Origin of the sequence: Pinibacter soli (assembly GCF_029961145.1) — a bacterium.
Lineage (GTDB): Bacteria > Bacteroidota > Bacteroidia > Chitinophagales > Chitinophagaceae > Pinibacter > Pinibacter soli.
The window spans coordinates 2549560-2607230 of record NZ_JASBRG010000007.1 but is presented as its reverse complement, the minus strand read 5'-3'; the positions used below and the strand labels follow the sequence as shown (position 1 = coordinate 2607230).

The following is a 57671-nucleotide window of genomic DNA, read 5'->3' as shown; positions in this document are numbered from 1 at the left end:
CGAATGCATTCACACCACTAGGGCCAACTTCTGCCAGCACAATATATGTTCATGGATTTGGCATCAATACCATGAAATGGGTAATTTATAACCGTTGGGGACAAAAAGTTTTTGAAACCAATGACAGGAGAAGAGGCTGGGACGGCAGGTTTAACGGTGTAGTACAACCGATGGATGTGTACGGCTATACACTGGAAGTTGAATTTGTAGACGGGGAAAAGCTAAGCAGGAAGGGAGATATTACGTTGATAAGATAAAATCGAATTAATAATTAATAATTAAAAATTAATAGTGTAAATCGCTGACGAAATGCATCGTCAAAACTGCGGAGAGATGAAATACTTAGAGACGTTCCTATTAATTGTTAATTATTAATTATTAATTCGACAATCATAAATGTCGAAAAGATTTGAAGAATGATTGATCAAAAAAAAAGACCCATGAAAATAGACGCACTAAACAATTCACGCATTAGAGGGAAACAGATAATGGTGAAGATATTGTTGCTTCTATGCCCTGTAGTGTTTTTTGCTACAAAAAATATTCAGGCACAGGACCTTCATTATTCTCAATGGTACGCTTCGCCTTTATTGGTAAATCCTGCGAACACAGGATTTATTCCAGATGCAGACTATCGCCTGGGTGCCAATTACCGCAGTCAATATATGAACGTTCTATCGTCTCCATATAAAACAATGAGTATTTGGGGAGATGCGCAGATAATGCGCGACAGATTTGACAACGCCTGGCTGGGCGTAGGTGGTGTGATCCTTCGCGATCAGGCGGGTAGTGGAAATCTTACTTCTACAAAAGTGTACGGATCGCTGGCCTATCATCAAATGCTGGGGTTATCAAGTTTGCTGACAGCAGGATTCAACCTTGGTTGGGCACAGAAAAGAATAGATCCTACGAAGCTTACGTTCCCCGATCAGTTTAATGATGCTACCGGCTTTTTTGAATCAGGAATGCCGACAAGCGTAGTGTTTAATACAACGTCGATTAATTACATGGATGTTCAGGTGGGTGTCAACTATGCTTATTTTCCAACGCAGAATATTTACTTAAACGGAGGCTTTTCTGTTCAGCACATTAACAGACCAAAAGAAGGATTTTTTGTAGAGAGCTCAGTATATGACAACAGGTTGTCTGCACGATATATTGGATTCGTAAACGCCAGCCTAAAATTGAGCAATCAGGTAATTATTAATCCGATGGCCTATTATACCAACCAGGCAAGCGCATCAGAGTTTACCGGAGGTTTAAGTATGGATTATAACTTGTCCGGCGACGGCAATACCATTGTAAGCGGCGGCATATTCTATCGTCCCGGCGATGCATTCATACCGCAACTTGGTTTTGAGATCAATGATTTTCGTCTCAACTTTACATATGATGCCACTACCTCAGGTTTAAAAGCCTATAACGGTGGCCGGGGTGCTGTAGAATTTTCGCTTATAAAGAAAGGATTATATCCTGACAAGGAATCGAGACAGTCGTGGTGCCCAAGTTTCAAAATGTAATAGATATATTCTGTATAAAAAGCGCTTCCTGGAGAAGCGCTTTTTTGTTTGTACCCATTTTTAAGAAAATTACTATTATTGCTCACCGTTAGATCGGTATTCCTCATTATGCCTGCCAGATACTTGTTTTCATTATTCAAACGAAGCAAGTATGCGTTATCTGATTTTCTTACTGGCCACAGTTTTTTCATTGCAGTTACAAGCGCAGCAAACGATCGAAAACAATATTTCGGCTGTTGTTGACTGTGGAGACAGAACAGCATTTGTTTTTTCAGATACCGATCCCCAAGATGAATGGCAGGTAGTAGAATGGAGCTTTGGAGACGGTACTATGGTAAATGAAATGCCGGTTCCTGCTTCTATTGCCCATAAGTATGGCGTTTCCAACTCAGCGACATATGTTGTTTCTTTAAAAAAGAAAAATGTCATCACTCAGCAGTTCTCCATTGCCAGCAGAACCGTTTTTGTGGTTAATGAACAGCCTTCATTTACTGTCGACGTATTGGAAACCTGCCTTCAAAACAAAGTAACCTTTGTTCCCCTTGGCATCAAATCGCAATACATCAACAAATACCAATGGGACTTTGGAGACGGGAAATTAACTGTTAAAACAAACACGAAACTTTCGCCCAAATTTGACGCCAGCGTTTCCTACGCATTCGATGATCCCGGCATATACAACGTACAGCTTGCCATCGTTGATACAAACAGCTGCTCGCGGACATTTGAGTATCCTAATGTGATCCATATTAGGGGGCCGGTCGCGAAATTTAAAGCCACCAGCGTCACGAGTTGCAAAGAAGAAAATTTTACAAGAACGATCAAGGATGCGTCAGTGCCAGATAAGACAGCCGCGATTAATAAATGGGAATGGTACGTTTGGGAAACGGGAACCTCGGGCCCTGCTGATCCTACAGCGATATTTGACGGTACCCATCCGATGAATGCCGACGGGGTTGTATTTCCTTTTTCAAATACGAATCATGCGTACAAAGGATATTCCATAAAGCTGATTGTGACAGATAATGAGGGTTGTATTTCTGCAGCAAAAACATCTTCCTCATACATTAAAAGTTATTGGCCAAAAGCATCCTTTGAAGCTGAGAAAACCTTGCTCTGCAACGAAAACGACGTGAAGCTAAAAGATGCGTCAACAGGAAACAAACTTAATTATACATGGGTTTATGGAGACGGAGAAACCGGTTCAACAAGTGTCTCTCATTCGCACACATATTTAAATACCGGCCTGTATAGCGTAAAACTAGCAGTTGCCGAAAAACAAATGAATACCTGTAAAGATGAAGTTGTAAAAGACAATTACATCAAGATAGTAAATGTAAAAGCTGCGTTTGAAATGATCGACAGCAAGCAATGCGGGCCGGTTCCGGTAAGTTTTATTGATCATTCTATCGGCGCAGCATCCTACAATTGGGATTTCGGTGATGGCCCAATATCAGCGGAGAGCCAGCCTGTTCACTCGTTTGAAGCAGGTGACCACCCAATAACACTTACTGTAAAAAGCCCTCAAAATGAATGCTCATCTTCTGCAACAATGCCGCTGCATATATATCAAAAGCCGGATGTTTCGATTGAAGGTGAAGAGGTGATTTGTCTCGAAAAAAATGTGACTGCACTGGACTATAAGTCAGCAATAAACGGAAGCGATTCGCCGATTTCATTTAACTGGGAAATAGATGGTGTGACTTTGGGCAACGAAGCAAATTTCACGAATGATTACCGATTGCCCGGCGCTCATAATTTGAAACTGACTGTTGACGCTGCAGACTATTGTTCCGGTACCGCAGAAAAGAATATAAAGATCGATTCAATAGCGCCTTCATTCATGGCCGCAGCAAGTGTCTATTCTGTTAAGACTGGCGAAAATATTATTCTTCACGCTGGTGCAACTGGGGATAATTTACAATTCAATTGGTATCCGCAAACGGGCCTCTCATGTTATGATTGTGCAAACCCTGTTTTCAATTCAACTGCAAGCACGCAATATCGTCTCACTGCATCAACACCTGAAGGTTGTGCTGTAGAAAAGGATATCGTAATTACTGTTATCAAAAATATTGATGTGCCGGTTAATAGCCCCTGCACCGGTATAGCAATGCCAAACGCATTTACGCCAAATGGCGACGGTCAGAACGAAGTGTTTTATGTCAAAGGATGCTCGATAGTCTTCGTAAAAAAGTTTAGCATCTACGATAGGTTGGGAAGACGTGTTTTTATGAGAGAAAACTTTCTACCGAATGACAAACATTTTGGATGGGATGGTAAAGTAAATGGCGTTCATATTACTCAAGCCGAGACTTTCGTCTACCTCGCTGAGGTTGTTGACAAGCAAGGAAAACCCCAATCTTTAAAAGGGACGGTGATCCTAGTGAAGTAACAACAGGTTGTCTGACAAAACATAGAGACTCTGCACGTCATTGCGAGGCCCCTGCATAACAACAAGCAAGCGTAAACTGAAGAGAAGTAATCAATAAAGCATCCGGCCGAAGCAATCTCATCAGCAAGTAGCGCCAACATTTTGAACATCAAATTATCAGATCATGATTCGAAAAGATTGCAGCTCGCTGCGGAGATTGCTTCGGCCACTTGTTGATTGCTTGAGTTTCGTTCTTCGTTCGGATATTCATTCTCCGCTGGCCTCGCAATGACGGGACAGGCCTGCGTTTTATTTTTGAACATGCTATTATTATAATAGTAGAGCGACACGTCCAGCAAACAAAAAAGCCCAACGAAAGTTGGGCTCAATATAGAAACCGTCCACTAAAAAGGTTAATCAACTATTGCTTGTAATTTCTAACATCCAGCAATTTAACTTGAAAGTACAATGGGCTATTTGGTGGAATGGCGGCGTTGCCGGTACAGCCATAAGCAAGGTAAGAAGGCATCACAATTTGTAATCCGCCACCTTTTTTCACTTTCAACAATGCGTATTGGAAGCCCGGAATAAAAGTGCCTGCATACGCCATTACAGAATCGGCATGGTCAAAAACCTTATTGTCTAAGGTTTTTCCTACATAACTAATAACCACAGTGTCTGACGCACTTAATACGGCAGGTCCCGTACCTACTGAATCTATCTGGTAATAGTTACCTGCATTGTCAACCTGGTAATCCAATCCCTGACTCACACAAAACGCTTGCATTGCAGGGGCCTCAACAGACTTGTCCTGATCTGAACACGTATCTGATTTCTTGGAACATCCTAAAAACAAAACGGGTGCGGCAAGCATCAGCAAAAAAGACTTTTTCATCTCGGTCACTTGTTTTTTAAATGGTACTACTAATATTAACTTACTGCAAAAATCAGAAAGCTTTTTGTCATAACACTTATCTTGACCTAATTTATTCTTAAATCGTTGCGTATAGTTTTGACATTCAAAGTATATATTCTAAAATTATATTTATCCGGCAGACCGTGAGCTTCCTCTGCCCACGGTTTCTTATATTTGCGCCACAAAAATTCTATTTTCGATGCAAGCGACTTTGACGAGAAAATCTGCTATAACTGCTGATCACATCAAATTGTTTACCAATCTGTTAGGAGAAAATTATGTGCTTTATGACCAGGAATCACTCCATGATTACGGTCACGATCAAACCGAGCACCTTTTGTTTTTACCCGACGTTGTATTAAAACCTCGCACAACAGAGGAAATCAGCGAAATAATGAAGATTTGTAATGCTAGCGGCATTCCTGTAACGCCACGCGGCGGAGGTACCGGCCTTAGCGGCGGCGCTTTGCCTCATTTAGGTGGTGTAGTTTTGTCAACAGAGCGTCTCAATAGCATTTTGAGTATAGACGAAAAAAATCTCCAGGTTACAACTGAACCAGGTGTAATCACAGAGGTTTTACAAGAAACAGTGAAGGAGAAAGGTCTTTTTTACCCTCCGGACCCAAGCAGCAAAGGTTCCTGTTTTATAGGCGGAAACATTGCTGAAAACAGTGGAGGTCCTAAAGCTGTCAAATATGGTGTAGTAAAAGATTACGTGTTGAACCTGGAAGTTGTGTTGCCAACCGGCGAGGTGATTTGGACCGGAGCGAACGTTTTAAAAAATTCTACAGGATATAACCTTACGCAGCTGGTTGTAGGCAGCGAAGGAACGCTCGGAATTGTCACTAAGATAGTATTGAAGCTGATTCCGCTTCCGAAATATGACTTGCTGATGTTGGTGCCATTTACATCATTGGAAAAAGCTGGCGAGGCTGTAAGTGCTATTTTCCGCGCAGGATTTACGCCAAGTGCTTTGGAACTGGTAGAATATGATGCGTTGAAAATTACTGCGGCAATGGTTGACAGTACTGCGGTTCAGGTTACTGACGATACGGCCGCACACCTCATCATTGAAGTAGACGGCAATCACATGGACGCACTGATGAGTGAGATGGAATCAATTAGTGAGTTATTAACACAGTTTGATTGCGGAGAAGTGTACTTTGCAGATGACGCACAGCAGAAAGCAGAATTGTGGAAGCTTCGCAGACGTGCTGCAGAAGCAGTGAAATTGCAAGGTTACACCATTGAAGAAGATACAGTTGTACCAAGAGCGGAATTGCCGAAATTGATCAGAGGAGTAAAAGAACTTGGCCGCAAGTATGATTTTCATGCAGTGTGCTATGGTCACGCCGGCGATGGTAATTTGCATATCCGTATTAAAAAAGAGGGGCTTCAAAATAGCCAGGATGATCCTCAAATGGTTGAATGTCTCAGAGCTTTATTTGAATTGGTTAAAAGCCTTGGTGGAACGATCAGTGGCGAACATGGAATTGGGCTGGTGCAAAAGGGATACATGGATATTGTATTCAATAACACACAGCTTCAAATAATGAGGGACATTAAGAAGGTGTTTGATCCGAACAATATATTGAACGCCGGAAAGATTTTTTAAATGAGCTTTGACCAAGTACCCCTGAAAATCAACAGCACCATTTAAAATTTTAAGTATGAAATTATTGAAACTGGCTACTTTGTGCTTACTCTGCATCTGTGTGTCATCAACCGCTTTGCATGCTCAGTACGAGCCCGATAATTCATCCGGAGAAAAGGGGTTTGATAAAAGCAAACTTTTCTTTGGTGGCAACTTCGGCTTAAGTTTTAGCAGCTACAACACATTTGTAAATGTATCTCCGCAGTTGGGTTATCGCTTTAACAGATACATAGCTGCAGGCATCGGAATTAACGGCCAGTATTATTCATATGATGATGGATACGGTAAAAATCAGTATGGTATTGCCGGTTTGAATGTCTTCGGAAGGGTTTATCCGATCCCGCAATTGTTTGCGCAGCTTCAACCTGAAGCAAACTATACCTGGGGTAAGTACATACCTCATAATGCTGCTGATGGGCCTACGCAAACAAAGGATAGTGAAGTTCGTCCGGCGTTATTGATTGGCGCCGGTGGCGTTATTCCAATGGGCTCCGGAGGCAGTGGAATTATCTTAATGGTGCAATACGATTTGTTGGGAGAAAGAGATATGCCGCCGTATGGCGACAAGCCGTTCTTTAGTTTCGGCGTGAACTTTGGATTGTAGAGAAAGTAAAAATTTAAAAGTCAAAATAGAAGCTTGGGTTTAACCCGGGCTTTTTTTATGTGCATGCCCAAGTTTTACCACAGAGTGCATCGAGGTTTTTTTCACAGAGGAAAGGAGAGAGGCTATATTGATAGTGAAAAATAAAAGGGAAGGAGAAATTTTACAAATCTCTTCTTCCCTTTATTTTTTGAAACTGCTATTATTTACGAAGTAAATTCTCCTTTCCTCTGTGAAAAAAACTCCTTTCTCCGTGGTTTAAAAAACAAGTCACGGTGAAACTCTGTGTTCTCGGTGCCTCAGTGGCAAAGAGTTCGATCACTCAATCTTATTAAAAATATCCACCGGTGATTCGCAAAAAATAATGCGTTCATCTACTGGCTCATAAAGAAAGCCTTCTTTCTCTGCTTGTTTCAGATAGAGGATAAGATTATTATAGTAACCGGCGCTATTTAATATGTAGATCTTTTTATCGTGAATTTTTAATTGGTTCCAGGTAAGCATTTCGAAAAATTCGTCCATTGTGCCAAAGCCGCCCGGCATTACGATAGCAGCGTCACTCATATCGTAAATGGTTCTTTTACGCGTGTGCATATCAGGTACTATAGCAAGCTCTGTAAGGCCTTCGTGCTGTTGCTCCCATTCAATAAGAATTTTTGGGATGACGCCCATCACTTGTCCATTGTGCGCAAGTACTGCATTGGCAATGGCACCCATAAGCCCTTTTTTACCACCGCCGTAAACCAATTTCAATTTAAGAATGGCAATCAACTTGCCCAGCTCTGCCGCATGCTGAGCGAAAACGGGATTCTTCCCACTATTGGAACCGCAAAAAACAGCAACCGAAGAAATATTCATAGAAAAAAAAGGATTTAGTTTTAAAACTTCAACGTCAATTAATACAAGTCAAATGTAAGCATACTCATTTTTTTTGATAAAGATTTTTATATCTTCATTTAAGAAGGCACGCCAATGGCACGCAGATGACGCAGATTTAACTGATTTACGCTGATGATTACTTACCGGTAATCTCATATTTCAGATAGAGGTTCTGATAAAAGATCTGCGTTAATCTGCTAAATCCGTGTCATATGTGTGCCGTCTTTCTTAAAAAAAACATGATGTCATCTATACTACTGTTTGCTGTTGTTATTGCATATTTTTTAATCCTTTTGTCCGTGGCCTACGTCACTTCACGTAATTCTACCAACGATACTTTTTTTATAGGTAATAAAAGCTCTAACTGGATGCTGGTGGCATTTGGCATGGTGGGAACTTCGTTATCCGGTGTAACATTTGTTTCCGTTCCGGGAACAACGGGAGACTTTGCAGGAAATGCATTCAAGGGGTTTGGATATTTCCAGGTGGTTATCGGATATTTCATCGGTTATTTTATTGTGGCGTATGTGCTGTTGCCGTTGTACTACAAGCACAATCTCACTTCCATTTATAATTATCTGCAAAAAAGATTTGGCATTTTTTCCTATAAAACCGGCGCCTTGTTTTTCATTATCTCCAGAACAATTGGTGCTACAGCACGCTTGTATCTGGTGATCAATGTTTTGCAAATATTTATTCTCGACGAAATGGGCGTGCCTTTCATTGTAACAGCATTTGTGATCTTGTTAATGATATTGCTGTACACATTCGAAGGTGGAGTAAAAACAATTGTGTACACTGATACATTGCAAACAACATTCATGCTGCTGGGATTAATAGTTTGTATTATTTACATCATGAGTCAGTTGCATTTAGGCGCAGGATCAACCATGCAAACGCTTTCTGCAAAAGGTTATACCAACATTTTCAATTTCGATGTGAAGAGCAAAGGGTTTTTTCTTAAGCAAATTTTGGGCGGTGCATTCATTACCATTGCAATGACAGGACTTGATCAGGAGATGATGCAGAAAAATATCAGCGTGGAAAAATTGAAAGATTCTCAAAAAAACATGCTGACTTTTAGTACAGTGATACTGTTGGTCAATCTATTGTTCCTCTCATTGGGTGGCTTGTTGTATGTTTTCATGATCGACAAAGGTGCTTCTTATGATTTTGGAAAACACACGTTGATGTTGGGTGACAAAAACATTATCGGTGATGATTTGTTTCCCTACACTGCATTGAAATTATTGCCTCAAACAGTAGGTTTGATCTTCATCATTGGATTGATATCCGCACTGTTCCCAAGCGCAGACGGTGCCTTGACAGCCTTGACCTCTTCTTTCTGCATAGATATATTGGGTATTAAAAGAAGAACCGACATTCCGGAAGAGAAAAAGAAAAAAACACGCATGATCGTGCACATTACATTCGCCTTGATTTTCATGCTGTGCATTCTCATATTCAAATGGATCAACAATAAATCCATTATCAACATTATACTTGATCTTGCTGGCTACACATATGGTCCGCTATTGGGATTGTTCTCATTTGGCATTTTGAGCAAGCGCAGATTAAATGATGGCATTCTCGTGACAATCATATGTCTGCTTTCGCCGGTTATTTGTTTTTTCTTAAGTAAATACTCTGCAAACTTATTAGGGGGCTATCAAATAGGCATTGAGTTACTTATTATCAATGGGTTGTTAACGTATCTTGGCTTGTTAACAATTTCTAAAAAATAGTTTTCCGATTAGATATAGCTCAATAATTATATCTTAAATCAATGCAAATAAGACTGATTTGTATAACTACTCGAATCTGGTTGAGTTATATTTGCAAAAAAAGTTTTAAGTAGTAAGTTTTAAGTAATAGGTATGAGATCTTTTATAATTCTCACGACTTAGTACTCATAACTTAAAACTTATAACTCAAAACTTACAACTCAAAATGGAATTGATTTCTTCATTAGTAGAAGCCTATGCCGATAAATTTACCTCGCCGGAAGACGAAGTCATGCAGGGCATATCTGCTGCTACTCAAATGCACGATCATGCCCATATGCTCAGCGGGCATGTGCAAGGAAAATTCCTCGAATTGATAAGCCGCCTGGTTGCCCCAAAATACATTCTCGAGATAGGAACATTTACCGGTTATAGCGCCGTTTGCCTTGCAAAAGGATTACAACAAAATGGCGTCTTACACACCATAGAATTAAGAGAAGAAGATGCTGCCACTGCGCAAAAATATTTTACAGAGGCAGGAGCTTCAAACATTCAATTGCACATCGGAAATGCCGTGGAAATTATTCCAACATTTACCGAAACATTTGATATTGTATTTATTGATGCCGATAAAACCGGCTACCTCGATTATTACAAAATGGTGTTGCCCAAAGTGAGAAAGGGCGGATTGATTATTGCAGACAATGTATTGTTCCACGGGCAGGTGTTGGAAGAGCCTGTAAAAGGAAAAAATGCAAAAGCCATTCAGGCTTTCAATGAATATATACAGCAGGACGCCTCTGTACAGCAGGTATTGCTTACAATTAGGGATGGCCTGTTATTTATTGTAAAAAAATAATACGAGTTGAAAATTTCCGTAGGGGCGAATCGCATTCGCCTTGAAACATCGGCATAAAAAATAATAAAGAATGCAGTTGAAGAGGTTAACAGTTTTATTTGCAGCACTTTTTTGTATGCATTACGTGCATGCACAAAAGCCAGACGTAATTATTCAATACATCAATGCTTATAAAGACATCGCGATCAGTGAAGAGCAGCGCACTGGTGTGCCCGCGGCTATCAAGTTGGCGCAGGGTATTCATGAAACACAGGCCGGCACGAGTGACCTGGTGATAAAATCAAACAATCACTTTGGTATTAAATGTAAAAACACCTGGCAGGGTGACAAAGTGTATCATGATGATGACGCAAGAGGCGAATGTTTCAGAAGTTACAGTTCACCGGCAGATTCATATAAAGATCATTCGGATTTTTTGAAAGCAAGTCCGCGTTATGCGTTTCTGTTTCAGCTTGATCCTACAGATTATAAAGCATGGGCCTATGGACTAAAGAAAGCAGGCTATGCCACCAATATCCGTTATTCTCAAATATTGATCAACCTGATAGAAACCTACAACCTGGAAGAATATACATTGATCGCATTGGGCAAGGCAAAACCAACAGACGATGCAATTGCTTCCAATACCATTGAAAACAAACCGACCAATGTGCCGGTCTTAACAATGGATCAGCCGGTAAACAACGCCCAACCTGTAACTGCTGTGGCATTACCCGCTCCGAATTATCCCGATGGTGAGTTCAAGATAAACAATACACGGGTTACCTACGTTAAGCAGGGAACATCTTTGCTTGCGCTCGCAGAATATTATCATTTGTCACTAAGCCGATTGCTTGAGTTTAATGATATGGAGCAGGGCGATGGTGATATATTGTCTGAGGATCAACTTATTTTCCTTCAACGTAAAAGAAAAGTAAGCGACAACGAATTTCACGTAGTGCAAATGGGCGAAGACTTGTACGACATTGCGCAGAAAGAGGGCGTTCGCTATGAAAGCTTACTGGAACTGAATTTAATGAGTGAAGAAATGGACCCGGCAGTGGGGGAAAAAATCAGTTTGCAAAAGAAGCTAAGTACACGTCCTGCGCTGATAACAGAAAAGTCCAATGTTGTTATAAATGCTGCGAGTAATAATGCATCTTTGCAGCAACCACAATCAGGAACTAAACATATTGTTCAAACAAAGGAAACACTGTACAGCATTTCAAAAAAGTACGGTGTAAATGTAGAACAGATTAAAACATGGAACAATTTGCAGGACATGAGTTTGAAAGTGGGGCAGGAGTTGATTATTTACAGGAATTAGGAGTTAGAAATTAGGAATTAGGAATTTTTTTGGCCTCAATATTTACGATTCATCATTGACCATTCACGATTAACATAAAACACATGGCTAACACGAACGTAAACGGTAAGTTTTTTAAACCTTATTTATCGGACAATGACATTCAAAACGCAATCGCAAGAATTGCGGATGAAATTAAAGCAGAGTATAAGGATAAACGTCCTTTGTTTATAGCTATATTGAATGGCTCGTTCATGTTTGCTTCTGATCTTTTTAAAAAGCTGGAAATAGACGCTGAAATTTGTTTTATTAAACTCGCTTCATACAAAGGCACCAAATCAACCGGTCATGTAATTACCGCTATTGGCCTGGACATGGATCTTTATGATCGCCACGTAGTGATCGTCGAAGACATCGTTGATACCGGAAAAACGCTGAATGAATTTTTACCTCAATTGACCCACCAGCAGCCTGCGTCACTTAAAATCGCTGCATTGCTGCACAAACCTGAAGCAACTTTGTTTCCAATTCCAATAGATTATCTTGGTTTTGCTATTCCAAACAAATTCGTCGTAGGTTATGGCCTTGATTATGACGGACTTGGGAGGAACTTGCCAGAGATTTTGCAACTGGCAGAAGAAGAATAGTTGCGAATTGAAAGTTGAAGTTGAAAATGGGAGATAATAAATCGGTTACATTTCCTATCATTTTCAATTTTCCACTTCAAACCTGATTTCTATCATCTGCGCCTATTGAATATTTCTTCCTATTTTTCGATAAATCGGTTGTTTATGGAGAGAACCTGAGTAAATTGCATGGAAGGCTAACTGTTTTGCGTTCGGGCAATTGCGAGGAATGAGAATTCTAACAAATCATTTTTAACCCGTTGAAATCAACTGTTTGCATATTATTATTGCTGATCAGTTTTCACACCAAACTTTTCTCTCAATATTATTTACGTGGCGAAATAATAGATGAGTCGGGAAAACCGCTTTCCAATGTAAAAATGCTGTTGCAATCAACGGGGTATGTTTACTACTCCGGGAGTTCCGGCTCATTTGGGATCATGTCGAACGTTGCCAATGACTCCATTACTCTTTCTCTTGACGGCTTTCGACTTACCGGTGCAAGACTGGACTCCAGGAAATATCTTTCCATTACAATGAAAATGTTACGGGCAGTAGGAAATACTGCTAAGCCGCGACTGGCATCTGTAACTAAAGATCTGAAAATGGATGAAAAACTCCGCTGGACTTTTGCCGGAGAAACCTACAGCACACTTCTCGAAAATAATTTTATTCCCGCTTCCCGGTTTCCGGAAACAGGATTTGCCATGAATATTGATAAAGCTGCCTACAGCAACGTGCGCCGTTTTCTCAACATGCAAAGCACCGTGCCACCCGATGCTGTACGCATGGAAGAAATGCTCAATTACTTCAACTTTAGCTACAAAGAGCCTGATAAGGGGAAAGATTTTGATTTTGAATCGCGGCTCAGCAGTTGTCCGTGGAACAAGGAAAACGAGTTGCTGTTCCTAAAAGTTTGCGCTCGCAAGACAGATCCTGATAAAGTGCCTCCAAGTAATCTTGTTTTTCTTATTGATGTTTCTGGTTCTATGGACATGCCTAACCGCTTGCCTTTGCTGCAATCGGCATTTAAGTTAATGGTCGATAACCTGCGTGAAAAAGATACTATTTCCATTGTTGTGTATGGTGGAACAGTTGGCGTGTGGCTTCCTCCAACATCGGGAGCGGAGAAAGCCAAAATAAGACAATCAATAGAAGAACTGACCGCTGGTGGTGAAACACCTGGCGAATCTGGTATACAGCAAGCGTATAAACTAGCTCAAAATAAGTTTATTAAAAATGGTAATAATCGCGTTATTCTTGCGACTGACGGCGATTTCAACGTAGGGCAGAAGAACGATGAAGAGCTGGAAAAATTGATCTCGAGTTACCGTAACTCCGGCATTTATCTCACGTGTTTGGGAGTGGGAATGGGCAACTATAAAGATTCAAAACTGGAGATATTGGCAAAAAAAGGAAATGGCAATTTTGCCTATCTTGATAATGAACGCGAAGCTGAAAAGGTGTTGGTAAAGGAACTGATGCAAACCTTGTATGCGATTGCAGATGACGCCAATTTGAAAATTATTTTCAATCCTGAAATGGTAAGCGAATACCGGTTGATAGGATTTGATAATAAAGTAAATGCTGTAATTGATTCCAGCAGTGAACTGGAAGGCGGTGAAGTGGGCAGCGGTCACACGCTGATGGCAATGTTTGAAATAAAACCCACCGTCATCAACAAAGGCCACATAACAGACTCTATTTCTTCAGAGCGATTATCGACCGTTGTGCTTGATTATAAGAAACCACGTGACAGTACATTGTTAAAGCTATCATACGACTGCCCGTTGTCATACAAAAGTTTTGACAAATTGGATTCCTGCTATCGCTTTGCCTCTGCGGTTGTTATGTTTGGTTCTATATTGCGTGAATCAAAATTTGTGAAAGCTGTTGGCTGGAACGATGTAAGCATACTCGCTGCTTCATCGTACGATCCAAAAGATGTGGTGCAGCGGGAGTTTCTTACCCTCGTTGATAAAGCCAAGAAAATATATGGTAAGAGAAAAAAAGACAGGCAGAACCAGGATTGAGAAAAGTAAAAAGTAAAAAATTGGTAGCACCTAAGCTTTTACTTATTCTAATTTCGCAGAAACGCCACTTCAATGAATCCTCCCCCTGACATACAACTTATTCACGGAGAAATTGCAGATTATTATCTGGACAACGATGGTATATTGTATTCGTATTCAAAAAGTATTTTAAGAACCGTTGATAACATTGCTGCAAATGTTGAGCTGGTAAAGCAAATAACGGGAAATAAAAAAGTGCCGCTATTGATCTATTTGAAAAATTCACCGGTTCCAGATAAGGCCACGAGAAAGTTTTCCACCGAACAACTTCCAAACATTTACACCGCCATGGCGATGGTTTCGAAACCAGGACTGGCACAGTTTATCATGAAAATATTGTTCAGGCTGAAGCCGCCGCCCATTCCCATGAAATCATTTACAGATGATAAGGAAGCGAGGGAGTGGTTGTTGCATTTTGTAACACCGTAGAGACGCATTGAATGCGTCTATGGCTCGTCGATGTTTGCATGCCCGCAAATACCGCAGCATGTTTGACAAAAGACGTTATTTAATGGCACTATTGTTCGGGTGCAGCACCCAGAGACACATGCAATGCGTCTCTACGAAAGACGCCGATTGCTATAAACAATCGGCGTCTTTGATGATATTATGGAAGACACATCGAATCCGTCTCTACCTAGCTGAACATTTCTCTTACTTTATCGAAAAAGCTCTTTTCGTCTTTACCTGGTTTAGGTTCGAAGTTGGAAGACTTGTGCAGTTTTTCCATCATTGCTTTTTCCTCTGCGTTCACATGTTGCGGTGTCCAAACATTCACGTGGATCAGCTGATCACCTTTTTCATACGAATTAACAGCAGGGAAACCTTTTCCTTTCAAGCGGAAAATTTTACCGCTTTGTGTACCGGCAGGAATTTTAATTTTTGCACGGCCATCGATCGTCGGTACTTCCACATTTGTTCCGAAAACAGCGTCAGGGAAAGAAATGTACAGATCGTACGCAACATTCAAACCATCACGTTGCAATTCAGGGTGTTTTTCTTCTTCGATCAAAACGATCAAATCACCAGGTGCTCCTCCGCGTTCACCGGCATTACCTTTGCCGCCAACGCTCAATTGCATCCCTTCCTGTACTCCCGCAGGAATATCGATGGTTACTGTTTCTTCGCCATATACACGACCTTCACCTTTACAGCTACCACATTTCGCAGTGATCGTAGTGCCTTCTCCATTACAAGTAGGGCATGTAGTTACCGTTTGCATCTGACCAAGGAAAGTGCTGGTTACTTTACGAACCTGGCCGCTTCCGCCGCAGGTCGAACAGGTTTGTACACTGCCTTTATCTTTTGCCCCGCTACCAGCACAAGTGGTGCAGGAAACGTATTTTTTTACTTTAATGCTTTTGGTAACACCTTTAGCAATCTCTTCGTAGTTTAATTTCAGTTTTACGCGAAGGTTACTTCCGCGAATACCGCGTGATCTTCCGCCACCGCCTCTGCGGCCGCCACCACCACCAAAGAAATTGCCGAAAATATCATCGCCAAACACATCACCGAATTGACTGAAAATATCGTCCATGTTCATGCCATGGCCGCCATTAAAGCCACCTCTTCCATTACCGCTTACTCCTGCATGGCCGTAACGGTCGTATTGGGCTTTTTTATCAGCGTCGCTTAATATTTCGTAAGCTTCTGCTGCTTCTTTAAATTTTTCTTCTGCGGCTTTATCTCCAGGGTTACGGTCGGGGTGAAATTGCATAGCCACCTTGCGGTAGGCCTTTTTAATTTCGTCTGCCGAGGCTCCTTTTTGCACACCGAGTATTTCGTAAAAATCTCTTTTCATGCCTCAAGTAAATAATTGAGTGAATATTACTGAATGATTGAATTAATTTATTTTCCTACTACTACCTGCGCGTGACGAATGATTTTATCACCGAGGTAATATCCTTTCGTTACTTCGTCCAGTATTTTTCCGGCAAGATCAGGAGTTGGCGCTGGAATTTCGGTAATAGCTTCGTGAAGGTCCGGATTGAATTCTTCACCTTTCGATACCATCGGTTTCAAGCCTTTCGCTTGCAACGCACTTCTTAATTTGTTGAAAACCAGTGTTACGCCTTCTTTTACATTTGTATCTTCAGATGCATCTACCTGCTTCTGTGCACGATCGCAGTCGTCGAGAACAGTCAGCAAAGATGTCATGATATCTTTGCCCGCCGTTTGGATCAATTCCATGCGTTCTTTTGCTGTTCTTCTTTTATAGTTGTCAAACTCAGCCGCCTGGCGAATGTATTTGTCTTTCATTTCTGCCAGATCCTGCTCCAGTTTTTCCGTAAAGGTCATATCTGCCATCGCATCATTTAGGTGTGTGTTGCCTGGAACATCAGAATCGGAGTTAATATCCATTCCAGAATTATTTTCCTGCTCATTTTTGACATTCTTAATGTCTTCTGCTGAAGTTTTTACATCTTTTTCTTCCATATTCTTACAAGTTGACAGTGAACATAGGGTTGACAAGAATTTTGCCAACCTGTTTTTTGGGACAAATTGTCCTGAAAACGGCTGCAAAATTAAGTCAAATGACTGGCTTTATTAAGCAATTGGAAATGTAATTCATGCATTTGCCTGTTTAAATGGATTTTTTAACAAAAATTGATTGTAAAAACAGTATAAAACGAACAAATGACACTCTATTTTATGTACTGTCATTTGTTAATCAACGGGTTGGTGACGGGTAAAAGCCGAGCGTGGATGAATCGCCAACCTCCAAAAAAATCTCTTCAAAAAATCCCATGCAACCAATGAATTTGCTTGTCTTACTGCTCTCGTTATCCCTGTTTTCCTGCAAGAAAAGCGATAATAGCGAAAAGCAGCCCATCGAAAATTTGCCTACCGTGCAGCTCAGCGACGTGACGCAACAAAGACGAACCACGGATGTGTCCGTTCGCTTTAATGTGAGTGTGTGGTCAAGTTTTACTAAACCAATTACCATCACCTATGCCACGCAAGAGGGCACTGCAAAACAGGGGACAGACTTTGTGGCGGCAAATGGTACACTCACGATTCAGCCCGGCACAACCCAGGCGTATGTAGATGTAACGGTGAAGGGAGATAGCCTGCGGCAAAATGACTTGCAGTTTTATCTGCAATTCAGCAATCCACAAAACGCTCTGCTGGGTGGAACAAAATCAACCGCAACGATCCTGAATACTGATGGAACTTATTTGCCAACGAGCAACGACGGTTACTCCGCGACTGATAATTATCCCGGTTATTCCCTTGTCTGGAGCGACGAATTCAACGGCTCCGCACTTGACACAAAAGTTTGGAATACAGAGCAAGGCAACAACAATGGTTGGGGAAATCATGAGTTGGAATATTATACCGGAAGACCACAAAACGTTTTTCTTTCCAACGGAAACCTGATCATTGAGGCAAGAAAAGAAACCTACCAGGGCTTTAATTATACGTCTGCTCGTTTGACCACGCAGAACAAAAAAACGTATCAATTCGGACGCGTTGATATCCGTGCAAAATTGCCTGTGTTGAAAGGTATGTGGCCAGCGATCTGGGCGCTTGGCAGCAACATAACTACTGTTAACTGGCCGCAATGTGGCGAAATAGATATTATGGAACTCGTGGGCCAAACGCCCGGCACTGTGTATGGAACGGGGCATTGGAAAAATGCAACCAACGGACATGGTTATAAAGGGGGACAAACGTCATTAAGCAGCGGTGACTTTTCACAAAAATTCCATGTATTCAGCATTCTGTGGGAAAAAGACAGCATTCAATGGTTGATGGACGACAAGCCCTACTATAAATCAACAAAAGATATAGTAGATGGCATATATCCTTTCAACAATCCTTTCTTTTTTCTCCTGAACGTAGCCGTGGGTGGCGATTGGCCGGGGAACCCTGACGGTACAACCCAGTTTCCACAGCGAATGTTCGTGGATTATTTAAGGGTTTATCAAAAGAATTGAGGAGAGAAGATGAAAATATGAAAATTTGAGAATTTGAAAATGAGAGGTGCGATTTTGGTGAGGGATACGAGCCCCATTGACTTTCAATTAACACAGAATAGATTTCATGCTATACAGATGTGCTGCACGGAAAGAATTTTCACATTTGCATATTTTCAAATTTTCACATTCTGTATTCCTACCTTTGCCCGCTATGACAAAGTTGTTTTTAAACAAAAAGATCAGCCGCAGGATTGAAAGTGGTCACCCATGGATATTTGCTAATGAGGTAAATAAAATTGAAGGTGAAGTAAACGGCGGCGATATTGTGGAAGTGCTCACGCATGAGGGAAAATTTGTTGGTCGTGGATACATCAATCCGAAATCACAGATCATTGCGCGACTCCTGACTCGCGACAAGAAAGAAGTGATTAACGAAGATTTTTTTTACAACCGTTTGTTGCAGGCATGGCAATACAAAAAACAAATGGGCTATGAAGAAAACTGCCGTTTGATTTTTGGCGAAGCCGATTTTATTCCTGCACTCATCATCGATAAATTCAACGATTACTTTGTACTGCAAACTTTGGCGCTTGGTATTGATGTTTGGAAACCTGCGATAGTAAAAGCGCTGGAGAAAATTTTCAAACCGAAAGGTATTTACGAACGCAACGATGTTCCCGTTCGTGAACTGGAAGGATTGCCACAGCATAAAGGATTTTTGTCTGCACCATTTGATACAAAAATCGTCATCAACGAAAATGGATTAAAGTTTCATGTAGATATTGAAAATGGGCAAAAGACAGGCTACTTCTTAGATCAGCAGGATAATCGCCGAGCGATCCAGCATATTGTAAAAGACGCTGATGTTTTAGGTGCATTTACTTATACCGGAACATTTGAAATACATGCAGCACAGTATGGTGCTAAATCTGTTTTAGGACTTGATATTTCTGCGAATGCAGTTGATCAGGCAAATGAAAATGCAAGATTGAATGGACTTGAAAATATTGTACACTTCGAAGCAATGAACGCGTTTGATGTATTGAAACAATGGGGGAAAGACGGCAGACAATATGATGTTGTAATGCTTGACCCGCCTGCCTTTACAAAGAGCCGCGAAAATATTCAGAAAGCGATCACCGGTTATAAAGAGATCAATTTGCGAGGAATGAAGTTGGTGAAACCGGGGGGCTTCCTTGTAACTTCTTCCTGTACAAACCTGGTGCAGCCTGATCTGTTTTTAGAGATCATTGGCATGGCAGCAAAAGATGCAAGACGCACATTAAGACAAGTTACTTACAATGCACAAAGTGCCGACCACCCGATCATCTGGGGGTTGGAGAATACACATTATTTGAAGTTTTTGATTGTGCAAGTGCTTTAATCAATTAAAAATTAAGAATTAGGAATTAAGAATTGCATCACAGTGCAGTTTTACAATTAATAATGAATCTCTGTAGAGACGCGTTGAACGCGTCTCTTTTACAATCAGCTTGTCACAACAAATTCAACGCGTCTCTTTTAATATCAGTCTGTCACAACAAATTGAACGCGTCTCTTTTTGTTTTTACTGTTTACAACAAGTTAAACACAACCGCAGCCAGCACCGCGCCAATTACTGGGCCTAAAATCGGCACCCACGCATAGCTCCAATCTGATGTGCCCTTCCCTTTGATGGGAACAATTGCGTGAATGATACGAGGGCCCAGATCACGTGCAGGGTTAATGGCATACCCCGTAGTGCCACCCAATGAGAGCCCAATGGCAAACACAAGTATCGCTACAGGCAAAGGCCCGAGTGCTGCGAGGCCCGCGACATTTTTATCTGTTCCAAAAAATAATATCACAAAGATTAATACAAACGTGCCGATGATCTCGCTAAGCAAATTTGCCGGATAGTTTAATATCGCCGGCCCCGTCGCGAATACGGCCAATTGTCCGCCGGGGTTATCTGCCGATGCGTCGAAATGCGGTTTGTACATTATCCAGACAGTCAAAGCACCACACATGGCACCTAATATTTGCGCAGCGATATAGCTGAATACATTTGCCCATGCAAATTTTCCGGCCACTGCCAGTGAAAGCGTCACCGCCGGATTTAAATGCGCACCACTTGGTTGTGCTACTATCACACCACAAAAAACAGCAAATGCCCAGGCAGCTGTAATAACGATCCATCCTGAGTTCTGGCCCTTGGTTTTATTTAATACTACGTTTGCTACCACGCCATCGCCGAGTAAGACGAGTGTCGTGGTGCCGAGGAATTCTGAGGTGAATGGAGACATGGGATTAATTGAAAATTGAAAGTTGAAAATTGAGAATGATGGATGCATTTTGTAGAGACAAGGCACTGCCTTGTCTCTACGGGTTACACATCATAACTTGGATCGATCCAATTGCGTGAACGCTCAACGGCTTTCTTCCAGTACTTCAGCAATTCAGCAGTTTTGTTGTTATCCAATTGTGGATCAAATTTTACATCGACCGCCCATTGTTTTTTTATTTCTTCAATATCTTTCCAATAACCGACTGCAAGCCCTGCCAGATAGGCGGCGCCTAGTGCTGTGGTCTCTAAAATTTTTGGACGGATTACTGCGCTGCCAAACAAGTTTGCCTGGAACTGCATCAACATATTATTTGTAACAGCGCCGCCATCTACTCTTAGTTCAATAGATTTTCCGCCACTGTCAGACTCCATCGCTGCCAGCAGATCATGCACCTGGAACGCAATGCCTTCAAGCGCCGCACGTGCTATATGCGCAGCGGTTGTTCCCCGGGTAATGCCGAATATGGCACCTCTCGCATATTGATCCCAGTAAGGAGCTCCCATTCCTGCAAGCGCCGGAACGAAGTACACGCCACCATTATCTTCCACAGACGCAGCGAGCTTCTCACTTTCCGATGCAGCATGAAGAATGCCAAGTCCATCGCGCAACCACTGAATAGCAGCACCGCCTATGAATACGCTGCCCTCCAATGCATAAGTTGTTTTCCCGTTGATCTTCCAAGCAACTGTTGTAAGTAAATTATTTTTAGACTTCACAGGTTTATCACCCGTGTTCATCAACATAAAACAACCGGTGCCATAAGTATTTTTCGCCATGCCAGGTGCGTCACACATTTGTCCAAACAGCGCTGCCTGCTGATCTCCCGCGATACCCGCAATTGGAATTTTTGTAGCGAATAGAGTGGTGGCCGTTTCTCCATACACTTCGCTGCTTTCTTTTACATCAGGCAAAATGTTTTTCGGAATATTGAGTAGTTGCAATAATTCATCATCCCATTGCAGTGTGTGAATGTTAAACAACATCGTTCTACTTGCATTGGTAACATCCGTAATATGCATTTTACCACGAGTAAATTTCCATACAAGCCATGTATCAATTGTGCCGAAACAAAGTTTTCCCTGCTCTGCTTTTTTTCTTGCACCTGCAACATTGTCAAGGATCCACTTTAGCTTGGTAGCAGAAAAATAAGCGTCGATTACCAATCCTGTTTTCTCTTGTATTGCATCAGCATGGCCCTCTTCTCTTAATTGATCACAGTATTTTGATGTGCGTCTATCCTGCCACACTATTGCATTGTAAACAGGTGTTCCCGTTTCTCTATCCCATACAACAGTTGTTTCGCGTTGGTTAGTAATGCCAATTGCTGCGATCTCTTTTCCTGTAAGATCCGCTTTCGCAACAGCTTCCGCGGCTACGGAAGATTGTGTGGACCATATTTCCAACGGATCGTGTTCCACCCATCCGGGCTTTGGAAAAATTTGCTCAAAGGGTTTTTGGGCAATTGATACCACTTCACCATTGTGGTTGAAAATTATCGCTCTTGAACTTGTTGTACCCTGATCGAGGGCCAGAATAAATTTTTCAGATGACATAGAATCTGTTTATATGAGCAATCATTTTATTTGTGGGTCATCAACGTTACTACTATGTGGCTTTGCTTGCGTCGCACTCTTCGGCAGTAGTAATTTTATTCAGCAATATGCACCTCCATTTTGACATTCTTAATTTTCAAGGGCGAATGCAATTCGCCCCTACCATTTGCAACTTTCAACTTTCAATTCAAAATGTATCCCTTCGCCATCGTTGTAAACTCGCTCATTTGCTGTTGTATCCACGCTTCATCACGGCCTAATTCTCTTGCAAGGACCTGGGCGACAACAGGCGCTGCTTTGATCGCTTCATGTGCATCAAGAAATAACAATCTGCAACGCCGTGCAAGCACATCATCAATGTTTCTTGCAAATTCTTTTCGCACTGCCCACACAACTTCTGCTTTTGTGAAATCGTATTTTGTAGAAATCTTTTCTTTGAACTCAGGAGATTCATTCATGAGCTCCTGTACACTTTCTATATCGGAGCCATAAACGTATAAATGATCATGCATGTTTACGCCGTCCCTGTAGCCGTGAATCTTTAATGTTTTTGTAACACAAGGTTTATAGTGAAGATGAACTTGCGCAATTGCTCTATCCACGACGTCCTGCGCCATTCTGCGATAAGTGGTCCATTTGCCGCCCGTAATGGTAACAAGATTACTTTTCGAAACGATGATCTTGTGGTTGCGTGAAATTTCTTTTGTGCTTTTGCCTTCTGTTTGCGGTGCCGCCAATGGTCGCAAGCCTGCAAACACCGACAATACATCTGCTCGCGTAGGTTTGCGTGTGAGATAGTTCGCGGCTGTGTTTAAAATGAAATTTATTTCCTGCTCCAACGCATGCGGTTCCAGTTCGATGTGATCGCGAACTGTGTCGGTTGTTCCTGTTACAAGTTTGTCGTGCCACGGCACGGCGAATAATACACGGCCATCGCTTGTTTTAGGAATCATCAACGCATGTTCACTGTCGAGGAATGAACGATCCATTACAAGGTGAATGCCCTGGCTTGGCTTTACCAGTTTTCTTGCTTCGGGTTTATCCATCAGCAACAAATCATCAACAAACACACCGGTAGCATTGATCACTGCTTTGCCTTTTACGGAGTACTCAATATTCGTTTCCTGATCTTTTACTTTTACACCGCAGACCTTTTTGTTTTGTTTTTGCAGATTAACAACACGGCAATAGTTTAGAACGCAGGCGCCCTGTTCGATTGCTGTTTGCGCAAGATTGACAGCCAAGCGTGCATCGTCAAATTGTCCGTCCTGGTAAACAACACCGCCTCTTAATCCTTGCTGGCGAATGGTTGGTAAATATTCTATTGTTTTTTTCTTTCCTATAAATTTTGATCTGCCGAGACTTAACTTGCCCGCGAGCATATCGTAGAACTTCAAACCAATTGTATAAAGAATATTATCGAAGAATGAATAATTGGGTATAACGAAAGTTTGATTTTTGGAGAGATGGGGAGCGTTCTTTAATAACAAACCTCTTTCATAGCAGGCTTCTCTTACCAAAGCTAAATCCCCTTGTGCCATATAACGAACGCCGCCGTGTACAAGTTTTGTGCTGCGGCTGGATGTACCTTTTGCGAGATCTGATTGTTCAAATAAGATAGCGGAGTACCCCCTGGAAGCTGCGTCTACCGCTGCTCCGAGGCCTGTTGCGCCGCCACCGACTATTATAAAATCCCATGTTTTTTCTTCTTTCAATTGATCTAATAACAAACTCCTATTCATGAAATTGGTTGTGCTTGTAAGATAGGGGTTTCGGTAGTAAGACGCAAGGGAGGGATGCTTCGCATCTTTTTCACCACTAACACACCGAGGGCTTAAGTTTTCACTAAGAGCTAGCGGAAAGACAAAACCACAGAGGGCATGGAAGTTTTTTTTCACAGAGGAAAGGAGGATAGTAAAACTGATAGCAAAATCAAGAAGGGTACAAGGTAAAAGGCAATTTTTTTTGTTTCATCTCGGCTGCTATTATTTACATGGCACATCCTCCTTTCCTCTGTGAAAAAAACTCCTTAACTCTGTGGTAAAAAAAGTGAAGCTTAATTTGTTCAAACAAAAGAGATATTTTGGCGGGCGAAAACAAAAAACTTGTGGCTTGTGTTTTAGTGGAGCGAAATTGTGAATCAGGTCGGCACCAGTTATAGAAAAATCTATTTATTATAAAAACAACAACAATGGCACACGTTTCTATCTATTTGAATTTTGCGGGCAATGCTGAAGAAGCATTTAACACCTACAAAAAAGTATTCGGTACAGAATTTTCCACTCCGCTGATGCGCATGAGCGACATTCCCCCATCACCGAATGCGCCTTCATTGCCAGAGTCAGAAAAAAACAAAGTAATGCACGTTGCATTGCCAATACTCGGCGGTATTGAGATCATGGCAACAGACACATTAGAAAGCATGGGTCATAAACTGATTGAGGGAAACAATGTTACTATCAGCTTGAATCCTGATACAAAAGAAGATGCCGATAAATTATATGCGGGCCTGTCAGAAGGCGCAACAGAAGCCGTAGCACCGCATGATGAATTCTGGGGCTACTGGGGCACTTGCAAAGATCGCTTTGGTATTCGCTGGATGTTTAACGTTATGAAGAAACAGTAGAGAAAATGGATCGCAGATTTTTAAGGTTTTGATGATCTTTTAAGATTTTTTAGAATTGTTTCTAACAAACAAAAATCATAGCAAATCATCACAATCTTGATAATCTGCGTCTTGTTTTTATTGTAGGCTGCTATTATTTGGAAACCTGGAACCTGCCTGAATCAATAATCTTACCTGATTTGTCCTTCACCTGGTAGATATAATAACCACGATAATAGTCCGAGAGGTCAATTATTGTTTTTTGATTACTCAGACTTTGATCATATATCTTTTTCCCTATAAAACTGAATATCTGAAGGGAGTAATCGCGTGGGTTGGAATATTTAAGATCGAAAGTAATTTGTGTGATAGCAGGATTGGGGTAGCATCGCACAGCAGTGGGTACCTCTTGTTGTGGTAACGTCGCTTGCGTGAAACCTTTTGAAGTAAGCAATAAAGAAAATAGTAATATGTAAAAAATCTTCATTGGCGATCCGGCATATTTAAGGTTAAGTTAACCTGATTCTTCAAAATTACAAATCATTTGGGTAAAAAAAAGTTCTGGCTAAGTGTTTTCTTTACATTAACGGACAAAATCCCCATAAATCATGACGCGGCTTGCAGTGCTGACTTAATCAATTCGAAATCAGGTAGCTCTGATGGAACTTCCCGGGCTTCTGAATAAATGATTGCGCCATCCTTATTTATAACAAATGCGGCTCTTTTACTAACTCCCTTCATTTCAAATGCAGGGAAAGTCTCATAAAGTACATCGTATGCCTTTGAAACATCTTTGTTGAAATCACTTAAAAGCGGAAAATTCAACTGTTGCTCCTTTCTGAACTTATCTAGTGAATAGAGGCTGTCAACCGAAATTCCCAAAATTTGTGCATCCAGATTTCCATAATTTCCGATATCATCTCTTATCGAGCATAACTCCTTCGTACAAACGCTGGAAAAAGCCAGCGGAAAAAACAACAAAACCACATTTTTGGACTTGAAATCATGCAATGAAACTTTCTTTTTCTCAGAATCGTAAAGTGTAAAGTCCGGTGCTTTGGTTCCTTTTGGTAAAGCCATCGTGTTGTTAATTTTCAAATTGGTTAAAATTTGGGGCAGAGTACTTTGTCTCTGCTTGAATTATATCTGTCCAGAAATCCTATGTACGATACAGAAATTTCTATGCCGCCGCGTCCCTGGCTGACTGTTTTAAGCGTGGACACGTTTACATCGTAGCTTATCGCTACTGCAAAGGGATTGTAATCTATTTTCAAAACAGGAATAAAAGCATCTCCCCAACGCAGAAAGGCGCCACCGCTAATTGTGTAATCCGGTGCTTCGTAATCGTCGCCCAGTTTGTAAGAATACAAGACGCCGGCGATGGTTTCGGTAAAAGTACCTTGCTTTGAATAATCGGCCTGAAGCGTAAAGGATGAATAATCGTCAAGGTTAAATTTCACGCCGCCAGAGACAACTGTTTTTCCGTGAAGCGCGGCATCGGCGTTTCTGTAAAATGAATTGGTTGGTCTGTTTAAATGATGGTAGCCTAATCCAAAGAACAAATTATTTTGATTTTCTGCTCCAAAGGAGGTGTTGAAACTTGCACCAAGGCTTGCATCGAAGTAGCTGTAATTCGGAGAAACAAAAGTTTCGCCATCTGCCACTGCAGGATTATATGCGCCGCCAATGAATTGATTGTCGGTGGTGATTTTTGTGCGGTCAATTCTTTTTTGCACCAGTCCTGCCATGAAGCCAACTGAAAGATACATGGCTTTATCGCTGCGCAATGACTTGTGGTAGTTCAAGGCTGGTAAAACTTCAGTTGTTGTTAGACCCGCGGTTCCTGCTTTGTCAAACAGCGCCTGAAGGCCCACGGTAAGAAAGTCATCACTTTTTCCTACCGGTGCTTTGTATTCCACGTTAAAAGATCCTGTTTTGTAAGCGTTGGTGAAGCTGTTCCACTGGTCGCGATAAACCATCTGGGCCCTAATATCTCCGGTAAAAATTCCTGCAAGCGACGGATTTCTCAATAGCGGCGCTTCGAAGAATTGCGAAAAATGGACATCCTGCGCGGAAGCATTTTTTGCAACGCATAAGCTGCATGAGACGACTAGAATAAGGACAAGCTTTTTGCACATCATGATCGGTATTCTCATATTGCTGAGTTGGATTTCGGTTATCTTATTAATGATACGTTTCCTTTATAAGGTACTATCTGACTATTATTGCAAACGAATTCAATTATATAAGTGTACACATCCTGGGGAGCTTTTTCACCATTTATAGTTCCATTCCACCCCGCAGATGTATCATTTGCCATGAAATTCTGTTTCTCAAAAATTAATTGCCCAAGTCGGTTGTAAATTCTGAATGTATTAACCCTTGCCAAACCTTTACCCCTTGGATAGAAAACATCGTTCGTGCCATCATTGTTTGGAGAAAAGGTATTTGGCATGAAGAAATTTTGATCATTACAGAACACTACGATCGTTATGTTATCAGCCACAGAACAATTGCCATTGTTGGTTGCAGTTGCGTAGTAGTTGGTTGTTTTTGCCGGAGAAGCTACCGGATTGAGACAGTTATCGCAACTCAACCCTGTATTGGGCTTCCAGGTAACGCTAACGATGTCCGGAGAACCCTGGCCATTGATCTGGTAGCTTGTGCCAGCAGGGATAGAAGCATCAGGACCCAGCTCAAGAGTAGGATATTTGAAAACAGTGATTTCTACTGTGGCAGAATCAAAGAAACATGATTTGCTGTCGCTTGCTACTACTTTATAGGTGGTGGAGACATCTGGTTTTGCCACCGGATTATTGGTCGTTGTACTGCTTAAGCCTACCGCAGGGCTCCAATTGTATATAGCTGCACCGGCAGCTCGCAACTGTGTGCTTTGACCAATACAAACCGAATCTTTCGCGGGCTCAACCATAATGTGTACGGGCAGGTTAACGGAAATTTTTACTGTATCCAGTTTAGTACAGCCAAAAGTGGTAGATCCTGCCAGAAAATACTCAGTTGTTTGCGTTGGAGTAGCGATCGGTGAGGTGCAGGCTGTACAACTTAATGTTGTAGTAGATGGTCCGACCCATTGGTAAGAATTTGCGCCTGTTGCCTGCAATTGAACCGTTTGACCGAGACAAATAAGGCTATCGATCCCCGCATTTGTTTTAGGTAGTGGATGGATTGTCACCGGCAAAGCATCTTTGCCTATACAACCTTTTGCATTGGTGGCCTGCAATGCAACTGTATAGTTACCTGCTGTGGCAAATGTTTGTGCGGGTGGGTTTTGGCCGGTTGCTGTTTGCCCATTTCCAAAATTCCACAGCCATGTAAGAGGTGCATAGTTCGGGCCATTATTTAGCAGGCCACTATACGTTAATGTTGCCGGCTCGCAGGCTTCTTTTGGTCCTTGTATTGATACATTCGGTGCAGCATAAATTATGATAGTGTCCTTGTACGTAACAGATCGCGAACACACAGGTGCGCTCGTACTCACGTTCAATGTAACGCTATAAGTGGTTAACGGCGTTCCTGTTTTTGCATAAAAATGCGGTGCGTTATTACCCGATCCTGTAGCGCCGTCGCCAAAGTCCCAATTATAGGTTGTGATATTTCCATTGCTTTTTGAAGCATCGCTGAAAACAACAGTACCGGTATCACAAAGTGTTACGGGTTTAAATGTGAACTTGGGAGTGATATCGATAATTTTTAGGGTATCCACTGCCGTTATAGGCACCTGGCAGCCAGTGGCATCTTCAAGAATTACACGCGGTGAATAATTTCCACTCGAAGCATAAACGTGAGATGATGCCGGGGTAGTTGTTGTGTTTGAGTTACCGTCTTTAAAATCCCAGGTATAAGTTTGCACGCCTTTAGCATTTGCTACTGCAAAATTTATATTGGAATTGATACAGGCGGCTTTGGGGTCGAAACTAAATTCTCCCTGTGGGCCGTAAATAGTAATAGGACTGGATGTTGCAACCGCTGTACAGCCGCCGGGACTTGTTGCGGTTACTTTGATAATGTAACCGGGGTTATCATTTGGATAGTAATAAGTATGTGATGGATTTGCCGCTGAAGAATGTGCGCCATCGCCAAAGTCCCAATTAAACTTGGTTACATAGTGGCTCGTGGAAGTAAAATCCATTGCCAAAGGAGGACAGTTTGTTGTACCTGTAGTTGGTGTAAAGGAAATACTTGGTTTGTCAAACGTGATGATCCTTGTTGTATCCTTTAAACATCCGTTCGCATCACGGGCAGTCAGCCTCACGGTTGCTGAAGCTGGTACTGTCATTGCAGGCGAATAAATATGTATTGGGTTAGCTAGTGCCGATGTTTGGCCATCACCGAAATCCCAATTATATGTCAGTGTGTTTCCTGTAGATGTGTTCAAAAACTGCATTGCCGAGCCGGGGCAGGATGCAGTGTCCACAGCGAACGCGGTATAAGGCTGGGTAATGTTAACTATAGAGGAAACGCTGTCTGCACAGCCTCCATCGGCTACAACTAATTTTACCGGAAATGAGCCTTGTTTGCTGTACGTATAAGGAGAAGGTGGATCCTTTTGAGTAGAACTTGTACCATTGCCAAAATCCCAGCGCCATGTTGTTGTACCAGTGCTCCCCGTAGAGGTATTTGTCAATGTAATCGGAGTGCCGATACAGCCTTGTGCAGGAGAAATATTGAAGTTTGCTTTTACACCTTTAACAACAATTTGCTGAGATGTGGAGCTGGAGCAATTGTTGGAGTCCAGCACAGTCATTGTCGTAGTAAACGTTCCGGCAGACTGGTAGATTTTTCCGACTCCAAAAGTAGTTACTTCCTGCGGTGTTCCATCGCCGAAGTTCCATGTGTACGACTTGGCAGCGCTTGTATTAACATTAGGGAAAAATGCGGTATACGTATTCGTACAAATAGGACTTCCGGTTGTGATCCGAAAGGTGGAATCTACAGCCAATGTATACACCGGTATGGTATCCGAAACGTTTGTACACGCACCATTTGTTGCCTTGATTGTAACCTTATATGTCGTGTTAAAAGAAGGGTAAGTATGTGTAATCGGTGGACTTTGCTGTGCGGGAGGGGTGCCATCGCCGAAGTCCCATATAACAGAGTTTGCGCCTGTTGACTTGTCGACAAAAGTAAACTGCTTTTTATTGTCACAATTTATTTGATAAATAAATTTAGCAACAGGAGGATTTACTTTAATCAAAGCGGGTTTTGTAACGGTGGCTGCGCAACCATTATTATACACCGTAAGTTTTACGTCGTAAGGAACTCCGTTGTTATCACTTGTGTATTTGTAAGACGGATTTTGAACAGCACTTGTTGAACCATCGCCAAAATTCCAGAGCCACTTGTTTACGCCGCCAACGGGCGTAGAAATATCTGTGAATTTAACAGTTGCTCCAGCGCAGGGGTTTGTGCTTGAAACATTGAAGTCGACAAGCGTAGGAAGTGTGCCAATTTCAATTGTTTGCGTAGCGGTAGCTGTACACCCGCCTTTGGTTGTTGCGGTCAACGTAAGCGTAAATGTTCCTGTGGTTGCGTAGTGATGCGATACCAATGATGATGATGTCGACGTGAAATCCGGAGTGCCATCACCAAACTGCCATCTGTAGGAGGTAACGCCATCAACGGTTGATACATTCGCATTTGCGTTTATGTCAAGGGTGTTACAACCGTTCGTAACAGGAATACTTATCGATGCTGTTGGAACGGCAATCTTTACATATTGTTGTATCGTTTGCGTACCGGAACATCCATTGCTATTTGTTACAGAAAGTGTAACTGGAAACAATCCTGAACTTGTGTATGTGTGTTTTGGGTTTTGTAATGTAGATGTTTGCCCATCTCCAAAGTTCCATGACCATTTGTTTGGGTTTCCTTTAGTAGTATCCGTAAATGTAACATCGAAAGGAGCTTTACAACTAAGTGTGTCTGGCGAGAAGAAGCCGGCACTGCTTCCTGCTACGATAGCAACCGGTTTTGTAACGGAATCAATACAGTTTCCGAAGTTATTTACAAGCTTTACATTGAACGTTCCAGAATTTGCAAAAACGTGAGCGACATTAACTGTTCCGCTGCTTGATGGTGTGCCATCACCAAAATCCCAGACAGCTGTGAAAGGCTGAGGTGTCGATGTATTAGTCAGCGTTGTCGAAGTACCTGAACAGGCACCATTAATGTAACTGAAATCTGAGGTTACAGTGTTAACGATGTTGATTTGGTTGTTGCCCACTAAAGTATCTACACAACCCTGATCACTTTTGGCAACTAACGTAACGGTGTAAGATTTTACTTGTGTATAAGTATGTGCCGGAGGATTTTTTCTTGTGTCTGTACTGCCATCTCCAAAATCCCAGAAGTAAGTCATGTTTCCGAATTCCTGGCTGGTATTGTTAAATGCTACCAATGCAGGTGGCTTACAGCTTTGTGAAACTGTATTAGTGTAGTCAGCCTTTACACCGTTATTGAGGGTAATCGTAACTGGTTTGCTGAAGTCGCTACAGCCGGCGGCATTTGTAGCTTTTAGCGAGGCAACAAAACTTCCTGAGCTCCTGTAAGTATGGTACGGATTGCGGGTTGTTGAGACGTCGCCATCACCAAAATCCCATTCCCATTTCACAACATTTGCGGAAGATTGATCTGTGAACTGAATACCTAAAGGATAACAGCCCGTTGTACTGGAACTTGTAAAAGCGACCGTTGGTTTTTCGCTTACGGTAATAACCTGCGAAACGGGGGCACTGGTGCCACTTCCGTTTTCTGTGGTTAGTGTTACAGTCCAAGTGCCGGGATCAAAAAAGACTACGGGATTTTGAATTGATGATGTTTGACCATTTCCAAAATTCCAATGCCATAGGGTGGGATTTCCTGTCGATTTATCTGTAAAGTTTACTTTAAGAATGGCGCAACCGCTTGTTACGGAAGGCGTAAATGCACTTACAGGGGCCTGGGCTTTTGATAGAATACAGGCAAAAATAAAAATGACAGCAATGAATAATTTCTTTCTCAGATACTACAGTTTTAAAGGTTCAGAGCCAATAAGCAAGCAAAACTAATCTATGTGATTAACGAATAAGCGCTACGTTTCCTTTTTCAAGAATAATTTGGCTGTTTTCGCAAATTATTTCAATCATGTAAATATATACTCCCTCATCTGCTGTTTTACCCTGAAATTTTCCATCCCAACCTTTATCGGCCTCATTCGCGTTAAAACTTTCCCTGCTAAAAACAATTTGTCCCCACCTATTAAATATTTTCATACTTTTTATCGTATGCAGTCCTTTGCCTCTCGGATAAAAGATATCATTCACGCCGTCGTTGTTTGGTGAGAATGTATTAGGTAAAAAGAGATTTTCTTCTTTACATATAACAGTAATCGTAACCTGGTCCATGGTGTAACAGCCGCCATTGTTAGTCCCCGTAACAGTATAACTGGTTGTTTGCTTAGGACTCGCTATTGGATCCTTACAACTTATGCAACTCAGGGCCGTTGATGGCTGCCATAGAATACTTGTTACGTCATCAGATACATCAGCGTGCAACGTTACAGAATTTCCTACGGAAATAGTAGTATCATTTCCTGCGTTAACTTTTGGAATTGGGAATACAGTTATTGTAACAAATCCCGTATCGCTGAAACAGGTTTTGTTATCTGTACCAATGACTCTGTAAGTAACTGTTTGATTAGGGCTGGCAACTGGATTTGCTATTTGAGAATTGTTTAATCCGTCGGGCGGCGTCCAGGTGTACAATTCTGCGCCGGTTGCATTTAATTGTTGGGATGCTCCTACACACAAAGTATCGTTTGCTGACACTTTGATGGTGATAGGTTGTTTTACCTCAATATTTATATCATCTTTATTTACACAGGCGTGTATGTCAGTTCCTGTTAATGTATATTTTATTGTTTGTTTGGGCGAAGCGATCGGCGCAGCACAATTGTTGCATGATAAATTTTGCGTTGGCTGCCAATTATAACTTACACCGCCGGTTGCATGCAGTGTTATGCTTGTTCCAAGGCACATTGCTGTATCATTTCCCGCATTGATATTGGGTAGAGCATAAACTGGTAATGCTTTTTTTGCCGTATCATAGCATCCCGCTCTGTTGGAGGCTACTACGCGTACATTATAAACGTTCGCTTGATTATAGAGGACAGCCGGTGGATTTTGAACGTTCGAAGTTTGTCCGTTTCCAAAATTCCACGCCCAGTTCAATTGCATTGTGTCTATGGCAGACTGTGCTGTAAAGTTCACCGTAACAGGAACGCACGCAGAGTCTATACTTTGCATGGAAATGTTGGGACCTATATTTACCGTTACTACCGCTTTTTGCTTCGAAGTGTCCCTGCAATTGTTTTGTGTAAGTGTATAAAGTTTTACAAGATAACTGCCCGGGCGAGCATAAAAATGAATTGGATTTTTGTCATTCGAAAAACTTCCGTCACCGAAATCCCAGTTGTACTGTGTAATGACATCATTGGCTTGAGAAGCATCAGTAAATTTAACGACGCCAGAGTCACATAGAGGTTTTACGTCCTGCGTAAATGCAGCGTCCGCTCCATATACAAAAATGGTGTCTTTTCCTGTAACAGGTACACGACATCCTCTATCGTCTACGAGTATCATTTTTGGCAAGTAATTACTGGCGTTTAAGTATGTATGTGTTGTTAACGAATCTCCATTATTGACAAGGGTTCCATCGGCAAAGTCCCAAACAAGTTTTACTGTAAAACCAGGTTCGGGCAAAGCTGTGAAATTAACGGTGAAGGGATCACAGCCTTTCAATGGTTGATAAGTGAAAGTTCCTTTTGGTCCCAAAACAGTTATTTCAGTGGAATCAGCCGCAAAACATGCATCTCCATAGCCTTTAACGATAAGTTTTACTTTATATTTTCCGGGATAGGAATAAATGTAAATCGGATTGACCATTGTGGAAGCGTCTCCTGTGCCAAATGTCCACGCGACAGACTGATAATTTTGAGATTGGTTGTTGAAACTTGCCACCAATGGCGGGCATTCAGCAAGCGTACTGTTCACAGTAAACTTGGCTATCGGATCTTTTATATTGATGTAATTAATCTTTTTAAGGGAATCGGTACAGCCGTAAACGTCTGTTATTTTTAAAGAAACAGTATAAGTGCCTTCATTCGGGTAGCTGTGAATAGGGAATCCGTCCGTTCCTGTAGAGCCATCGCCAAAATCCCACAAATAACTCAACTGTGGTCCTGTGGACATATTATTGAATTCTGCCTTTGTAGTCGCGCACAGCAACGAGTCGCGGGCCCTGAAGTTCGCAACAGGTTGTGAAACGAGCAACGCATTGGGCTTTGTAACCGTATCGGTGCATCCTTGACTGTCGGTTGTAATAAGAGTAATATTGTAGTTACCTGGTTTATTATAGAAATGTGAGAATGGCGGTGCCGTAAATGATTGAATAGTTCCATCGCCAAAATCCCATTTCCACCGCACAATAGGATTGTTTCCGTCACCTTGTGACTGATCTTTAAATGTAACAGTGGTATTGTTACAAACTCCTGAAGCCGGCACAATGAAATCAGGCGTAGGCCCCTGAACCTTGATGTACAAAGGTTTTACTAAAGTGCTTTTACATCCCAGGATATCAGTAAGCGTAAGGGAAACATCATAGCTTCCTGCTTTTGTATAAATCTTTTCAGGGGCAGGGAGTGTGCTGGTAAATCCGTCTCCAAAGGTCCATGCGTACTGAGCGATGTTGTCTTTATTTACACCAACCGTATTGAATTTTACCTGGTTCTTTTTACAAGTAATAGAATCGGTGCCGATAAATTCGTTTTTCTCATCCACCACTTTTACTACTTGTTGGGATGTGTGCGAGCAGGTACCATGTGTTACAGTTAAAACAACCGTATAAACACCCGGTTTGTCGTAGCTATGCTGTGGGTTTTGTTCTGTAGAGGTTTTACCATCACCAAAATCCCAGGCCCATGTTTCGGGCTGTATGGATTGATCAATGAATCTTCTTACATAAGGAAAAGTACATTCCAATGAAATGCTGAACGCAGAAATTGGCGGATCAATATGTACGAATTTGGGTAAAGTCAATGTATTTGAGCAACCATTATGACTAACTGTTAGTGTTACATTAAAATCACCCACTTGCTGATAAGAATGCTTAGGATTTTTGATGGTTGATTTTCCATTATCACCAAAATCCCACAGCCATTCATCAATTGGAGGGCCTGTAGATTTGTCGGTGAATTGCACTGGCACCTCGGCGCAAACGCTGCGGGGTACGGCGTCAAAGTCAGGCGTAGGTTTCATTCCCACGAAAACTGCACCCGTAAATGCAACGGTGTCTGTACAATTGGGGCCCGAGTAAATAACTTTCACCGTATACCTGCCGGTATCGGTGTATACATGTGTCGGGTTGGTGCCTGTTCCGGTATTGCCATCGCCAAAATCCCATGTTATTGAGTTTACAGGATATGGTGCGTTTATTGTAATGGAAGGTTTGTAAGTAAGAGGAACGCAACCGGAAACCGAACTGTCTTTCATTACAATAGAGGCCTTGCTGATATTTACAAAATTGTTTTTTACGACAGTATCAGGGCAGCCATTAGGTCCAAATGAAATAAGTGTCACGTCAAAAGTGTCGGCCTTTGTATATACGTGTGTGGGGGAGGCATTTGTTGATTCGGTACCATCACCAAATATCCATTTATAGGATGTGGCGTTTGTAGAAGTTGACGTAAAGTTTACACTCAATGGAACATTACAACCAGTATTGTTAGTAGCCGTGAAACTACTTTTCGGTGTTGCTAAAACTTTAATGAGTTTTCTATCCAAACCTGAACATGCTCCGAAATTGCTGGTAAGTTGTATAGTGTAGATGCCTGAATTATCATAGGTTTTTACAGGATTTAGTTCTGTTGATTGTGTGCCGTCGCCAAAATCCCAGATCACCGAAACAGGTGGTGGTGTAGATTGATTGGTGATTTTAACCGGAGTGCCTGCACATACGCTGTCAGGTGAATTGAAATCTGCCTGCACACTGCCAATTGTTATCGCCTTTTGTTTTACAATTGAGTCAACGCAGCCCTGGCTGGAGTTCACTACCAAAGTAACGGTATAGTCTCCTGAAGTTTCATAGGTGTGCGAAGGATTTGCAAGACTGGAGGTAGAGCCATCGCCAAATCTCCACAAGTATGAGAACTGGCCGGTGCCTGTACTTTTATTGGTAAACTGTATGGTAGTAGGAGGCGTACAATTTCCGGGATTATTGTACGTGAAATCTGCCGTTACACCTTTGGGTACCTGAATAAACCCGATACGGGTAAACGCATTCTCACAACCATAAGAAGTAGTCACTCTCAGCGTAACATCAAAGCTGCCGGTGGTTTTATAAGTATGGAGAGGATTATGGTCCGTAGAGTATCCACCATCACCAAAGAACCATTCCCATTGCGTTATGGGATCGTCGGAGGGAGTAGTAAGGTCTTTAAATTGAACGGCAAGCGGATAGCAACCTGTGGTGTCCGAGGCCTGGAAACTGATGGTGGGCGCACCATGCACCACAATGATATCTTTCTTCACAATTCTGGAAATACTTACACCGTCGCTCACTTCGAGCGTTATCGTATATTTACCCGGATTGAAGTAAGTGGCCCCGGGGTTTTGTAAAAACGAAATTGTTCCATTGCCGAGATCCCATTTCCACGAAGTGGGATTACCGGAGGAACTGTCCTTGAAGTTTACAATCATTGGAGTACAACCTTCTGTAGGGCTAACGGAAAAATCAGCTTTCAATTGGCTATACGACTTATTATAGCTTGCGATACTTACTAACAAAAAAAGCAGTACTCGGCAGGATATAATAATATATCTTTTCTGCATAGGCTACCCTTTCGGGAATTTTTTTAGGATAAGTATTTTCAATAAAAAAAAATGTACCGCCCTTATTCGCCAGGCAATAGCTTTTAGAAGGGTGCGACCAATTTATATCTACAGTTGAAAGCTGTTTTTGAGGTTAGCGTCCGGCTATGGAATATTAAAACATCCGGCGTGGCTAGTTGTTTGATTGGTTTATTTCTTTTTCAAATACAAGAGCTTGGTGCCATTGGCTCCGGTGGCTCTTACATAGTCGACGTCACTGTCGGTTATTTTCCATACCTCATTAAGTTGTTGTAATGTGTCGTTTGCAGATTCAAAATGTGCGGTAATTGTAAGTGCACCAATATCTCCCGACCAGGTTCCCGTGTTCTTGTTCACGGACCAGAACGCATCTACGGTTCCTGCTTCGTAAAACTGAAATTCGTAACCTGCAAAGTTGGTTGTAATATCTGTGCCGTTGTTATTGAATTGGGTAACCAACCATCTGCCATTAGTAACAGCAGCAATTACGATTTGTTCTTTTTTCCGTTCGATTGCTTTTTTGCAGGATATGGAAATAAGAACCGGCATTAGTAAGAATATAAGCAGCTTGTCGTTCATAAACTTCGTTGAGATGTGATTAACCCGCACAATTCCGGTTACAAATTTAATTAGTAAAACAATATAAAGCGTTGAATGATATGGTCTTAATATTGATTCTATTATTCAGGTTAATCAACGTAGATAATAACGTAAAACTGTTAACATTTGTTATAACCGTTAACAACTATTTGCCGGTACAGGAATGGCGGGAATATAAGTTTCGGTGCAGAAACTTTTTTTTAGGGTAATTGTTAACCTAATAAAAAGCTTATGAAAGTAATAACCCGTTTTGCCATTTTGATAATGTGCATTGCCACCATTAACGTAAGTTGCTCTTCCTCTGCAGGCTTGTTGAGCACCCTCGCATCCAATCCAAATTTAAGCGGCATAAGCAGCCTCATTAAGAGTGCGGGAGGTATAAGCAGTATTTTGGGAAAAAAAGGGCCATACACACTACTCGCACCTACTAACGATGCGCTGTCTCAACTGGGAGGAAATATGGGAAGTGTACAGGATCTGATGAAACCAGAAAATAAAAGTCAGCTTACCAACATGTTGCAACAATATGTGGTACCTGGTAATGTAAGCGCAGATGATATTAAAGCAGGAAATGTAAAAAATGCCGCCGGTACACCATTAAATCTGGGAACTGCCGCGCTGGGCGAAAGCATGAAATCAAGCGACGGTGGAGTAGTGTACGTAATCAATAAATTATTGGGTCAGTAGAGACGCATTGAATGCGTCTCCTGCCTCGCCCCAATTGCGTAACACAAAAAAAGAGACATTCACACATGTCTCTTTTTTTGTTGCAATATGATATGGCAAATGTGCATTTTCCTGATGGTTACTTGTGCACCATTGAGGTGCACGAGGGCAAATGCAATTCTTCTCTATTGCGTGTAAATACCTGCGTACTTCTCTCTGGCATATTTCATGAAATGATCAATGTTTAGCGGTTCGCCGGTTACCCGTTCACACAATTGCTCACTCGTGAACTTGCGTCCATACTGGTGAATATTTGTACGCAGCCATTGCAATAGCGGAGCAAAGTTTCCCGCAACGATCTCACTTTGCAGATCTTTAATTTGCGATAAAGCCGTATTGAAAAATTGCGCAGCATACAAACTTCCCAAACTGTAAGTTGGGAAATAGCCAAAGCTTCCGTGGCTCCAGTGAACATCTTGCAGACAACCACGTTTATCATCCGGTACATCTACACCAAGATATTTTTTGTATTGTTCGTTCCAGTAAGCAGGAATGTCTTTTACCGTAATGCTGTTTTCCATTAATTTTTTCTCCAACTCATAACGGATGATAACGTGAAAATGATAGGTCAATTCATCAGCTTCTGTTCTTATTAATGAAGGCTGCACTTTATTGATTGAGCGGTAAAATTGATCCACAGAAACTTTTTGCATCTCCGTTGGGAAATAAGATTTTAGTAAAGGAAACATGTATTTGCAAAATGAAATACTTCTACCCACATTATTTTCCCAAAGCCTGGACTGCGATTCATGAATACTTAATGATGCATATTCACCCAGCGGTAAACCATATTCTTTAGCCGGCAATCCTTGCTCATATAAGCCGTGACCGAGTTCATGAATGCAGCTCCACGTCATGTTGCTGATATCTTTTTCATCAATGCGTGTTGTTAAACGCACATCTTCACTGCTGAAATTTGTGGTGAATGGATGCTCTGAAATATCCTGACGACCGGCGTCAAAATCAAACTGCATTTCTTTCAGCAATTGCATGCTGAATTTCCATTGCTGGCTCTTATCAAAATGTTGTTGTAGAAAATGATCGTCAACTTGTGGTTTGTTCCCCACTTCGTCAATCAATTCTTTTAACGGCTGACGAATATTGTTAAAAACCGGATCGATCATTGAAACAGTAGCGCCACGTTCATATTGATTTAGTAAAGCATTATAAAGATGGCCTTCGTAACCAAGATAATTCGCCTCCTTCTTTTTTAAATCCACTAGTTTGGAAAGACTCTCTTCGAACAGGCGAAAATTATTTTGCTTTCTTGCATCGAGCCAGAACTGGTAACTCTGTGAAATGGCTTCACTCATTTGTCGAACAAAACTTCCGGGCAGCTTCTTTTGCTGGTTGATATCGTAAAGACTCAGCTCTATATTTTTCCTTTCATCCTCGCTCAAATTTTTATCCTCCTGCAGTTTTCCAAGCAAAGTGTCCAGTGTAGAATCCGTTTGCATGTTATGAGCCACTTCGCTCAGCGTGGCGATCTGGCGGGCCCGTGTAGCTGCGCTTTTGGCGGGCATGTACGTTTCCTGGTCCCACTGAAGTACAGCCAAAGAATACCGTACATCTGCTATTTGCTGCAATTTTTCGCGATAGTCGTCATATAAACTGGCCATAATTCGAGTTTTAATGGTATGAAAAATAGCTATTGTTGAAATATCTTGTTAATGTAAATTGCGATTCAACACAAAAATATATCTTCAACCCATAGTTTGTTTATCAACCTGAAGCTATTATGATTCAAAAACTTATAAAGTCCCTGACGATAGTTTGCCTTTTGATAATTCCCGGTCGCATGTTTGCCCAACGACTTGATTCTTTGATGACGATGTACAGCGATCGTTATCCCATTGAAAGGGCCCACGTTCACTTCGATAAAAACTATTACAATGCCGGTGAAACCATCTGGTTCAAGGCGTATCTGATGACTGGTCTGTGGCCATCAACAATCAGCACCAACATGTACTTTGAACTGATTGATGACAATGGTAACGTGCTCAACACAAAGGTGGCACCTGTTTTGGAATCATCTGCGATAGGAAGTTTTGATATTGCTCCCACTTACACAAAATCCGTGTTATACGTAAAAGCGTACACACGATGGATGCTGAATTTTGACACCACGTTCCTGTTTACCAAAGCCATTAAGATCATTAATAAAAATACTTCCGGCAAACCGGAGAGAGCAACTTCTATATCGCTTCGCTTTTTCCCGGAAGGCGGTGATATGGTGAATGGCGTGGAGTCTGTTGTAGCATTCAAGGCCATTGATAATAATGGGTATCCGGTAAATATAAACGGTAACATCATGAGCTCTTCGGGACAAAAAGTTGCCGCGTTCAAATCAATTCACGATGGGATGGGAAGCGTAACGCTCACTCCTCAGGCAAACACTACTTATAAAGCGGTTTGGAAAGATGTATTTGGTAAAGATCAATCAGTTGATCTGCCCGCAGCCAAAGCAAGCGGCGCCGTGATTAAAGTTTCTGACGGATTGGATACAAAGAATTTTACCATCAAAAGATCAACTGGTGGAGGTGATGCGTTGAATACAATGCACATTGTTGCCATGATGAATCAGCAAGTTGTGTACATGGCAAACCTGCACGTGAAAGACGGCGCGGATATGACCGGAGAAATTCCATCCACTCAATTGCCAAGTTGCATTATGCAGCTTACGCTGTTTGATGCAGACTGGAAGCCCGTTGCAGAAAGGATAACATTTGTAGACAACAACGATTATCAGTTTGACGCGAACGTTCGAAAAAAATCCATACAACTTACAAAGCGAGGAAAAAATGAAATTGATATAGAAGTAGATGACACTGTGAAAAGCAATCTTTCTGTTTCTGTTACTGATGCGGATGTTTATCAGCCTAAAATGGAAGATGATAATATCATTTCCCGCTTTTTGCTAACCAGTGAATTGAGAGGAAATATTTATCGTCCGTACTATTATTTTTCCAACCCAAGTGACAGCGTAAAAAATCATCGCGACCTTTTAATGCTAACTAACGGCTGGCGCAGATACAATTGGGACAAAATAATGGCGAAAAATTTTCCTTCATTAAAATACCAACCGGATAAATTTCTTTCACTTAACGGCCAGGCGTATGGCGTTTCTCAAAACAGGTTTAAGAAAGGTGAAATGATGAATGCGATTTTGCAAATGCCAGATTCATCCAAACAAATGTTCTTCTTAGAACTTGATTCTACCGGAAGTTTCAATACACAAGGGTTGGTTTTCTTTGGAAAGGCTAACCTCTACTACACGTTTAATAAAAACAGTGCATTGGCAGAGAGAGCCTCGCTTCGCTTAGACAACGGATTGGTTAAAGGAAATGCAGTGGAGGCAATTGATAAAAACCTTTTATCAACAGTGAGTTTGCCGGATAGTAGCATTTTGCATCAAAGCTATTTGGTTGGTCAGGGATATATCAATGCGGGAAAAGACAGAGATAAAAAAACACAAACGTTACAAGAAGTTGTAGTAAAAGGAAAGGTTCGTTCTGAGAAAGATAAACTTGATGATAAATATGCAAATGGTTTGTTTAAAGGAGGAGATGGCTACAGCTTCGACCCGGCGAATGATCCTTTCGCATCCAGCGCTTATAACATCTTCACATATCTGCAAGGAAAAGTGCCGGGATTGATGATCAACCAAAGCGGAGGAGCAACTACGCTCACCTGGCGCGGAGGCACACCGGGCCTGTATTTGGACGAAATTTCAACGGATGCGGACCAGATACAAAACATTCCAATGACAGATGTTGCATACATCAAAGTTTTTCGTCCGCCATTCATGGGTATGGGCGGAGGAAACGGCGGTATCGCTATCTACACCAAAAGAGGTGGTGGCGCAAGCACAGCCAGCATTAAAGGTCTTGAGTCTTCTGCAATCCTCGGGTATTCTGAGATCAAGGAGTTTTCCTCTCCAAACTATGCGGTAGAATCACCTTTGGATGCAATTGATGATTTGCGTACAACCCTTTACTGGAAACCATATATCCTGCTGGATAAGGTTACAAAAAGAGCGACGATTCAATTTTACAATAATGATATAACAAAGAAATTGCGCATCACAATTGAAGGGGTGTCAGAGACCGGTAAGTTGATGCACACAGAAGAGATCATTCAGTAATCAGAAATTAGGAATTAGGAATTAGGTTGCCGTAGGGGCGAATCGCATTCGCCCAGCAAACACACGATGCAGCAATAGAGTTGTTAGTTGATAGTTGTTAGATTTTATTTTCGATTAGTCGTCATTGAAGCCGCGGCTCCTGTCTTCACGAACCACGGCATTTCGAATAGTCATTATTGAGGTCTAACAATAAACAACTAACAACTAGCAGCTTTGTTGATTATAGACTGTTCTGCCTCGATAATATCTGGTTGAGCATAAAGCCTAACAACCAACAACTATAAACTAACAACTAAAAAAGCATGAAGATCGCCGATATTCTCGCTGCCCTCGAACAAAAAGCGGATCCCTTTTACCAGGAGTCATATGATAATGCCGGCCTCATCACAGGTTCAGCGGGTTGGGAGTGTACCGGTGTGCTAATTACGCTTGATGCGACAGAGGCGATAGTGAATGAGGCCATTGAAAGAAAGGTGAATCTTATCGTGGCCCACCATCCGATTGTATTTGGTGGACTTAAAAAAATAAACGGCAAGAATTACGTCGAGAAAACGGTGATTGCTGCCATCAAAAATGACATTGCTATTTATGCTATTCACACCAACCTTGATAATGTGGAGGATGGTGTAAATGGGAAAATTGCCGAAATGCTAGGCCTTACAAACGTTGCCATTTTACTGCCCAAACAAAATACGCTTAAGAAACTGTACACGTTTGTGCCCACGGCGCAAGCAGAAGACGTGCGTAATGCCATCTTTAAAGCTGGCGGTGGGTATATTGGCAACTATAGTGAATGCAGTTATTCAATAGAAGGAAATGGAACTTTCAGGGCGCAGGAGGGAACGGCTCCATTTGTGGGCAAAATAGGAGAGCGCCATACCGAACCGGAATTAAAGCTCGAAGTTATTTTTCCCGCTTATTTAGAAAACGCCATCGTAAAAGCTATGAAAATGGCACATCCTTACGAGGAAGTGGCCTATGATGTAGTTTCGCTGGCTAATCCAAATATGCAGATCGGATCGGGAATTATCGGTGAATTGCCCGAATCTTTGGAAGAAAGCGCCTTTCTTGGCCATATAAGATCGGTTTTTAAGGTTCCAGTGGTAAAACACACGAAGCTGACCGGCCGGAAAGTAAAAAAGGTGGCAGTCTGCGGTGGAGCTGGTAGCTTCCTGATTAACAAGGCTTTAGCCGCCGGGGCAGATTTTTATATAACCGCGGATGTGAAATATCATGAGTTTTTCGACGCAAATGACCGGATGGTTTTGGCAGATGTCGGTCATTTTGAGAGTGAACAGTACACGATTGACCTATTATATATTATATTACAGCAAAATTTTCCTAACTTTGCCGTCCTTAAAACAAATTTATCCACCAATCCGGTGCATTATTTCTTTTAAGACTACAAACTTCAAACTTCAAAATACAATATGGCAACTGTAAAAGATTTCTCAGTTGAAGAAAAATTAACCGCAATGGTTACGCTTCAGAAAATTGATTCCAAACTGGACGAACTCCAGGTGTTGAAAGGGGAATTGCCAATGGAAGTAAGCGACCTGGAAGATGAAATAACAGGATTGAACTCTCGTCAGACTAGAGTAGAAGAGGAGATCAACGGTATTAACGAGTTTATCAACGGAAAGAAAAATGCGATAAAAGAATCTGAGGAGCTGATCAAAAAATACGAAAAGCAAAGCACTAACGTAAAGAACAGCCGCGAGTTCGAGGCGATCAATAAAGAAATTGAAATGCAGCAGCTTGAAGTTAAGCTTGCTGAAAAGCACATCAAAGATGCTCAGGAAGAAATCACCGACAAAGTGATCGCTCTTGATAAAGCTAAAAAAGCGTTGGGTATTAAAGACAACGTTCTTAAGCACAAAAAAGATGAGCTTGAGAAAATCATCGCTACAACTGAAAAAGAAGAAAAACACTACAACAAATTATCTGCTGAAGCACGTGAAAAGGTAGATGAGCGTTTGTTGAATTCTTACGACCGCATTCGCAAAAACTACCGCAACGGTTTGGCAGTAGTTCCTGTAGAAAGAGATGCTTGCGGTGGTTGCTTTAATGCAATTCCGCCTCAACGTCAGAGCGAGATCAAACAACGTAAAAAAATCATCGTTTGCGAAAACTGCGGCCGCGTATTGGTTGACAGAGATCTGAACGACACAATAGAAGTGAAATAAGACATTCCCGATAATGAGAAAGCCCGAAAGTGATATCGGGCTTTCTTGTTTTTATTAGTGACTGAATTATCGAGTTTAGATCAGTGTGCAGCAACACCGCGTCGTCATTGCGAGACCTGCGGAGAATGAACGTCGAATAATAAAAGCAACATTGAATAATCGGTAAGCGGTCGAAGCAATCCCGGTAGCCCGGCTGAGATTGCTTCGACCGCTTACTTTGTGTACAAGATTTCTTGTGCAACCTAACAGTGATTCTCTGCAGGTCTCGCAATGACGGTGCCGGCTTTCATCAATTATTCAATCCATTCAACTACTCAGTCACTCAGTTATTTACCACCGGCAAAATCACTCCCGAGCTATTCCCCGCATCATGAAACACTCTGATTGTCGCCTTTTTAAAGTCGCTGTCTTTTGCTTCGTAAATGTTCATGAATTGCTGCGGGTTGCGGTCGAAGATTGGGAACCATGTACTTTGAATTTGAATCATCAGGCGATGGCCTTTTTCAAAAGTATGCGCGACATCAGGCAAAGTGAATTTTACTTTTTCGACTTTGTTTGGTTTGAAGGGTGCAGGCGTTTCAAAACTGTTACGGAATTTGCCACGCATGATCTCGCCACGCACCAACATTTGGTAACCTCCCATTGGATAAGAACCACCAACACCTCTCGCAGGTTGAGGAGTATAATCAGGATATTTAAAATCATCAGGGAAAACGTCGATGATCTTTACAACAAAATCTGCATCAGTCGAGCTAAGACTCACTAACAGATCGGCGATTACCGGCCCCGCCAAAGTAAGATTTTCAGTAAGCGGCGCCGTCTCAAAAGTTACCACATCAGGCCTGCGCGAGGCAAAGCGTTGATCATCCGTCATGTATTCTCTTGTTCTGGAAAAATGAACATCTTCTGTGTAAGGAACAGGATGCGCAGGATCACTCACGTATTCGCTGAAACTGTTTGCTGTAGCAGGTTTTCTCCATGCCAAAGAACCATCGGGTTGTAAATAAATCTCCTGATTTTGTGCAGCAGCAGGCGGCCATTGATCAAAGGTTTTCCATTTGTTTTCACCACTAAAGAAAATAGTAGCTTCTGCCAAACGGGGATCATTTCCTTTCCCCTTTAAATAATAATTGAAGAATGGAATTTCAATATTATTTTGATACCACTCACTTGTTCTGCTACCAAATTTTACATTGCCCAAATAGGACCCGTCGCCTCTCGACCATTGACCATGGAACCAGGGCCCGATGACTAATTTGTTGTTGCTGTTAGGGCTTTGCTTCTCAATTGCCTTGTACAGGTTCCAGGCACCATAGCAATCTTCGGCATCAAACAAACCGCCTACGGTAAGCATTGCAGGCTTTACATCGTACATACTCACACGTGCATTGCGTGCCTGCCACCATGCATCGTAGTTGGGATGCGCAAACATATCCTTGAAAAATTTGATGCTATCGCCGGCGAGCTTCGTCACATTGGAAAGACTGCCGATCTGTAGATACCTGTCATAGTTATCTGAAGAAGTTTTGAATGTAGAAACAGGTCCTTTTGTTGTGGGTGTTGTGCGCGGATATCCAAATCCGCCCAGATAAAACGCAACACCATCCATTAAGGCGAAAGCACCGTTGTGGTGAAAGTCATCTCCCATGAACCAATCGGTAACCGGTGCCTGGGGACTTACTGCTTTTAATGCAGGATGCCCGGAAGCCGCTGCCATTGTGGAATAGAAGCCCGGATAAGAAATACCCATCACCCCTACATTGCCATTGTTACCATAAATGTTTTTTATCATCCAGTCGATGGCGTCATAAGTATCGCTCGCTTCATCAATATCGTTGTTTGTTTTTTTGTCTTTAATGAAGGGGCGTACATCTACAAATTCTCCTTCACTCATCCATCGGCCGCGCACATCCTGCATTACCACAATGTAATTTTCGCGCATGTAATACTTCCAGTGCGTATCCCAGAAATTACGGAACTTTTCGCCATAAGGTGCAACAGAATAAGGCGTGCGGCCAAATAAGATCGGATGTTTTTCAGATGAGTCTTTAGGAATGTAAATAGAAGTGAAAAGCTTGACTCCATCCCGCATCGGAATTGATTTTTCCACTTTGGTGTAGTGCTCCGTGATCCATGTGGAGTCCTGCTGATTGGTCGTTTGCGCCGTTGCACAAAAGGCTGTCATCAGCATCATAAATGTTGCGGTCAGAATTCTCATGTTGATTGATAGTTTACTAGATCAGCAAATTAATAATTAATAATTAAGAATTAATAGATGTGACACCGAAAGTGATATCAGATCACTGTTTTGCCTCCTATGCCTCCCAATTCGTTATAACTCATTTCGAAAGCTGCCCTATTAATTCTTAATTATTAATTATTAATTGGCATTTACGACTGCCAAGTTTTCGTTATGATGTAAAAACAATAAATTGCGCAAACTAAAATCCTTTATCATGGAAAATGTAGAAACCTCTTTACTCGATGTAAACTTAACAATCGACACACAAAGCGATCGAAGCCTGCGCGAAACTGCCAAATGGAACAAGTTCCTGGCAATCATTGGATTTATTTTTGGTGGATTTTTCATACTTGCCGGAGTGTTTGCAATAGCCGGAAGTAGTTTTTCAGCAAGCACTGAAGCAATCTTTGCATTTGGTTCAGGCATTGGGGCAGTTATCGTTTTCCTGGTTTTTGCCGTGTTGTCTATTTTACCTAATATATTCCGCTACAGATTTGCCTCGCAGGTAATACAGGCATTGGACACCAACGATCAGGTGACGCTTAGTTCGTCTCTTAATAACTTGAAAATTTTTTACAGATTCTATGGGATCATAATGATAGTGATGATTGCTTTTTATGCACTCGCCATCTTTTTTGCATTCTTAGGTAGATCGCGTGGATACTAAGTTATTCTTGCAACAATTTCGGACGAAAAAATTATGCACAATTAGTGCAGAACGAATAAACTAAAAAGCAAAACCATGCAGCTTACTTTGTACATTGCATGGCTTTTGAAAAATGTGAATTCATGCTGTCAAGACTTTACATACAGAATTACGCGATCATAGATGAGATTGAGATTCATTTCTCAAACAAGTTGAATATTATCACTGGTGAAACCGGTGCCGGTAAATCCATTGTAATGGGCGCATTGTCGCTCATTCTTGGTGAACGTGCAGATAGCAATGTGCTGCTGCAAAAAGACAAGAAATGCTATGTGGAAGGCTATTTTAAAGCCAGCACAAAAAGCATCACGAGATTTTTGAAAGAGAATGATCTCGATGAGGAAGAGCAAATAATTATTCGAAGAGAAATTGCTGTAAACGGCAAATCAAGAGCGTTTATAAATGATACACCGGTTACGGTGAGCCAGTTACAGCAATTGAGCAGCATGCTGGTAGATCTGCATCAGCAGTTTGATACACTTGCTTTGGGCGAATCAGATTTTCAGAGAGAAGCTATCGATGCACTTGCAGGAACTGAAGATCTGCTAAAAAAATACGCCGGAGTTTATACGCAACTAAGACAAGCCGGTAAGAAACTGGCAGATTTAAAATCGCAAAAAGATTCGTTTAACAAAGAAGCCGATTACCACAGGTTTTTATACAACGAATTGGAAGAAGCAAATCTTACCGAAAACGAACTGGAAGAAGCCGATGCGGAACTAAAACTGCTTAGCAATTCTGAAAATATTAAAGCCGCACTTACCAAGGTTTTTTACGAACTAAGCGATGGCGAGCAACCTCTTGTGCAGCATTTAAAACAAATCGCCAATAGCCTGCAATCATATACAGATTATCATCCTTCGCTCCCGGCCATTGTACAACGATTGCTGGCTGCGCAAATTGAATTGTCTGACCTTGCCGACGAAACCGAAAGTATCAATGACAAAGTGAATCATGATCCGCAGCGAATGGAGCTGTTGAATGAGAGATTGACGCTTGGTTACAAGTTGCTTAAAAAACATAGCCTGCATACAACTGCTGAGCTACTTTCTTTGAAAGATGATCTTGAAACGAAGCTGCAAGCTGCGCTGAATGTGGATGAAGAAATTGCATTAGTTGAAGCAGAAGTAACTCAGCTAACAGCTAAAGCGGTAGACCTGGCGGAGAAAATTTCTGCAAAACGAAAAGCTCAGGCAAAACCTTTTGAAGATAAAGTGAACAATTTGCTGACTCAGGTTGGTATGCCAAATGCACGCCTGAAAGCAGATATAACCGGCAGCAGCGAAGATGCACTTCACGAATATGGACTTGATAATATTGAGTTCCTGTTCGATGCGAATAAAAGCAACCGTTTCGCACCCGTTCGCAAAGTGGCCAGTGGCGGGGAACTTAGCAGACTGATGCTTTGTATAAAATCGCTGGTAGCAGCGTCTATGGATCTGCCGACGATGATCTTTGATGAAATTGACACCGGTATTTCGGGCGAAGCTGCTAAACAAGTGGGCGTGATTATGAAAGAACTGGCAACGTCCAGACAAGTAATCTCTATTACCCACCAGCCACAAATTGCCGGAAAAGCAGACGCTCATTTCTTCGTGTATAAACAAATGGCTGGCGAACGTGTTAAAACAAATATCAGGCAGCTATCAAAAGATGAGCGTGTAACGGCTATCGCGAAAATGCTCGGTGGCGAGCAACCGAGCGCTGCAGCGCTGGAAAATGCCCGTGAAATGGTAGGAGTGTAGAGAATTGAAAGTTGAAAATTGAGAATTGAAAGTTGGAAAAAATGTTAAACGCCTTGCAGTTATACCAAAAAGGCTAACATTGCCGACAGGACAATTTTTGACTTTTTATTTTTTACTTTTCACTTTGCCTTATCTTAGCCGCCCAAAAGAACCAATTAGTTTAATAATTCAATATGGCTTACAATTTATTAAAAGGGAAACGTGGTATCATCACAGGTGCATTAGATGAAAATTCTATTGCATGGAAGGTAGCTGAAAAAGCGCATGAAGAAGGTGCTACTTTTGTTTTAACCAATGCTCCAATTGCAATGCGCATGGGCGAAATTAAGGTGTTGGCAGAAAAGACCGGATCTGAGATCATTCCTGCTGACGCTACCAATGTAGATGATCTTACAAACCTGTTTGTAAAATCCCAGGAAGTGTTGGGCGGTAAAATTGACTTTGTTTTGCATTCTATAGGGATGAGTGTAAATATTCGCAAAAAGATACCGTATGCGGAATCTAACTATGAATATTTTATGAAAGGAATTGATGTTTCTGCAATGTCACTGCACAAAATGCTAAGCGTTGCACGCAAACTGGATGCTATAAATGAGTGGGGAAGTGTTGTAGCGCTTACTTACATGGCGGCCCAACGTACTTATCCTTTCTATACAGATATGGCCGATATCAAAGCAATGCTTGAATCTATTGCACGCAGCTTCGGTTACCACTATGGCATAGAAAAGAAAGTGCGTATCAACACTGTATCACAGTCTCCAACCAAAACTACAGCAGGTAGTGGCATTAAAGGCTTTGGCGATTTCTTTGATTTTGCAAACGAAATCGCTCCCTTGGGCAATGCGGATGCGGCATCTTGCGCCGACTACTGTGTTTCACTGTTCTCAGACCTTACACGTATGGTTACTATGCAAAATCTTTTCCATGATGGGGGATATTCATCAACTGGAATTAGCATGGAGATCATGAATAAGTTAGGTTTGGAAAACGCCGAATAATCAAATAATTATTCCATAAAAAGAGGCCATTTCAATATTAGGAAATGGCCTCTTTGCTATATCGAGCGACTTTATTTCTTTTTTGCCACCACGATCAATTCTACGTTAACCTTGTCTGACATGGTGATGCTGCTGCCTCCCACCTCAAAGTCGCGGCGATTCAGTTCAAAGCTGCCTTTAAACGTGTAAATGTCTCCCTGAGGCGTGGCGGTGAATTTGAAACTGACTTCTTTGGTGACCCCTTTTATGGTAAGTTTTCCTTTTACATTAAAACTTTTACCGGAACCAGTAATGCTTTCGCTGACAAAAGTTAAGTGAGGATATTTTTCCACGTTAAAAAATTCTTCCTTACGTAGATGATTATCACGCATATCATTATCCGTATTGATAGACTTTGAATCTACGTGAACATTGAAAGAAGATTTTGAAGACTGGTTTGGATCGAAAGTTATTTCTCCCTCTAAACCGCTGAATGTACCGTGAACGGTTACACCAAGGTTTTTAATGCCAAATCCGATTTTGGAACCAGAAGCTTCCGGTGCGTATTGCTGGGCATATGAAAAGCTGCAAATGAAAATAGCTATCAACAGAGCAGCGAGAAATTTATATCCTTTCATGAAATTTGCTTTTAACCTTTGATTCGATATTGTTTAAATGGTTTAAATATTATTAGTCCGCAATACGATTTTTGAAATTAATGAAATAATCATTCCGTTAAGGGAAAGAGTTGATAGCCGGTTGTTAGTTATTAGTTATTAGTCAGGCTCTAATGACGACTAATCAATACTAAAGCTTAACGACTAACAATTCTCAACGACCAACTTCTACCATAAACAAACGTAATTTCCTTCTCTGGGGTTGTTTCCAATTCGCCCAATATTTTGTGCTACATTAGAATACGCAAACGGGTCATATGTTAAAAGATTTTTTCTTCGATCTTCTTGATGAGTATACGACAAATAACACTGTGATTGCGAATTGCTGGGAGGAAATTGAGAAAAGTTATGGCAACAAGAAAAGGTACTACCATAATCTTTCGCATCTTGAAAATCTTCATGCGGAGCTTACTGCATGCAAAGACCAGATAGCAATGGAACGTGATGATGTTTGCGCTCTTTTATCACGATATAGTTTACAATACTTTCAGGAAGAATAATGAAGTGAAGAGCGCCGAACTAGCTGAGAAAAGGCTTTCTTCGTTAAAGGTTCCGCCAAAAGACATTAGGTTTGTGTAGAAATGATCAATGCTACGAAGGACCATGATTTTTCTGCGAATGCAGATATGAATTTGTTTACAGAGTATGCGATTTACCCCGATCTTATATATAAACCCGGCCGCAAGCAAGTGTTACTACATTTCCTGGAAATGAAGAGAATATTTAAGACTAAGGAGTTCTATGAGAAATATGAAACTGCTGCGAGGGAGAATTTGAAGAAAGAGTGGCTGGTTGTTGGTTGATAGCTTTTATTGTTGAACAGCGGTCATTGATGCCTAACAACTAAGAACTTCTCAGTTATTATAAAAACAAAAACCGCTCACCATTCAGTGAGCGGCAGAATATGTTTCCGAGGTTATTTCTCCTTATTGATTAATATTCATCCTCATTAAAGAAAAAGTCTTCCTGTGAAGGATAATCGGGCCAGATATCATCAATACCCTCATAAATTTCACCTTCATCTTCCAACTCCTGCAAGTTTTCAACAACCTCAATTGGAGCGCCGCTACGGATGGCATAATCAATCAACTCATCTTTGGTAGCTGGCCAGGGTGCGTCTTCAAGATAGGATGCTAATTCGAGTGTCCAGAACATCTTTCTACTTTTTTTATTAGTAAACGTAAAGGCAAACGAAATATTTGCATTTACCTAATTTTTTCGCAAAAGTAGTGGTTAAAATGGTATTTCCAAATCTGATATTGTGGGTGGTCATAAAGTTTTTATTAATATTGCTTTACATGTCCTAAAATGTAGCAACTGCGGCATTTTTTGATAGTTTTCTTGTTAAAACCGAAATATAAAAAAGCATGCTCACAGCCCGGGAAATCCACAAAAAATATGGCAGTCTGGAAGTATTGAAAGGAGTGGACATAGATATTAACAAAGGCGAAATAGTAAGTATTGTAGGATCCTCGGGTGCCGGCAAAAGCACGCTGCTTCATATTTTGGGCACTCTTGATAAGCCTGATAACGGCACTGTTGCTCTCGAAAATGTGAATTATCACCAGCTTTCAGGTAAAAAACTGGCCGCATTTCGCAATACACACATAGGTTTTGTATTTCAGTTCCACCATTTATTACCCGAGTTTACTGCGCTGGAAAACGTTTGCATTCCAGGTTGGATAGCGGGAAAAAGAAAAAGGGATATTACGGAAAGGGCCGCGCATTTATTAGATATTTTAGGTATTGGTACCCGGAAGGATAATAAACCACAGGCGCTTTCAGGTGGCGAACAGCAAAGAGTAGCTGTTGCCAGAGCGCTGATTAACAATCCTAAAATTGTCTTCGCAGACGAACCCACCGGAAATCTCGATTCAGTAAACGCGAGGGAGCTTCACCAGCTTTTCTTTGATCTGCGCAAACAATTTGATCAAACCTTTCTTATTGTAACCCATAACGAAGAGTTGGCGCAAATGAGCGACAGGGTGCTGCACATGAAAGACGGGAAAATGTTGTTGTAATTTGAAAATTTGAGGATTTGAAAATTTGAAAATGCTTTTGGCGGGTTCTTCTTCATTTATTCTTTTCTCTCGGATATTCGAGAGTTCATTTGAAAAATGAAAAGCTGCACAGAATGAATTTTCAAATTTTCAAATCCTCAAATTTTCAAATTAAGCACTGCTCTGAACTCACCAGATAAAAAAACATTTTTTCAAAAAAAACTCTTTACCTTTACTGTAATAAATAAAATTACAGTTGAGCAACAGTCGTTTTGCAATATCACTTCACATTCTCACCTTATTGGATCTGATGGGAGATGAGCTTCAGTCTTCAGAATGGATTGCGGGCAGCATCAACATTAATCCTGTATTGGTAAGAAAAGAACTAAGCAATTTACGTCAGCATGGTTTAGTGGAAAGTAAAGAGGGTAAAAATGGTGGCGTGTATCTTGCGAAGCCGGCAAATAAAATCCTGTTATCAGAAATCTACGAAGCCGTAAGACAAGAATCTGCGTTAGGAACAAAACGCACAGACCCCAACCCCAAATGCAGAGTGGGTAAGCAAATAAATAAACATCTCGACAATCTATACAATGAGGTAGAAGATACCTTAATGCAAAAGCTTGGCAAAAAATCACTGGCTGAATTTGCAGGTAAATTCAACTAAATTTTTTTTGAACATAACTGTAATAAAAAATATTACAATATGAATTAAAAAACAATAATTATGAAACTAGCAGTAATCGGAGCCTCTGGCTTTGTTGGATCACATGTTGTAACAGAATCTTTAAGTCGTGGACATAATGTGATAGCGATTGTTCGTCATCCTGAAAATGTAAAAGTGAATGATTCAAAATTAACAGTGGTTAAGGCTGATGCTTTTAATGTGGAAGAACTCGCTGCTTCTTTAAAAGGCAACGATGCCATTATAAGTGCTTATAATGCCGGATGGACTAATCCTAACATCTACAACGATTTTCTGAAAGGATCGCAGGCCATCCAGGAAGCAGCAAAGAAGGCGGGTGTTAAAAGAATACTGGTGATTGGCGGAGCAGGCAGCCTGGAAATCGCACCCGGCGTGCAATTGGTAGATACGCCACAGTTCCCTGCAGAGTATAAAGCCGGTGCGCAAGCTGCAAGAGACTATCTAAATATCATCAGAAATGACAACGAATTGGATTGGTCATTTTTAAGTCCTGCGATCCTGATGCATCCGGGAGTTGACACCGGTCGTACCGGAAAATATCGCACGGGAAATGACCAACCGGTATTTGATGCCAATCACGAAAGTAAAATTTCTGTGGAGGATCTTTCCATCGCAATTCTTGATGAAATTAAAAATGGAAAATTCATTCGCCAGCGTTTTACAGTAGCATATTAAACTTATTAAGAGCGATGGGAAAAACTTCATCGCTCTTTTTACAACCTTTCGACACTCCGCAACAAAGGGCTTGGTCCTGCAACCGAAGATGACAAAAAGTTTTGGGCAAATAGAAATGAGCAAACCGAAAATGCGATGCGTAAAATGATATCACTGGAAGGTACTATGACGGAATATCTTGACGGTGCAGAAGATCAGTCACGCATAAGCCCGGATGCCCTACCACTACGACCTGTATTTTTCAGAAAAAGAACGAAATAAAGAGATTCAACTTGATCTTCTTTACAACTATCAAGAGAGTATTAAGCAGTATTCTAAATGGCAGGAATACTTAAGAACAAATCAACCGCCTGTATTAATTACCCGGGGTGAAAATGATGCTTCGTTGGCAGCCGCCGTTGCAATAGTGTATAAGAAAAATCTACCCGATGCAGAACTATATTGGTTTCACTCCGTACATTTTGCGTTGGAAAAATTTCATCTCAAAATTTCGAAACTGATCAAACCTTTTCTGAATAAAATCAATCTATTTAAGTAGCTGTAATATTCTTAAAAGTGTAAAACGTTGATATTCAATGTTAGTTGCGGTTTGGTCAGTTTAGATAAAAACTAGCCAGCCACTGGCTAAATGTTGATCAGTGTATTCTGATAATTAATGTTATATGAGTGTGATTATATTTTAATATAATTACTTGCGCTGAATTTTGTTAATAATTGGCAAAAAAAAGTGACTAATAACAGTTTTATAGGTAAATATTACGGTAAATTGCAAAGAATCTTTAACCTGAGAAATTGAGTAATGAGTAGCAAAGATATCTCTTTTGTACTACCGTTGTACAAACCCAACCCGAACTGGCATCATCGTTTCTTGGATAACGTAGTTAAGGCACGGTCGATTTTTCCTTCATCGGTAAATATCGAATTCGTTATCGTAAACGATGGTTTTGAAACGCCGGAATTACTAAATCTTTTTGAGGTGATCTCAGAGAAAGATCCCTCTATTACCTTTATTTCTTACCCGGATAACAAGGGCAAGGGCTATGCGTTGCGAACGGGCGTCGAGAACGCATCCGCACCTTATGTGGTTCTAACGGATTTTGATTTTCCGTATGAGCATGAAAATCTTCTGACGATGTACCATGACCTTCAAAAAGGCTATGAAGTTGTTACGGGAAAACGTAATCACACGTACTACAAGAAATTACCATTGAAAAGATGGCTCATCTCCAAGGGGTGCTCCTGGCTCAATAGAAATTTCCTTTCATTATATATCAATGATACTCAGTCTGGCATCAAGGCTTTTAACGAGGCCGGGAAAAAGGCATTTCTTGCTACTACCATCGATAGATTTCTTATCGACACGGAGTTTTTGCAACTTGTTACACACAGAAATTTGCGCACCAAAATAAATGAGGTGTCATTGAGGGACGATGTGGTATTCTCAAACATGGGTTATGCAGTACTGAAAACAGAGTTGAAAAATTTTGCGCAGCTTGTAAAGCAGCGCAGGAGATTTGAGAAGGAGAAAAATGTGCCTTCAATTGCGCAAACTGAGCAATTGTCTGATATTATTGCATAGTAAAGTTTTGGGTAATAAGTTCTGAGTTTTAAGCAGGAAGAATCGTGCCTCCTGTTAAAGTTCTCAACCAGTTACACCATATCAACATTTTTGATCGAATTTTTGTGCAAAATTTTGAAAAACAAACCGGCTTACATACTTCTTAGTTTTGACGTAGAAGAATTTGACTTGCCTCTGGAATATGGTCAAATCATTTCAGCGGAAGAGCAAATGGCGACCGGTTTTCGTGGCCTGCAAAGTATGCAGGATGTTTTGACTGCAACTGACGTCAAAACCACATTGTTTACAACCGCCCATTTCGCTCAGCACTATCCTGCTGAAATGCTTGCTCTCGCAGCAAAGCATGAGATTGCTTCTCATACTTTTTATCACTCAGAATATGAAACCTCGCATTTGTTGCAAAGTCGCAAAGTGCTAAGCGACATATGCAAAACTGAAGTAACAGGACTGCGTATGCCGCGATTACGAAAAGTAGAGATGAGCGATGTATTCGCGGCAGGTTATACGTACGATTCTTCCATTAATCCCACTTATTTGCCGGGTAGATATAACAACCTGAAAATATCGCGGACAGTTTATAAAGAAGAAAATATAGTGCGTGTACCTACCTCAGTATCGCCGCATTTACGCATTCCTCTTTTTTGGCTCGCGTTTAAAAATCTCCCTTATTTGGTGTATAAGAATCTGGCGATTCAAACACTAAAGCAAGATGGTTATTTGTGTTTGTACTTTCATCCGTGGGAATTGACAGACATCAGCCAGTACAAAGTACCGGGCTACACAAAGCGCCATAGCGCAAACAATGTGCTAAAAGAAAGAATGATAAGGCTAATAAAAGATTTATCTCAACATGGAGAATTTATAACTACGCAGGAGTTTCTACGTGTGCGTTTAGCATAATTAAAAAATAAAAAATCAAAAAGCTGTACCCGATATTTTTACTTTTTAATTTTCACTTTTGAATTAGCGTTAGGCGTTCACACCCTCGGTTTCCATGCGATCTCTTCAACATGTGACAAATGCGCCACATATCTTGCCAATACAAAAAGATAGTCGCTCAATCTGTTCAAATATTTGATCACAACTGCTTCAACGGCCAATTCCTGGAACTGCATGTTTACACATAACCTTTCTGCGCGGCGACAAACGCAACGTGCAATATGCGTTTGTGAAACTGCAACGCTGCCTCCCGGCAAAATGAAATGCTTCATTGCCGGCAAAACGGCGTTCATTTTATCAATTTCCTTTTCCAGTAGTTCAACGTCACTTTCTTTAAGATCAGGAATTTTGAGAGAAGGTTCTTTATCAGGATCACATGCCAGTGAAGAGCCAACGGTAAACAAACGGTCCTGTATTTCTTTGAGTAAAATTTTGCTGTGACTATCCGTAATCAGGTCATTGACCAACCCGATGTATGAATTCAATTCATCTACCGTTCCATATGCTTCAATGCGAATATGAGACTTGGGAACTTTCGTACCACCTATTAAAGACGTTGTTCCTTTATCACCTGTTTTGGTGTAGATTTTAGTAGCCATGGGAGAAATGATTGAATAACTGAATGGTTGAGTGCCGAATAGCCTTCTTCGATTGAATAACTGAATGATCGAATAAATTGAATGACTGACTGTAGTTTAAAGTTCAGTTATTCAGTTTATTCAATTATTCAGTGCGCCGCTGCCATCTCCTTGCGCTTGTCCGTTTCTATCACGCCGTCGCGGAGACGAACAACCCTGCGGGCATAAGCTGCGATATCTTCTTCGTGGGTAACCAGAACTACAGTATTTCCCGCCGCCTGAATGCTGCCAAAGAGTTCCATGATCTCAACTGAAGTTTTGGAATCAAGGTTTCCTGTCGGCTCATCAGCAAGAATGATGGAAGGATTGT

General features: G+C 41.3%; 49 protein-coding genes (2 of these 49 only partly in view). 30 read left to right on the top strand and 19 right to left on the bottom strand.

Annotated elements, in window-relative coordinates; translation table 11 throughout:
* The 3 genes from QJ048_RS20985 to QJ048_RS20975 all read left to right on the top strand — a co-directional run.
* Positions 1-257 carry the 3' portion of a DUF7948 domain-containing protein gene (locus QJ048_RS20985; protein WP_282336392.1) on the top strand. The gene continues 3394 nt to the left of window position 1, outside the view, so the window shows 257 of its 3651 coding nt (coding positions 3395-3651); its start codon lies off the left edge, out of view; the stop codon is at positions 255-257.
* Positions 258-440: 183 nt separating this feature from the next.
* Positions 441-1520: a PorP/SprF family type IX secretion system membrane protein gene (locus QJ048_RS20980; RefSeq protein WP_282336391.1), complete on the top strand. Its 1080-nt coding sequence runs from the start codon at positions 441-443 to the stop codon at positions 1518-1520.
* Positions 1521-1671: 151 nt separating this feature from the next.
* The gene (locus QJ048_RS20975; RefSeq protein ID WP_282336390.1) at positions 1672-3915 is read left to right on the top strand and encodes a PKD domain-containing protein; all 2244 of its coding nucleotides are present in this window, start codon (positions 1672-1674) and stop codon (positions 3913-3915) included.
* A 400-nt stretch (positions 3916-4315) separates the two neighbouring features.
* On the opposite strand, the gene QJ048_RS20970 is transcribed toward QJ048_RS20975, so the two are convergent.
* Positions 4316-4789, bottom strand: coding sequence for an FKBP-type peptidyl-prolyl cis-trans isomerase (locus QJ048_RS20970; protein ID WP_282336389.1), 474 nt, complete (start codon positions 4787-4789; stop codon positions 4316-4318).
* A 220-nt stretch (positions 4790-5009) separates the two neighbouring features.
* Between QJ048_RS20970 and QJ048_RS20965 the strand changes: the two genes are divergently transcribed.
* A complete protein-coding gene (locus QJ048_RS20965) occupies positions 5010-6425 on the top strand; it encodes an FAD-binding oxidoreductase (RefSeq protein ID WP_282336388.1) in 1416 nt (471 codons plus the stop codon).
* A 55-nt stretch (positions 6426-6480) separates the two neighbouring features.
* Positions 6481-7068 (top strand): hypothetical protein, encoded by a 588-nt coding sequence (locus QJ048_RS20960; RefSeq protein ID WP_282336387.1) that lies wholly within the window; start codon positions 6481-6483, stop codon positions 7066-7068.
* Between the two features lie 315 nt (positions 7069-7383).
* Here the strand turns inward: QJ048_RS20960 and QJ048_RS20955 are convergent, their stop codons facing one another.
* Positions 7384-7923, bottom strand: coding sequence for an LOG family protein (locus tag QJ048_RS20955; protein WP_282336386.1), 540 nt, complete (start codon positions 7921-7923; stop codon positions 7384-7386).
* A gap of 263 nt (positions 7924-8186) precedes the next feature.
* On the opposite strand from QJ048_RS20955, the gene QJ048_RS20950 reads away from it, so the two are divergent.
* The 6 genes from QJ048_RS20950 to QJ048_RS20925 all read left to right on the top strand — a co-directional run bounded on the left by QJ048_RS20950 (position 8187) and on the right by QJ048_RS20925 (position 14939).
* Positions 8187-9689, top strand: a complete 1503-nt coding sequence (locus QJ048_RS20950; RefSeq protein ID WP_282336385.1) for a sodium:solute symporter — start codon at positions 8187-8189, stop codon at positions 9687-9689.
* A 205-nt stretch (positions 9690-9894) separates the two neighbouring features.
* Complete coding sequence (locus QJ048_RS20945) at positions 9895-10527, top strand: O-methyltransferase (RefSeq protein ID WP_282336383.1); 633 nt, start codon at positions 9895-9897, stop codon at positions 10525-10527.
* A 70-nt stretch (positions 10528-10597) separates the two neighbouring features.
* On the top strand, positions 10598-11833 hold the full coding sequence (locus QJ048_RS20940) for a glucosaminidase domain-containing protein (protein ID WP_282336382.1): 1236 nt from the start codon (positions 10598-10600) through the stop codon (positions 11831-11833).
* An 83-nt stretch (positions 11834-11916) separates the two neighbouring features.
* A complete protein-coding gene (gene hpt / locus QJ048_RS20935; protein WP_282336381.1) occupies positions 11917-12459 on the top strand; it encodes a hypoxanthine phosphoribosyltransferase in 543 nt (180 codons plus the stop codon).
* A gap of 239 nt (positions 12460-12698) precedes the next feature.
* Positions 12699-14471: a vWA domain-containing protein gene (locus QJ048_RS20930; protein WP_282336380.1), complete on the top strand. Its 1773-nt coding sequence runs from the start codon at positions 12699-12701 to the stop codon at positions 14469-14471.
* Between the two features lie 72 nt (positions 14472-14543).
* Entirely contained in the window at positions 14544-14939 is a 396-nt protein-coding gene (locus QJ048_RS20925) for a DUF7793 family protein (RefSeq protein ID WP_282336379.1), read from the top strand.
* Between the two features lie 208 nt (positions 14940-15147).
* On the opposite strand, the gene dnaJ is transcribed toward QJ048_RS20925, so the two are convergent.
* A complete protein-coding gene (gene dnaJ / locus QJ048_RS20920) occupies positions 15148-16311 on the bottom strand; it encodes a molecular chaperone DnaJ (protein ID WP_282336378.1) in 1164 nt (387 codons plus the stop codon).
* Positions 16312-16358: 47 nt separating this feature from the next.
* Positions 16359-16946, bottom strand: coding sequence for a nucleotide exchange factor GrpE (locus QJ048_RS20915; protein WP_282336377.1), 588 nt, complete (start codon positions 16944-16946; stop codon positions 16359-16361).
* 320 nt (positions 16947-17266) lie between these two features.
* On the opposite strand from QJ048_RS20915, the gene QJ048_RS20910 reads away from it, so the two are divergent.
* Complete coding sequence (locus QJ048_RS20910) at positions 17267-18451, top strand: family 16 glycosylhydrolase (RefSeq protein WP_282336376.1); 1185 nt, start codon at positions 17267-17269, stop codon at positions 18449-18451.
* 193 nt (positions 18452-18644) lie between these two features.
* A complete protein-coding gene (locus QJ048_RS20905) occupies positions 18645-19817 on the top strand; it encodes a class I SAM-dependent rRNA methyltransferase (RefSeq protein ID WP_282336375.1) in 1173 nt (390 codons plus the stop codon).
* A gap of 190 nt (positions 19818-20007) precedes the next feature.
* Here the strand turns inward: QJ048_RS20905 and QJ048_RS20900 are convergent, their stop codons facing one another.
* From QJ048_RS20900 to QJ048_RS20890, 3 genes are all read right to left on the bottom strand, one after another.
* A complete protein-coding gene (locus tag QJ048_RS20900; protein WP_282336374.1) occupies positions 20008-20718 on the bottom strand; it encodes an MIP/aquaporin family protein in 711 nt (236 codons plus the stop codon).
* 83 nt (positions 20719-20801) lie between these two features.
* Positions 20802-22313, bottom strand: a complete 1512-nt coding sequence (gene glpK, locus QJ048_RS20895) for a glycerol kinase GlpK (protein WP_282336373.1) — start codon at positions 22311-22313, stop codon at positions 20802-20804.
* Between the two features lie 182 nt (positions 22314-22495).
* On the bottom strand, positions 22496-24055 hold the full coding sequence (locus QJ048_RS20890; protein ID WP_282336372.1) for a glycerol-3-phosphate dehydrogenase/oxidase: 1560 nt from the start codon (positions 24053-24055) through the stop codon (positions 22496-22498).
* A gap of 449 nt (positions 24056-24504) precedes the next feature.
* Here QJ048_RS20890 and QJ048_RS20885 point away from each other — a divergent pair, with 449 nt between their 5' ends.
* The gene (locus tag QJ048_RS20885; RefSeq protein WP_282336371.1) at positions 24505-24939 is read left to right on the top strand and encodes a VOC family protein; all 435 of its coding nucleotides are present in this window, start codon (positions 24505-24507) and stop codon (positions 24937-24939) included.
* 133 nt (positions 24940-25072) lie between these two features.
* Here QJ048_RS20885 and QJ048_RS20880 read toward each other — a convergent pair whose 3' ends face one another.
* From QJ048_RS20880 to QJ048_RS20865, 4 genes are all read right to left on the bottom strand, one after another.
* Positions 25073-25405, bottom strand: a complete 333-nt coding sequence (locus tag QJ048_RS20880; protein ID WP_282336370.1) for a T9SS type A sorting domain-containing protein — start codon at positions 25403-25405, stop codon at positions 25073-25075.
* A 119-nt stretch (positions 25406-25524) separates the two neighbouring features.
* Positions 25525-25998, bottom strand: coding sequence for a redoxin domain-containing protein (locus tag QJ048_RS20875; RefSeq protein ID WP_282336369.1), 474 nt, complete (start codon positions 25996-25998; stop codon positions 25525-25527).
* Positions 25999-26021: 23 nt separating this feature from the next.
* The gene (locus QJ048_RS20870) at positions 26022-27074 is read right to left on the bottom strand and encodes a PorP/SprF family type IX secretion system membrane protein (protein WP_282336368.1); all 1053 of its coding nucleotides are present in this window, start codon (positions 27072-27074) and stop codon (positions 26022-26024) included.
* Positions 27075-27094: 20 nt separating this feature from the next.
* The gene (locus QJ048_RS20865; protein ID WP_425607800.1) at positions 27095-31831 is read right to left on the bottom strand and encodes a PKD domain-containing protein; all 4737 of its coding nucleotides are present in this window, start codon (positions 31829-31831) and stop codon (positions 27095-27097) included.
* Between QJ048_RS20865 and QJ048_RS20860 the strand changes: the two genes are divergently transcribed.
* Positions 31830-31985: a hypothetical protein gene (locus tag QJ048_RS20860; RefSeq protein WP_282336367.1), complete on the top strand. Its 156-nt coding sequence runs from the start codon at positions 31830-31832 to the stop codon at positions 31983-31985. The two genes, QJ048_RS20865 and QJ048_RS20860, sit on opposite strands and share 2 nt — an antisense overlap.
* A gap of 9 nt (positions 31986-31994) precedes the next feature.
* Here the strand turns inward: QJ048_RS20860 and QJ048_RS20855 are convergent, their stop codons facing one another.
* A complete protein-coding gene (locus QJ048_RS20855) occupies positions 31995-36803 on the bottom strand; it encodes a PKD domain-containing protein (RefSeq protein WP_282336366.1) in 4809 nt (1602 codons plus the stop codon).
* Positions 36804-36992: 189 nt separating this feature from the next.
* Entirely contained in the window at positions 36993-37400 is a 408-nt protein-coding gene (locus QJ048_RS20850; RefSeq protein ID WP_282336365.1) for a hypothetical protein, read from the bottom strand.
* A gap of 252 nt (positions 37401-37652) precedes the next feature.
* Between QJ048_RS20850 and QJ048_RS20845 the strand changes: the two genes are divergently transcribed.
* Positions 37653-38108, top strand: coding sequence for a fasciclin domain-containing protein (locus tag QJ048_RS20845; RefSeq protein WP_282336364.1), 456 nt, complete (start codon positions 37653-37655; stop codon positions 38106-38108).
* A gap of 164 nt (positions 38109-38272) precedes the next feature.
* Here the strand turns inward: QJ048_RS20845 and QJ048_RS20840 are convergent, their stop codons facing one another.
* Complete coding sequence (locus QJ048_RS20840) at positions 38273-39766, bottom strand: carboxypeptidase M32 (protein WP_282336363.1); 1494 nt, start codon at positions 39764-39766, stop codon at positions 38273-38275.
* 119 nt (positions 39767-39885) lie between these two features.
* Between QJ048_RS20840 and QJ048_RS20835 the strand changes: the two genes are divergently transcribed.
* The 3 genes from QJ048_RS20835 to QJ048_RS20825 all read left to right on the top strand — a co-directional run bounded on the left by QJ048_RS20835 (position 39886) and on the right by QJ048_RS20825 (position 44477).
* On the top strand, positions 39886-42291 hold the full coding sequence (locus tag QJ048_RS20835) for a hypothetical protein (RefSeq protein ID WP_282336362.1): 2406 nt from the start codon (positions 39886-39888) through the stop codon (positions 42289-42291).
* A 302-nt stretch (positions 42292-42593) separates the two neighbouring features.
* On the top strand, positions 42594-43691 hold the full coding sequence (locus QJ048_RS20830) for a Nif3-like dinuclear metal center hexameric protein (RefSeq protein ID WP_282336361.1): 1098 nt from the start codon (positions 42594-42596) through the stop codon (positions 43689-43691).
* Positions 43692-43721: 30 nt separating this feature from the next.
* Positions 43722-44477: a zinc ribbon domain-containing protein gene (locus QJ048_RS20825; protein ID WP_282336360.1), complete on the top strand. Its 756-nt coding sequence runs from the start codon at positions 43722-43724 to the stop codon at positions 44475-44477.
* A gap of 322 nt (positions 44478-44799) precedes the next feature.
* Here QJ048_RS20825 and QJ048_RS20820 read toward each other — a convergent pair whose 3' ends face one another.
* Positions 44800-46695 carry a CocE/NonD family hydrolase gene (locus tag QJ048_RS20820; protein WP_282336359.1) on the bottom strand — a complete coding sequence of 632 codons (1896 nt, stop codon included), beginning with the start codon at positions 46693-46695 and terminating at the stop codon, positions 44800-44802.
* A gap of 238 nt (positions 46696-46933) precedes the next feature.
* Here QJ048_RS20820 and QJ048_RS20815 point away from each other — a divergent pair, with 238 nt between their 5' ends.
* The 3 genes from QJ048_RS20815 to QJ048_RS20805 all read left to right on the top strand — a co-directional run bounded on the left by QJ048_RS20815 (position 46934) and on the right by QJ048_RS20805 (position 50168).
* Entirely contained in the window at positions 46934-47386 is a 453-nt protein-coding gene (locus QJ048_RS20815) for a hypothetical protein (protein WP_282336358.1), read from the top strand.
* 122 nt (positions 47387-47508) lie between these two features.
* Positions 47509-49170: a DNA repair protein RecN gene (recN, locus tag QJ048_RS20810; RefSeq protein WP_282336357.1), complete on the top strand. Its 1662-nt coding sequence runs from the start codon at positions 47509-47511 to the stop codon at positions 49168-49170.
* Between the two features lie 173 nt (positions 49171-49343).
* Positions 49344-50168: an enoyl-ACP reductase FabI gene (locus QJ048_RS20805; RefSeq protein WP_282336356.1), complete on the top strand. Its 825-nt coding sequence runs from the start codon at positions 49344-49346 to the stop codon at positions 50166-50168.
* A gap of 71 nt (positions 50169-50239) precedes the next feature.
* Here the strand turns inward: QJ048_RS20805 and QJ048_RS20800 are convergent, their stop codons facing one another.
* Positions 50240-50785: a YceI family protein gene (locus QJ048_RS20800; RefSeq protein WP_282336354.1), complete on the bottom strand. Its 546-nt coding sequence runs from the start codon at positions 50783-50785 to the stop codon at positions 50240-50242.
* A gap of 296 nt (positions 50786-51081) precedes the next feature.
* On the opposite strand from QJ048_RS20800, the gene QJ048_RS20795 reads away from it, so the two are divergent.
* Both QJ048_RS20795 and QJ048_RS20790 read left to right on the top strand, forming a co-directional pair.
* Positions 51082-51324, top strand: coding sequence for a hypothetical protein (locus tag QJ048_RS20795; protein WP_282336353.1), 243 nt, complete (start codon positions 51082-51084; stop codon positions 51322-51324).
* Positions 51325-51405: 81 nt separating this feature from the next.
* Positions 51406-51627: a hypothetical protein gene (locus tag QJ048_RS20790; RefSeq protein WP_282336352.1), complete on the top strand. Its 222-nt coding sequence runs from the start codon at positions 51406-51408 to the stop codon at positions 51625-51627.
* Positions 51628-51757: 130 nt separating this feature from the next.
* Here the strand turns inward: QJ048_RS20790 and QJ048_RS20785 are convergent, their stop codons facing one another.
* Positions 51758-51979, bottom strand: a complete 222-nt coding sequence (locus tag QJ048_RS20785) for a DUF2795 domain-containing protein (RefSeq protein ID WP_039131553.1) — start codon at positions 51977-51979, stop codon at positions 51758-51760.
* 212 nt (positions 51980-52191) lie between these two features.
* Here QJ048_RS20785 and QJ048_RS20780 point away from each other — a divergent pair, with 212 nt between their 5' ends.
* From QJ048_RS20780 to QJ048_RS20755, 6 genes are all read left to right on the top strand, one after another.
* The gene (locus QJ048_RS20780; RefSeq protein ID WP_282336351.1) at positions 52192-52845 is read left to right on the top strand and encodes an ABC transporter ATP-binding protein; all 654 of its coding nucleotides are present in this window, start codon (positions 52192-52194) and stop codon (positions 52843-52845) included.
* Between the two features lie 235 nt (positions 52846-53080).
* Entirely contained in the window at positions 53081-53491 is a 411-nt protein-coding gene (locus QJ048_RS20775; RefSeq protein ID WP_282336350.1) for an RrF2 family transcriptional regulator, read from the top strand.
* Between the two features lie 60 nt (positions 53492-53551).
* Complete coding sequence (locus QJ048_RS20770) at positions 53552-54205, top strand: NAD(P)-dependent oxidoreductase (protein ID WP_282336349.1); 654 nt, start codon at positions 53552-53554, stop codon at positions 54203-54205.
* 135 nt (positions 54206-54340) lie between these two features.
* Entirely contained in the window at positions 54341-54466 is a 126-nt protein-coding gene (locus QJ048_RS20765; protein WP_282336348.1) for a hypothetical protein, read from the top strand.
* 538 nt (positions 54467-55004) lie between these two features.
* Entirely contained in the window at positions 55005-55784 is a 780-nt protein-coding gene (locus tag QJ048_RS20760) for a glycosyltransferase family 2 protein (protein ID WP_282336347.1), read from the top strand.
* Positions 55785-55898: 114 nt separating this feature from the next.
* The gene (locus QJ048_RS20755; RefSeq protein WP_282336346.1) at positions 55899-56684 is read left to right on the top strand and encodes a polysaccharide deacetylase family protein; all 786 of its coding nucleotides are present in this window, start codon (positions 55899-55901) and stop codon (positions 56682-56684) included.
* Between the two features lie 77 nt (positions 56685-56761).
* Here QJ048_RS20755 and QJ048_RS20750 read toward each other — a convergent pair whose 3' ends face one another.
* Both QJ048_RS20750 and QJ048_RS20745 read right to left on the bottom strand, forming a co-directional pair.
* Positions 56762-57322 carry a cob(I)yrinic acid a,c-diamide adenosyltransferase gene (locus QJ048_RS20750; RefSeq protein ID WP_282336345.1) on the bottom strand — a complete coding sequence of 187 codons (561 nt, stop codon included), beginning with the start codon at positions 57320-57322 and terminating at the stop codon, positions 56762-56764.
* 128 nt (positions 57323-57450) lie between these two features.
* Positions 57451-57671, bottom strand: the final stretch of a protein-coding gene (locus tag QJ048_RS20745; protein WP_345774538.1) for an ABC transporter ATP-binding protein. 484 nt of this gene lie beyond the right edge of the window; only the last 221 of its 705 coding nucleotides appear in the window; its start codon lies off the right edge, out of view; it ends in the stop codon at positions 57451-57453.

Coding starts and splice junctions, on each gene's coding strand:
- QJ048_RS20980 (WP_282336391.1), top strand. CDS start 441: ATGAAAATAGACGCACTAAACAATTCACGCATTAGAGGGAAACAGATA.
- QJ048_RS20975 (WP_282336390.1), top strand. CDS start 1,672: ATGCGTTATCTGATTTTCTTACTGGCCACAGTTTTTTCATTGCAGTTA.
- QJ048_RS20970 (WP_282336389.1), bottom strand. CDS start 4,789: ATGAAAAAGTCTTTTTTGCTGATGCTTGCCGCACCCGTTTTGTTTTTA.
- QJ048_RS20965 (WP_282336388.1), top strand. CDS start 5,010: ATGCAAGCGACTTTGACGAGAAAATCTGCTATAACTGCTGATCACATC.
- QJ048_RS20960 (WP_282336387.1), top strand. CDS start 6,481: ATGAAATTATTGAAACTGGCTACTTTGTGCTTACTCTGCATCTGTGTG.
- QJ048_RS20955 (WP_282336386.1), bottom strand. CDS start 7,923: ATGAATATTTCTTCGGTTGCTGTTTTTTGCGGTTCCAATAGTGGGAAG.
- QJ048_RS20950 (WP_282336385.1), top strand. CDS start 8,187: ATGTCATCTATACTACTGTTTGCTGTTGTTATTGCATATTTTTTAATC.
- QJ048_RS20945 (WP_282336383.1), top strand. CDS start 9,895: ATGGAATTGATTTCTTCATTAGTAGAAGCCTATGCCGATAAATTTACC.
- QJ048_RS20940 (WP_282336382.1), top strand. CDS start 10,598: ATGCAGTTGAAGAGGTTAACAGTTTTATTTGCAGCACTTTTTTGTATG.
- hpt (WP_282336381.1), top strand. CDS start 11,917: ATGGCTAACACGAACGTAAACGGTAAGTTTTTTAAACCTTATTTATCG.
- QJ048_RS20925 (WP_282336379.1), top strand. CDS start 14,544: ATGAATCCTCCCCCTGACATACAACTTATTCACGGAGAAATTGCAGAT.
- dnaJ (WP_282336378.1), bottom strand. CDS start 16,311: ATGAAAAGAGATTTTTACGAAATACTCGGTGTGCAAAAAGGAGCCTCG.
- QJ048_RS20915 (WP_282336377.1), bottom strand. CDS start 16,946: ATGGAAGAAAAAGATGTAAAAACTTCAGCAGAAGACATTAAGAATGTC.
- QJ048_RS20910 (WP_282336376.1), top strand. CDS start 17,267: ATGAATTTGCTTGTCTTACTGCTCTCGTTATCCCTGTTTTCCTGCAAG.
- QJ048_RS20905 (WP_282336375.1), top strand. CDS start 18,645: ATGACAAAGTTGTTTTTAAACAAAAAGATCAGCCGCAGGATTGAAAGT.
- QJ048_RS20900 (WP_282336374.1), bottom strand. CDS start 20,718: ATGTCTCCATTCACCTCAGAATTCCTCGGCACCACGACACTCGTCTTA.
- glpK (WP_282336373.1), bottom strand. CDS start 22,313: ATGTCATCTGAAAAATTTATTCTGGCCCTCGATCAGGGTACAACAAGT.
- QJ048_RS20890 (WP_282336372.1), bottom strand. CDS start 24,055: ATGAATAGGAGTTTGTTATTAGATCAATTGAAAGAAGAAAAAACATGG.
- QJ048_RS20885 (WP_282336371.1), top strand. CDS start 24,505: ATGGCACACGTTTCTATCTATTTGAATTTTGCGGGCAATGCTGAAGAA.
- QJ048_RS20880 (WP_282336370.1), bottom strand. CDS start 25,405: ATGAAGATTTTTTACATATTACTATTTTCTTTATTGCTTACTTCAAAA.
- QJ048_RS20875 (WP_282336369.1), bottom strand. CDS start 25,998: ATGGCTTTACCAAAAGGAACCAAAGCACCGGACTTTACACTTTACGAT.
- QJ048_RS20870 (WP_282336368.1), bottom strand. CDS start 27,074: ATGAGAATACCGATCATGATGTGCAAAAAGCTTGTCCTTATTCTAGTC.
- QJ048_RS20860 (WP_282336367.1), top strand. CDS start 31,830: ATGGCGCAACCGCTTGTTACGGAAGGCGTAAATGCACTTACAGGGGCC.
- QJ048_RS20855 (WP_282336366.1), bottom strand. CDS start 36,803: ATGCAGAAAAGATATATTATTATATCCTGCCGAGTACTGCTTTTTTTG.
- QJ048_RS20850 (WP_282336365.1), bottom strand. CDS start 37,400: ATGAACGACAAGCTGCTTATATTCTTACTAATGCCGGTTCTTATTTCC.
- QJ048_RS20845 (WP_282336364.1), top strand. CDS start 37,653: ATGAAAGTAATAACCCGTTTTGCCATTTTGATAATGTGCATTGCCACC.
- QJ048_RS20840 (WP_282336363.1), bottom strand. CDS start 39,766: ATGGCCAGTTTATATGACGACTATCGCGAAAAATTGCAGCAAATAGCA.
- QJ048_RS20835 (WP_282336362.1), top strand. CDS start 39,886: ATGATTCAAAAACTTATAAAGTCCCTGACGATAGTTTGCCTTTTGATA.
- QJ048_RS20830 (WP_282336361.1), top strand. CDS start 42,594: ATGAAGATCGCCGATATTCTCGCTGCCCTCGAACAAAAAGCGGATCCC.
- QJ048_RS20825 (WP_282336360.1), top strand. CDS start 43,722: ATGGCAACTGTAAAAGATTTCTCAGTTGAAGAAAAATTAACCGCAATG.
- QJ048_RS20820 (WP_282336359.1), bottom strand. CDS start 46,695: ATGAGAATTCTGACCGCAACATTTATGATGCTGATGACAGCCTTTTGT.
- QJ048_RS20815 (WP_282336358.1), top strand. CDS start 46,934: ATGGAAAATGTAGAAACCTCTTTACTCGATGTAAACTTAACAATCGAC.
- recN (WP_282336357.1), top strand. CDS start 47,509: ATGCTGTCAAGACTTTACATACAGAATTACGCGATCATAGATGAGATT.
- QJ048_RS20805 (WP_282336356.1), top strand. CDS start 49,344: ATGGCTTACAATTTATTAAAAGGGAAACGTGGTATCATCACAGGTGCA.
- QJ048_RS20800 (WP_282336354.1), bottom strand. CDS start 50,785: ATGAAAGGATATAAATTTCTCGCTGCTCTGTTGATAGCTATTTTCATT.
- QJ048_RS20795 (WP_282336353.1), top strand. CDS start 51,082: ATGTTAAAAGATTTTTTCTTCGATCTTCTTGATGAGTATACGACAAAT.
- QJ048_RS20790 (WP_282336352.1), top strand. CDS start 51,406: ATGATCAATGCTACGAAGGACCATGATTTTTCTGCGAATGCAGATATG.
- QJ048_RS20785 (WP_039131553.1), bottom strand. CDS start 51,979: ATGTTCTGGACACTCGAATTAGCATCCTATCTTGAAGACGCACCCTGG.
- QJ048_RS20780 (WP_282336351.1), top strand. CDS start 52,192: ATGCTCACAGCCCGGGAAATCCACAAAAAATATGGCAGTCTGGAAGTA.
- QJ048_RS20770 (WP_282336349.1), top strand. CDS start 53,552: ATGAAACTAGCAGTAATCGGAGCCTCTGGCTTTGTTGGATCACATGTT.
- QJ048_RS20765 (WP_282336348.1), top strand. CDS start 54,341: ATGCGTAAAATGATATCACTGGAAGGTACTATGACGGAATATCTTGAC.
- QJ048_RS20760 (WP_282336347.1), top strand. CDS start 55,005: ATGAGTAGCAAAGATATCTCTTTTGTACTACCGTTGTACAAACCCAAC.
- QJ048_RS20750 (WP_282336345.1), bottom strand. CDS start 57,322: ATGGCTACTAAAATCTACACCAAAACAGGTGATAAAGGAACAACGTCT.